General features: G+C 56.9%; 53 protein-coding genes and 4 pseudogenes (1 of these 57 cut by a window edge). 43 read left to right on the top strand and 14 right to left on the bottom strand.

Features of this window, described 5'->3' with window-relative positions; all coding sequences use genetic code 11:
• A protein-coding gene (locus ACFOFO_RS15300; RefSeq protein ID WP_390331927.1) for a LysR family transcriptional regulator crosses the window boundary here: on the bottom strand, positions 1-853 show its 5' portion. 41 nt of this gene lie to the left of the window's left edge; 853 of the gene's 894 nt are visible here — the first part of the coding sequence; the start codon lies at positions 851-853; the stop codon falls past the left edge of the window.
• A gap of 134 nt (positions 854-987) precedes the next feature.
• Here ACFOFO_RS15300 and gtdA point away from each other — a divergent pair, with 134 nt between their 5' ends.
• From gtdA to ACFOFO_RS15270, 6 genes and pseudogenes are all read left to right on the top strand, one after another.
• Positions 988-2,037 (top strand): gentisate 1,2-dioxygenase, encoded by a 1,050-nt coding sequence (gtdA, locus tag ACFOFO_RS15295; RefSeq protein ID WP_390324135.1) that lies wholly within the window; start codon positions 988-990, stop codon positions 2,035-2,037.
• A 52-nt stretch (positions 2,038-2,089) separates the two neighbouring features.
• Positions 2,090-2,800: a fumarylacetoacetate hydrolase family protein gene (locus ACFOFO_RS15290; protein WP_390331926.1), complete on the top strand. Its 711-nt coding sequence runs from the start codon at positions 2,090-2,092 to the stop codon at positions 2,798-2,800.
• 94 nt (positions 2,801-2,894) lie between these two features.
• Positions 2,895-4,244 (top strand): MFS transporter, encoded by a 1,350-nt coding sequence (locus tag ACFOFO_RS15285; protein ID WP_390331925.1) that lies wholly within the window; start codon positions 2,895-2,897, stop codon positions 4,242-4,244.
• A 9-nt stretch (positions 4,245-4,253) separates the two neighbouring features.
• Positions 4,254-4,898, top strand: a complete 645-nt coding sequence (gene maiA, locus ACFOFO_RS15280; RefSeq protein WP_390324141.1) for a maleylacetoacetate isomerase — start codon at positions 4,254-4,256, stop codon at positions 4,896-4,898.
• A gap of 49 nt (positions 4,899-4,947) precedes the next feature.
• Positions 4,948-6,150 (top strand): 3-hydroxybenzoate 6-monooxygenase, encoded by a 1,203-nt coding sequence (locus tag ACFOFO_RS15275; RefSeq protein WP_390324143.1) that lies wholly within the window; start codon positions 4,948-4,950, stop codon positions 6,148-6,150.
• A 148-nt stretch (positions 6,151-6,298) separates the two neighbouring features.
• Positions 6,299-6,418, top strand: a pseudogene (locus tag ACFOFO_RS15270) (IS5/IS1182 family transposase); the annotation flags it as partial.
• Between the two features lie 135 nt (positions 6,419-6,553).
• Here ACFOFO_RS15270 and ACFOFO_RS15265 read toward each other — a convergent pair.
• The 4 genes from ACFOFO_RS15265 to ACFOFO_RS15250 form a co-directional block, all read right to left on the bottom strand.
• On the bottom strand, positions 6,554-6,967 hold the full coding sequence (locus ACFOFO_RS15265) for a hypothetical protein (RefSeq protein WP_390324146.1): 414 nt from the start codon (positions 6,965-6,967) through the stop codon (positions 6,554-6,556).
• A 429-nt stretch (positions 6,968-7,396) separates the two neighbouring features.
• On the bottom strand, positions 7,397-7,627 hold the full coding sequence (locus ACFOFO_RS15260; RefSeq protein WP_390324149.1) for a hypothetical protein: 231 nt from the start codon (positions 7,625-7,627) through the stop codon (positions 7,397-7,399).
• 169 nt (positions 7,628-7,796) lie between these two features.
• On the bottom strand, positions 7,797-8,558 hold the full coding sequence (locus ACFOFO_RS15255; RefSeq protein ID WP_390324151.1) for a PP2C family protein-serine/threonine phosphatase: 762 nt from the start codon (positions 8,556-8,558) through the stop codon (positions 7,797-7,799).
• Between the two features lie 56 nt (positions 8,559-8,614).
• Positions 8,615-8,830 carry a hypothetical protein gene (locus ACFOFO_RS15250; RefSeq protein WP_390324154.1) on the bottom strand — a complete coding sequence of 72 codons (216 nt, stop codon included), beginning with the start codon at positions 8,828-8,830 and terminating at the stop codon, positions 8,615-8,617.
• A 386-nt stretch (positions 8,831-9,216) separates the two neighbouring features.
• On the opposite strand from ACFOFO_RS15250, the gene ACFOFO_RS15245 reads away from it, so the two are divergent.
• On the top strand, positions 9,217-11,244 hold the full coding sequence (locus ACFOFO_RS15245) for a serine/threonine-protein kinase (RefSeq protein WP_390324156.1): 2,028 nt from the start codon (positions 9,217-9,219) through the stop codon (positions 11,242-11,244).
• Between the two features lie 43 nt (positions 11,245-11,287).
• On the opposite strand, the gene ACFOFO_RS15240 is transcribed toward ACFOFO_RS15245, so the two are convergent.
• A complete protein-coding gene (locus ACFOFO_RS15240) occupies positions 11,288-11,935 on the bottom strand; it encodes a formylglycine-generating enzyme family protein (protein WP_390331957.1) in 648 nt (215 codons plus the stop codon).
• Between the two features lie 918 nt (positions 11,936-12,853).
• Here ACFOFO_RS15240 and ACFOFO_RS15235 point away from each other — a divergent pair.
• From ACFOFO_RS15235 to ACFOFO_RS15190, 10 genes are all read left to right on the top strand, one after another.
• Positions 12,854-13,279, top strand: a complete 426-nt coding sequence (locus ACFOFO_RS15235; protein ID WP_390324161.1) for a DUF4399 domain-containing protein — start codon at positions 12,854-12,856, stop codon at positions 13,277-13,279.
• Positions 13,280-13,351: 72 nt separating this feature from the next.
• On the top strand, positions 13,352-13,777 hold the full coding sequence (locus tag ACFOFO_RS15230; RefSeq protein ID WP_390328039.1) for a DUF4399 domain-containing protein: 426 nt from the start codon (positions 13,352-13,354) through the stop codon (positions 13,775-13,777).
• Between the two features lie 191 nt (positions 13,778-13,968).
• A complete protein-coding gene (locus ACFOFO_RS15225) occupies positions 13,969-15,906 on the top strand; it encodes an HD domain-containing phosphohydrolase (protein WP_390331923.1) in 1,938 nt (645 codons plus the stop codon).
• Positions 15,907-15,950: 44 nt separating this feature from the next.
• Positions 15,951-17,453: an efflux transporter outer membrane subunit gene (locus ACFOFO_RS15220; RefSeq protein ID WP_390324167.1), complete on the top strand. Its 1,503-nt coding sequence runs from the start codon at positions 15,951-15,953 to the stop codon at positions 17,451-17,453.
• Positions 17,450-19,954, top strand: a complete 2,505-nt coding sequence (locus tag ACFOFO_RS15215; RefSeq protein ID WP_390324170.1) for an FHA domain-containing protein — start codon at positions 17,450-17,452, stop codon at positions 19,952-19,954. The genes ACFOFO_RS15220 and ACFOFO_RS15215 overlap by 4 nt, the downstream gene beginning before the upstream one ends.
• A 15-nt stretch (positions 19,955-19,969) precedes the next feature.
• Positions 19,970-21,343 carry an HlyD family efflux transporter periplasmic adaptor subunit gene (locus ACFOFO_RS15210; protein ID WP_390331921.1) on the top strand — a complete coding sequence of 458 codons (1,374 nt, stop codon included), beginning with the start codon at positions 19,970-19,972 and terminating at the stop codon, positions 21,341-21,343.
• Positions 21,344-21,726: 383 nt separating this feature from the next.
• Entirely contained in the window at positions 21,727-22,479 is a 753-nt protein-coding gene (locus ACFOFO_RS15205) for a peptidylprolyl isomerase (protein WP_390331920.1), read from the top strand.
• A gap of 6 nt (positions 22,480-22,485) precedes the next feature.
• Positions 22,486-25,557 (top strand): peptidase domain-containing ABC transporter, encoded by a 3,072-nt coding sequence (locus ACFOFO_RS15200; protein ID WP_390331918.1) that lies wholly within the window; start codon positions 22,486-22,488, stop codon positions 25,555-25,557.
• Positions 25,558-25,584: 27 nt separating this feature from the next.
• Positions 25,585-26,886, top strand: coding sequence for a sigma-54 interaction domain-containing protein (locus ACFOFO_RS15195; RefSeq protein ID WP_390331916.1), 1,302 nt, complete (start codon positions 25,585-25,587; stop codon positions 26,884-26,886).
• A gap of 46 nt (positions 26,887-26,932) precedes the next feature.
• Positions 26,933-27,970: a patatin-like phospholipase family protein gene (locus tag ACFOFO_RS15190; RefSeq protein ID WP_390331914.1), complete on the top strand. Its 1,038-nt coding sequence runs from the start codon at positions 26,933-26,935 to the stop codon at positions 27,968-27,970.
• A gap of 48 nt (positions 27,971-28,018) precedes the next feature.
• Here the strand turns inward: ACFOFO_RS15190 and ACFOFO_RS15185 are convergent, their stop codons facing one another.
• Entirely contained in the window at positions 28,019-28,723 is a 705-nt protein-coding gene (locus tag ACFOFO_RS15185) for a 3',5'-cyclic-nucleotide phosphodiesterase (RefSeq protein ID WP_390331912.1), read from the bottom strand.
• Positions 28,724-29,520: 797 nt separating this feature from the next.
• Between ACFOFO_RS15185 and ACFOFO_RS15180 the strand changes: the two genes are divergently transcribed.
• The 8 genes and pseudogenes from ACFOFO_RS15180 to ACFOFO_RS15145 all read left to right on the top strand — a co-directional run.
• The gene (locus ACFOFO_RS15180; RefSeq protein ID WP_390324173.1) at positions 29,521-29,775 is read left to right on the top strand and encodes a hypothetical protein; all 255 of its coding nucleotides are present in this window, start codon (positions 29,521-29,523) and stop codon (positions 29,773-29,775) included.
• Positions 29,776-29,921: 146 nt separating this feature from the next.
• Entirely contained in the window at positions 29,922-30,176 is a 255-nt protein-coding gene (locus tag ACFOFO_RS15175; protein WP_390324175.1) for a hypothetical protein, read from the top strand.
• A gap of 145 nt (positions 30,177-30,321) precedes the next feature.
• Positions 30,322-30,576: a hypothetical protein gene (locus tag ACFOFO_RS15170; protein ID WP_390324177.1), complete on the top strand. Its 255-nt coding sequence runs from the start codon at positions 30,322-30,324 to the stop codon at positions 30,574-30,576.
• A 117-nt stretch (positions 30,577-30,693) separates the two neighbouring features.
• Positions 30,694-31,101, top strand: a complete 408-nt coding sequence (locus ACFOFO_RS15165) for a hypothetical protein (RefSeq protein ID WP_390331910.1) — start codon at positions 30,694-30,696, stop codon at positions 31,099-31,101.
• Positions 31,049-31,978 carry an adenylate/guanylate cyclase domain-containing protein gene (locus ACFOFO_RS15160; RefSeq protein WP_390331909.1) on the top strand — a complete coding sequence of 310 codons (930 nt, stop codon included), beginning with the start codon at positions 31,049-31,051 and terminating at the stop codon, positions 31,976-31,978. Before ACFOFO_RS15165 ends, ACFOFO_RS15160 begins: the two co-directional genes overlap by 53 nt.
• Before the next feature lie 1,067 nt (positions 31,979-33,045).
• Positions 33,046-33,300 (top strand): hypothetical protein, encoded by a 255-nt coding sequence (locus ACFOFO_RS15155; protein ID WP_390324183.1) that lies wholly within the window; start codon positions 33,046-33,048, stop codon positions 33,298-33,300.
• A gap of 101 nt (positions 33,301-33,401) precedes the next feature.
• Positions 33,402-33,683 carry a hypothetical protein gene (locus ACFOFO_RS15150; RefSeq protein ID WP_390324184.1) on the top strand — a complete coding sequence of 94 codons (282 nt, stop codon included), beginning with the start codon at positions 33,402-33,404 and terminating at the stop codon, positions 33,681-33,683.
• Between the two features lie 1,144 nt (positions 33,684-34,827).
• Positions 34,828-35,203: pseudogene (locus ACFOFO_RS15145) on the top strand (Tn3 family transposase); the annotation flags it as partial.
• Between the two features lie 20 nt (positions 35,204-35,223).
• On the opposite strand, the gene ACFOFO_RS15140 reads toward ACFOFO_RS15145, so the two are convergent.
• The 4 genes from ACFOFO_RS15140 to ACFOFO_RS15125 form a co-directional block, all read right to left on the bottom strand.
• Positions 35,224-35,550, bottom strand: a complete 327-nt coding sequence (locus ACFOFO_RS15140) for a hypothetical protein (RefSeq protein WP_390331908.1) — start codon at positions 35,548-35,550, stop codon at positions 35,224-35,226.
• A 150-nt stretch (positions 35,551-35,700) separates the two neighbouring features.
• A complete protein-coding gene (locus ACFOFO_RS15135; protein ID WP_390324190.1) occupies positions 35,701-35,877 on the bottom strand; it encodes a hypothetical protein in 177 nt (58 codons plus the stop codon).
• Positions 35,868-36,068 (bottom strand): YbdD/YjiX family protein, encoded by a 201-nt coding sequence (locus tag ACFOFO_RS15130; protein WP_390324191.1) that lies wholly within the window; start codon positions 36,066-36,068, stop codon positions 35,868-35,870. The genes ACFOFO_RS15135 and ACFOFO_RS15130 overlap by 10 nt, the downstream gene beginning before the upstream one ends.
• A gap of 11 nt (positions 36,069-36,079) precedes the next feature.
• Entirely contained in the window at positions 36,080-38,152 is a 2,073-nt protein-coding gene (locus ACFOFO_RS15125; RefSeq protein WP_390324194.1) for a carbon starvation CstA family protein, read from the bottom strand.
• 194 nt (positions 38,153-38,346) lie between these two features.
• Between ACFOFO_RS15125 and ACFOFO_RS15120 the strand changes: the two genes are divergently transcribed.
• Together ACFOFO_RS15120 and ACFOFO_RS15115 are read left to right on the top strand one after the other, a co-directional pair.
• Positions 38,347-39,702: a cache domain-containing protein gene (locus ACFOFO_RS15120; RefSeq protein ID WP_390324196.1), complete on the top strand. Its 1,356-nt coding sequence runs from the start codon at positions 38,347-38,349 to the stop codon at positions 39,700-39,702.
• 14 nt (positions 39,703-39,716) lie between these two features.
• Positions 39,717-40,340, top strand: a complete 624-nt coding sequence (locus ACFOFO_RS15115; RefSeq protein ID WP_390324198.1) for a response regulator — start codon at positions 39,717-39,719, stop codon at positions 40,338-40,340.
• 408 nt (positions 40,341-40,748) lie between these two features.
• On the opposite strand, the gene ACFOFO_RS15110 is transcribed toward ACFOFO_RS15115, so the two are convergent.
• Entirely contained in the window at positions 40,749-41,531 is a 783-nt protein-coding gene (locus ACFOFO_RS15110) for an IclR family transcriptional regulator domain-containing protein (protein WP_390331907.1), read from the bottom strand.
• Positions 41,532-41,663: 132 nt separating this feature from the next.
• Between ACFOFO_RS15110 and ACFOFO_RS15105 the strand changes: the two genes are divergently transcribed.
• The 16 genes and pseudogenes from ACFOFO_RS15105 (at position 41,664) to ACFOFO_RS15030 (ending at position 55,263) form a co-directional block, all read left to right on the top strand.
• Positions 41,664-42,548, top strand: a complete 885-nt coding sequence (locus tag ACFOFO_RS15105; protein WP_390324206.1) for a 4-hydroxyphenylpyruvate dioxygenase — start codon at positions 41,664-41,666, stop codon at positions 42,546-42,548.
• Complete coding sequence (locus ACFOFO_RS15100; protein WP_390324208.1) at positions 42,541-42,798, top strand: hypothetical protein; 258 nt, start codon at positions 42,541-42,543, stop codon at positions 42,796-42,798. The genes ACFOFO_RS15105 and ACFOFO_RS15100 overlap by 8 nt, the downstream gene beginning before the upstream one ends.
• Positions 42,795-43,681: pseudogene (locus ACFOFO_RS15095) on the top strand (sugar phosphate isomerase/epimerase family protein). The gene ACFOFO_RS15100 and the pseudogene ACFOFO_RS15095 overlap by 4 nt, the downstream one beginning before the upstream one ends.
• A 419-nt stretch (positions 43,682-44,100) precedes the next feature.
• On the top strand, positions 44,101-45,240 hold the full coding sequence (locus tag ACFOFO_RS15090; RefSeq protein WP_390324209.1) for a porin: 1,140 nt from the start codon (positions 44,101-44,103) through the stop codon (positions 45,238-45,240).
• Between the two features lie 67 nt (positions 45,241-45,307).
• Entirely contained in the window at positions 45,308-45,568 is a 261-nt protein-coding gene (locus ACFOFO_RS15085; protein ID WP_390331906.1) for a hypothetical protein, read from the top strand.
• Between the two features lie 17 nt (positions 45,569-45,585).
• Positions 45,586-46,665: an MFS transporter gene (locus ACFOFO_RS15080; protein ID WP_390324214.1), complete on the top strand. Its 1,080-nt coding sequence runs from the start codon at positions 45,586-45,588 to the stop codon at positions 46,663-46,665.
• 162 nt (positions 46,666-46,827) lie between these two features.
• Complete coding sequence (locus ACFOFO_RS15075) at positions 46,828-47,655, top strand: 3-oxoadipate:acetyl-CoA acetyltransferase (protein ID WP_390324216.1); 828 nt, start codon at positions 46,828-46,830, stop codon at positions 47,653-47,655.
• 152 nt (positions 47,656-47,807) lie between these two features.
• The gene (locus ACFOFO_RS15070) at positions 47,808-49,202 is read left to right on the top strand and encodes an MFS transporter (protein ID WP_390324218.1); all 1,395 of its coding nucleotides are present in this window, start codon (positions 47,808-47,810) and stop codon (positions 49,200-49,202) included.
• A gap of 23 nt (positions 49,203-49,225) precedes the next feature.
• Complete coding sequence (locus tag ACFOFO_RS15065) at positions 49,226-49,525, top strand: hypothetical protein (RefSeq protein WP_390331905.1); 300 nt, start codon at positions 49,226-49,228, stop codon at positions 49,523-49,525.
• Positions 49,526-49,683: 158 nt separating this feature from the next.
• Entirely contained in the window at positions 49,684-50,565 is an 882-nt protein-coding gene (locus ACFOFO_RS15060; RefSeq protein WP_390324221.1) for a shikimate dehydrogenase, read from the top strand.
• Between the two features lie 93 nt (positions 50,566-50,658).
• Entirely contained in the window at positions 50,659-51,105 is a 447-nt protein-coding gene (aroQ, locus tag ACFOFO_RS15055) for a type II 3-dehydroquinate dehydratase (protein ID WP_390324222.1), read from the top strand.
• Between the two features lie 221 nt (positions 51,106-51,326).
• Positions 51,327-51,635: a phosphate acyltransferase gene (locus tag ACFOFO_RS15050; protein ID WP_390331904.1), complete on the top strand. Its 309-nt coding sequence runs from the start codon at positions 51,327-51,329 to the stop codon at positions 51,633-51,635.
• Positions 51,580-51,750 (top strand): annotated as a pseudogene (locus ACFOFO_RS15045) (hypothetical protein); the annotation flags it as partial. The gene ACFOFO_RS15050 and the pseudogene ACFOFO_RS15045, both read left to right, overlap by 56 nt.
• A gap of 156 nt (positions 51,751-51,906) precedes the next feature.
• On the top strand, positions 51,907-53,085 hold the full coding sequence (locus ACFOFO_RS15040) for an acetyl-CoA C-acetyltransferase (RefSeq protein ID WP_390324225.1): 1,179 nt from the start codon (positions 51,907-51,909) through the stop codon (positions 53,083-53,085).
• Positions 53,086-53,364: 279 nt separating this feature from the next.
• Positions 53,365-53,931 (top strand): TIGR01841 family phasin, encoded by a 567-nt coding sequence (gene phaP, locus ACFOFO_RS15035; RefSeq protein WP_390328045.1) that lies wholly within the window; start codon positions 53,365-53,367, stop codon positions 53,929-53,931.
• 96 nt (positions 53,932-54,027) lie between these two features.
• Positions 54,028-55,263 (top strand): polyhydroxyalkanoate depolymerase, encoded by a 1,236-nt coding sequence (locus tag ACFOFO_RS15030; RefSeq protein WP_390324227.1) that lies wholly within the window; start codon positions 54,028-54,030, stop codon positions 55,261-55,263.
• A 96-nt stretch (positions 55,264-55,359) separates the two neighbouring features.
• On the opposite strand, the gene pcaF is transcribed toward ACFOFO_RS15030, so the two are convergent.
• Together pcaF and ACFOFO_RS15020 are read right to left on the bottom strand one after the other, a co-directional pair.
• Entirely contained in the window at positions 55,360-56,574 is a 1,215-nt protein-coding gene (pcaF, locus tag ACFOFO_RS15025) for a 3-oxoadipyl-CoA thiolase (protein WP_390324229.1), read from the bottom strand.
• A gap of 79 nt (positions 56,575-56,653) precedes the next feature.
• Positions 56,654-57,175, bottom strand: a 522-nt coding sequence (locus ACFOFO_RS15020) for a CoA-transferase (protein WP_390331903.1), incomplete at its 5' end; no start/stop codon positions are given.

Raw genomic sequence — 57,175 nt, 5'->3', positions numbered from 1 at the left:
GATTGGCCGGATCTGCATGGTAGCGTTCGTGCCAATGCTGCTTCACCGAAAAATTCGGCAGCGATACTGGTGGCGTCAACAGCTGCAGACTTTCCTTATCCCGCATGGCGAGCCCGAATTTTTCCGGCACTGTCGCAATAAAAGTTGTCTGGGCGACGATGCGCGCCACAGCGAGAAAACTCGGTAGCTGCAAAATGCTTTTACGTTTGATACCTTCCTGCGCGAGGATCTTGTCGACGATGAAATGGCCAGTGCCAGAAGTTTTTACGGCGAGGTGGCGCTCATTGATAAACGCTTCCCTGGTCAGGGCGGAATGGATGCGCGGGTGGTCTAGTGCAGCGAGGCAAACGAAGTTCTGGTCGAACAGTTTTTGCTGATAAAAACCGGCTTCCAGATGCGGCATGAAACCTACCGCAAGGTCGACTTCCCCATCCTCCAAATCGCGCGGCGTGTCCGGCGAGATTTTCGAGATGTCAAAACAAATCCCGGGCGCCTCAACGCTCAGATAGTTCAATAGCCTCGGCAGTAGCACGACTTCACTGATGTCGGTCATGCAGATCTTAAACTCGCGCGTTTCCTTCTTCGCGTCGAAGATGACGCGGTGCGACAGCGCATGTTCCAGCGCCGCGATCGTCGCCCGGACATCGAGAATGACGTCCTGTGCATGCGGTGTCGGTTCCATCCCTTTGGTGGTGCGGCTAAACAACCGGTCGCCAAAATGTTTTCTCAGCTTGCCCAGCGCAATACTGACCGTCGACTGCGGCATCCCCAGATTGTCGGCTGCCCGCGTTACATTGCGGGTTTTGTATATCTCATCAAATACATACAGCAGTTCAATGTCGAAGCGTGACATGGTTCCCTCCATTATTGCATTTTCATATGGAGGTTATTGTATTCCATCCATTTACTGGATACGGCGTCGCGCGCATCATCCTCTGCATCGGATTTGCCAAGGCATAAGCCGACCGGCGATAAACAGGAGATAACATGGAATCCAATACCATTAAAGAGCGCCAGCGCTTATACGGCGACCTTCGCAAGCTGGATCTGTCACCGCTGTGGGAGGTGCTGCACGCTCTGGTGCCGAAGCAGCCGGCCACACCCTGCGTTCCCGCGTTCTGGCGTTACGACGACATCCGTCCATTCCTGATGGAAGCGGGTAAGCTGATCACGGCGGAAGAAGCCGTTCGACGCGTGCTGGTGCTGGAAAATCCGGCCCTGGCCGGTCAATCGGCGATCACCCAATCCTTATACGCGGGCCTGCAATTGATCCTGCCAGGCGAGGTGGCGCCATCGCATCGGCACACCCAGTCCGCGCTGCGCTTTGTGCTTGAAGGGAAGGGCGCTTACACCACGGTCGATGGCGAACGCACCACCATGCATCCGGGTGATTTCATCATCACCCCTTCCGGCACTTGGCACGACCATGGCAACCAAGGCATTGATGGCGTCGCCGAGCCGGTGGTGTGGCTTGACGGGCTCGACATTCCGATGGTGCGCTTCTTCGACGCCGGATTCGCCGAGAACGACAGCAACGCTTCCCAGGTCGTCACGCGCGCCGAGGGCAGCAGCTATGCCCGCTTCGGCGCCAACATGGCGCCCGTGCGCCACTACAGCAAGGGGCTGACATCGCCCATCTTCAGTTATCCGTATAGCCGCACCCGCGAGGCCTTGCACACCTTGCAGCGCGACGCCCCAATCGATGCCTGGCATGGCATCAAACTGAAATACATCCATCCAGGCAGCGGCGGCTGGCCGATGCCGACCATTGCCACCTACATGCAACTGTTGCCGAAGGGTTTTTCGGGCAAGCCTCATCGCGGCACCGACGGCACCGTGTATTGCGTGATGGAAGGGCGGGGCAGCGTCCGCATCGGCGAACAGAGCTTTGCGTTCGGGCCGCGCGACCTGTTTGTCGTGCCTTCCTGGATGCCGGTCTCGTTTGCCGTGCCGGAGGACGCCGTGCTGTTCAGTTTTTCCGACCGCCCGGTGCACGACGCCCTAGGCATCTTGCGTGAAGAGTTTCTTGACGCTTAAATCGCGGCGCCAGTTTTCACCCCATAAATCGAACTCATACGGACTATCTATCATGACGCTCTCATTTGTTTTCCCGCCACCGGCTCCGGTCGGCTTGCCAGTGGCCGATTCGCAGGACCTGTTCCCGGTGCGCCGCGTGTATTGCGTCGGCCGCAATTATGCAGCGCACGCCCGCGAAATGGGCTTCGACCCTGAGCGTGAACCACCGTTCTTTTTTTGCAAGCCAAACGACGACGCTTCCATCATCCCGGTCGCCGCAGGCCAGATGACCGAGATTGCTTATCCGCCGCGTACGGAAAACTATCATTACGAGATTGAACTGGTGGTCGCGATCGGCAAGGGCGGCCACGACATCGCGGTCGAGCAGGCCGCCGAGCACATCTTCGGTTATGCCGTCGGCCTCGACATGACCCGCCGCGACCTGCAAATGCGTATGCGGGAACAAGGCCGCCCTTGGGAGATCGGCAAGGCGTTCGACTATTCGGCGCCGGTAGGCGTGATTCGCCGCGCCGCGCCAGGCGACGTGCTGAACAAGGGGGGCATTTCGCTCGACGTTGACGGCAGTGTGAAGCAGGCCAGCGATTTGACGCACCTAATCTGGTCGGTCAGCGAAACCATTGCCAACTTGTCGACCCTGTTCGAGTTGCAGCCAGGCGACCTGATCTTTACCGGCACGCCGGAAGGCGTGGGCGCCGTGACGCGCGGCCAGATCCTGGTGGGAAAAATCGATGGACTGAGCGACCTGTCCGTTCGCATCGTTTAAGACTGCAAAAGAGCCGCCGTTAAACGGCGGCTCCATTAAGTGACACAGATCACGTTGGCTTACATCTCATACATATAACTTTTAGGAGACCGGGATGACCAGTCCTGCCGCAGTAGATGTTCAGGAATTTATCAATTCCAACGCGTTCTCGACATTCCAGAGAAGCATATTGATCCTTTGCTTTCTGGTGGTCACCATCGACGGCTTCGACACGGCGTCGATCGGCTTTATTGCGCCGGCCATCAAGGCCGAGTGGCACCTGAGCGCCGCCTCGCTGGCGCCGTTGTTCGGTGCTGGACTGTTTGGATTGATGTCGGGTGCGCTCATCTTTGGTCCCCTCGCGGACCGCTTCGGCCGCAAACCGATCCTGATCTTTTCCGTGGCGTTCTTCGGTCTGGCCAGTTTTCTGTCCGTGTTTTCCACTGGCTTGCCGATGTTGCTGGTGCTGCGGTTCCTTACGGGGCTGGGCTTGGGCGGTGCCATGCCCAGCGCGGTGACGCTGACGTCGGAATATTGTCCTCAAGGGCGTCGTTCGAGTTTGGTTACGCTGATGTTTTGCGGCTTCACCGTCGGCTCCGCGCTGGGCGGGCTGGTTGCTGCGCAAATGCTGTCGTCCATCGGTTGGCGCGGCGTGCTGTGTCTGGGTGGCGTTCTGCCCTTGCTTCTGGTACCGCTGCTGGTTTTTAAATTGCCCGAGTCACTGCGCTTTCTGGTGGAAAAAGGCAAAAGCGGCGTGAAAGTGGCGCGCATCGTGCGGCATATTGCGCCGGCAGCCGCCAGCGTACCGGATTTGATGATCCACGATAAAAAAATCACCGGTTCGCCCGTCGCCTCCCTGTTCCGCCAGGGCATGCTGCAAGGCACCTTGCTGTTATGGACCACCTTCTTCATGAGTTTGCTGATCATCTATCTGATTTCGAGCTGGTTGCCTACCTTGCTCAGCAATAGCGGGATTTCGCTGTCGAAGGCGTCCTTCCTTGCGGCCATGTTTCAGGTTGGCGGTACTGCCGGCGCGATTTTGATAGGGCGATGGATGGATCGTTTTAATCCACACCTGGTGTTGGCCATCGCCTACCTGATCGCCGCCGGATTCATCGCCCTGATCGGCATTTCAGGCGGCGCATTGTGGCTGGTGGTAGTGGCCGTTTTCGGCGCCGGTTTTTGTGTCAGCGGTTCCCAAGTTGGGGCAAATGCACTGGCCGCCGCGTTTTATCCAACCGGCAATCGCACCACCGGTGTCAGCTGGGCTTCAGCCATCGGGCGCAGCGGGTCGATTGTCGGCTCGATGATCGGCGGCCTCTTGTTGTCGCTCCAGTTGGACAACCAATCGATCTTTTTGATTGCGGCCGCTCCGGCGCTGATTGGCTCCGTCGCCATTTTTATGATGGGTCGCCAGGGGTGCCGCCACGTCGTAACGCCGGCGCCTTTCGAACGCGCGGTTTAAGGAAAAACCATGAAACTCCACACATTTTTTCGCAGTTCCGCGTCGTACCGCGTACGCATCGCCTTGAACCTGAAGCAGTTGCCGTACGAGGCCGTCGCTGTTCACCTCAGCAAGAATGGCGGGGAGCAGCATAGCAGCGAATTTCAGGCGCTCAATCCGCAAGAGTTGCTGCCCGTCTTGCAGGACGAAGGAGAGGTATTGACCCAGTCGCTGGCGATCCTGGAATACCTGGAGGAGCGCTATCCCAACCCGGCACTGCTGCCGGACAGTACGGCAGGCCGGGCTCGGGTCAGGGCGTTGTCCCTGATGATCGCCTGTGAAATCCACCCGCTCAACAACCGCAGAGTGCTGCAATACCTGAGCGAGCAGTTGCATGTGGATGCCGAACAAAAGAACCGGTGGTATCGGCACTGGGTCGGACTTGGGTTGGCCGCGCTGGAAAAACGCCTGGCGCAAGACGCTTGCACCGGGCGCTTCTGCCATGGCGATACTCCCGGCATGGCCGATTGTTGCCTGGTGCCACAAATTTACAATGCGCAACGCTTCGAATGCGATCTTTCCGCATTCCCGACAGTAATGCGCATCTTCGACGAATGCATGGGTCTTGAGGCCTTTGCAGCAGCTGGCCCGGCCCGCCAGTTCGACGCAGCGTAAGCGCCATGGCTGGCGCCAATCGGTAAAATTTTTTTAGCAAGGAATGTATATGACTACCCAATCGAAAGAAAATCTGTCCGTCGTGATCGTGGGCGGCGGCATTGGCGGCATGGCAGCCGCGCTGGCGCTGGCCCGGTTGGGGATCCGCATCAAGGTACTGGAACAAAGCGACGTGATCGGAGAAATCGGGGCCGGCATCCAGCTGGCGCCGAATGCATTTGCCGCGCTCGACGCACTGGGCGTCGGAGAAACGGCCCGCAAGCGCGCCGTATTCACCGAAAAGCTAGTAATGATGGACGCGGTCGACGGCAGCGAAGTGGGCACCTTCCCGGTTGATGAGCGCTTCCGCGCGCGCTTTGGCAACCCGTATGCGGTGATTCATCGCGCGGATATCCACACCTCGATCCTCGAAGCCGTGCAGCAGTCGCCGTTGATTGAATTCTTTACATCCTCGCGCGTCCTCGACATAGTGCAGGACGGGAGCCAGGTCACGGTGACGGATAACCAGGGCCGCCAACATACCGCCGACGCGGTGATCGGTTGCGACGGCGTCAAATCAGTGGTGCGCGAGAAGCTCATCGGCGACCAGGCGCGTGTCTCCGGACATGTCGTCTATCGCGCGGTGGTGCCGCTGGCGGACATGCCGGAAGACTTGCGCATCAACGCTCCCGTGGTGTGGGCCGGGCCGAATTGCCACCTGGTGCATTACCCGATGCGGGGCGGTACGCAATACAACCTGGTCGTCACCTTCCACAGCCGGGACCAGGAAACCTGGGGCGTGCGTGACGGTAGCAAGGCCGAAGTGTTGTCCTACTTTACCGGCATCGGCGACCGTCCACGCCAGTTGCTGGAGGCGCCGACCTCGTGGAAGCGCTGGAGCACCGCCGACCGCGCCCCCATTGACTCATGGAGCCGCGGGCGAGTCACGCTGTTGGGCGACGCAGCTCACCCGATGTTGCAATACCTCGCTCAAGGCGCCTGCATGGCGATCGAGGATGCAGTCACGCTGGGCGAAGCGATCAAGCAATCCGGGTTCGATCTTGTTGCCGCATTCAAGTTGTACGAAGAAGTCCGTATTCCGCGCACCGCGCGGGTCGTCCTGTCGGCGCGCGAAATGGGCCGGATCTATCATGCGAAGGGTGTCGAACGGCTGGTGCGCAACTCATTGTGGAAGGGGCGCAGCGCGGACGGATTCTACGACGCCCTGACTTGGCTGTACGGCTGGAGAGCTGAGACCTGCCTGACGCAATAATGACTCGCGCAGCGGAATCATGTTGCGGGGATTGAATTGGTACGGTGACAGGATGCGAAGCATGATATCCGCCATCAGGTACAAGTGGGAGTGGCTCAACCCGAAGGTGTGGGTTCCTTTCAACCATCGCATCTGGCGGAAGGGGCTGGGATTCGCCAAGGTCCGCTATCGCGGCTTGACCAAGAATGCGACGCGCGCATCCACTGCGCGGGCCATGGCCAATATTTATTTGTCGCGCAGGCATTTGCTGGCACAGGGGCGCCCATAGTGCGCGAAGAGCGGGTCGAAAGACCCGGAAACCGCCCGAGAGGGTAAGTAAAAACTGGTTGAACGCCGCGATTTCGGAAATCAAGCCGCCAACTTTGCTTCTTGATTCAGAAATCGGTGGTTGTTCAGCGCAGCTTTAAATCTCGTTTGCTATGAAATCAGCTATTTCTGGGTACGTACGCATTTGTGACTCGTCACAGTTAAACGCATGTGAAAATGCGTAAAAATGCCGTTCGTTTAGCCAGTAGTATTCGTGGCCCCGTAGAGCTTCAACGAATTCCGCAGCATCTTCTATCGTGGCAAATGCCTTTGCGACGAACGTGTCGCTGTCTTTGAAAATGCCAGCTTCCATTGCAAGTGTGATGGAATCGAGTGCGTAGTTGACCTGGGTGCCCGAGCCTTCAAGCTCGTCGCTTATCTCAGCAAAACGGAGTGGCGTGTAAGCTTTTTTCACTTCGTCATATCCGCCAAACGGACGATATTTGTCATATTCAGCGTTGTTGAGGGTGATGGACGTACTTTTGACTGTATAGGGCTTGATTGGCGACATGACGGCTTCTTTCGTTCGAGCTGAATGAATGTAGATGTTACGTCTTTTTTGGTTTCATAAGCAGGCTGTGCTCTCTCTCCGAGAATCACAGCGATGCAATCCGGCATGTGAAAGCGCCGCACTGCAAAGGCAAGGTAAGTCTATCGGATGTGGCGGCTCGACAGCGGCAGCTCTCATCATTGTAAAGAAGCGGAAAAGCGAAAATAGCTGGGTGACTTTTGGGTGGGTCGTTAGTAATTGACTGTACATAACAGGACACAAATAGGTAGTAAGCGCACCAAAAATATCGTTAAAAATCAATCACTTAAATTCATGCATTTGGTTACGAACCAAGGGGTCGTGGGTTCGATTCCTGCCAGCCGCACCAGTATAATCAAGGGGTTACAAGTTTAGGCTTGTAGCCCCTTTCTGGTTTTTGGACTCCGTGCCTTAGATATGCCTTAAATCCAGCTCGACCGGCCGAGCGACTACTGTCCGATCGCTGATCGTTGCTGCTTCGCTGTGACGGTTCCCCTTTGCACCGAGGACGTTCGGCTGCACCATGCGGTAGTCCCAGACTACATTGGCCTCTGGCACCTTAGGCAAGTGTCGCACACGGGCAATGATGCGCTCGCCCAGATACGTCTGTCCGAGGCGGTCAATACTCTCATGTATCAGCAAGGCACTTCCGGCCCATCGCTCGATCATCGAAGCCTGAGGCGCCGCAATCCTGGACGGCAACAATGGCTGGCAGACTTGTCGCCATGCGAAATTCCCGAGTGGCGGTCTGAGAAAACCTCCCATGGTTCGTGTATGAAGGACGCTCTGCGCGGCAAGCTGCGTGAGGGGATTAAAGTGCAGGATTCAACACGGTCTTGTCGCTACCGTACAAGTCGTCGACCCGAACCACGACAGCCGAAATGTTGTCGTGTCCGCCTCTTTTGAGTGCCATGTCAATCAACGCATCCGACGCTTGCCGACAGCTGCCGGGTACGAGTGCACTGCGCATTTCCTGTTCGCTCACTTCATTGCTCAGTCCATCGCTGCACAGCAAGAACATATCGCCGTCGTTGACTTCCATCGTTTCGTTATCGAGATTCAGTGTGCCGGCGGCGCCGACCGCGCGCGTGATCATGTTGCGAGAGGGGAGATTGATGAGGTCTTCAGAGGTGAGATTACCCAAGGATCTTAGTTCTTCAACCCGGCTGTGATCGCGAGTGAGTTGCGTCAGGTTTCCATTTCTACAGAGATAAATTCGACTATCCCCGGCCCATAGGTATCCACAATAGCGTTCCCAGGCGAGCAGGACGACAACCGTGGTGCCGATGATCTGCACCTTGTGGATTGCCGCCTCCGCGCGAAGTTGACGATTCACAGTTTGCAACCTGTCCCGCGTATCGGCGACGAATTTCACAAGGCTATCGGGCTGCGGAACCTTGATCAAGGCCTCGACCACCATACGGCTCGCAACGTCACCAAATGCGTGTCCGCCCATACCGTCGGCAACCGCCCACAGTCCGCGCTCAGGTTGATCGAGGTAGGCATCCTCGTTTATCGCACGGACCAGACCCACATGCGAGAGCGAGGCCGACGTCCATTTAAATTGGGTCATGAAAAGCCTCGGGATCTGGACTGGCAAGCGGTCGGATCTTAGATGCCAGCTGATTTCTATTTGAGCGTGTTTCCTGCCGATTGCCCACTGGTATTCACCACCGGCTTGGAAGTGAAGCCGGTCGGATAGTTGACGATTCGGGCACTGCGAAATATCGTGCTTCCAATAAAGGGCTGGCGACCGCGAGTACGCGCGCCGCCCGTTATCGCAACCATTGCTTGGCGATCGAGGTCAACGCTTTCAGGCAGATCTTTAATGACGATGATGGTCATGGCTACTCCTCAAAATCTAATTAAAATGGCCTAATCCGAGTATCGGGCAAAGGTCGATGAATCCGTTTGCTTCAGCATCTCTAATATAAGCCATTTCAATGTTACCCGGCGCATGCTACATCGATTGCTATCAAAATCGCTGTGGCCAACCGCCAGAAGGCGCGCAAGGCGGAATTTTACAAATCAACAATAAATGCGCGCGTGAAGTTAGAATGATCTTATCCGGGTGTTTCAATTCAACTGACTGCTTGTTGCGTAGATCAACCAGACGAAGTGGGCGAACAGCAAGAGAGGGTGTAGCTCGCGCGCAGATGTCGCTGCGTGAACTTTGGCATTTGACTAAGAGGAGGACCAGACGATGACTCGGGAACTCAATGTAGACACGTATGGCTAATTTTGCTCAAGCGATTCGCGCCTTTCAAAGCAGTGCTCTGTCGCAAGATGATTTTTTTGCACAGGTTGACCGCGTATTGACGACGGAGCAATCCAGTTCCGCGCACCTGTTAGAGATTCTTGGCGAAGAACATACCAAGATTCCGCTGCCGCACGACGTGTATGCGGAGGTGCAACGACGGATCGAGCGTTTTTCGAAGTCGACCGAGAGCTTGAGCGCCGATGAAACCCATGTGCGGACCAAGCTCGACGATCGGGCGGCGCTGCCGTCCGCGACTGTGGCACCCAACCACCAATCTGTCGCAGCGCCGGACCGAATCAAGGGTGTCGGCGATACGCTGAATGGGCGGTTTGTACTTGAGGAATGCATCGGTTTCGGCGGTATGGGTACGGTATACAGAGCACTGGACCTGCGCAAGCTGGAGGCGTCCGACCGTAAGCCGTACATCGCGATCAAGGTCCTGAATGTCCCGTTTAGTAGTCATCCGAAGTCGCTGATCGCACTGCAACGCGAAGCGAGGAAGGCGCAGACGCTGGCGCATCCGAACATCGTGACCGTGTACGACTTCGATCGCGACGGATCAATGGTGTACCTGACCATGGAATATTTGTCGGGGAAACCATTGAGCCAAACGCTGCGGATGCCGGGCTTTACCGGAATGCCCTATGCTGAGGCGCTGCGCATCGTCAACGGTATGGGCAAGGCCTTGGCGTATGCGCACGATCGTGGGTTTGTCCACTGCGACTTCAAACCTGCCAACGTCATCGTGACGGATAAGGGTGAACTGAAAGTCATCGATTTTGGTATCGCGCGCGTCTTTCATAAACCGGAGGAGGACGTGGAGGCCACCGTGTTTGATGCAGGCAGTCTCGGCGGGCTGACACCGGCATATGCAAGTCCAGAGATGCTTGAGCACTGCGAACCGGATCCTCGCGATGACATCTATGCGCTGGCTTGCATCACGTATGAGCTGTTGACCGGACGCCATCCGTTCGATCGCTTGTCCGCCACACAGGCGCGCAGCGCGGGTATTCGACCGCAACGGCCAAAAAATATTGGCCACAGACAATGGCGCGCGTTGAAGGCCGCGCTATCATTTGATCGCGAAACGCGAACACCCACCGTGACACGTTTCCTGCAGGAAATGAGCGTGGAACGCCAGGCGGCGAGATACATTGCGCCGGTGACGTCGAGTTTGGTGCTGGGGCTGCTCGTTGCTGCCGCCCTCTACTACTATTGGGATGCCCGGACCGGTATCGGCCAGCGATCGGACCTCATACCACCACCGGCGCCGATAAAAAATGTTCCACAAGCCACGCCGCAAACGGCGCCGCCCGCAGTGCTGCTCTCCATCGCATCCATTAAACCGATTCTTGCGCGCGTCCCATGTTCGGCCCTGGCGCCTGCGGTGCATGATCATGCGCTGCGGGTACAAGGATATATTCCGAAGAGCTTTGGTATCGCACGTCTCAAGGACATGTTAGGCGCAGCCCCCGGCGTGCAAACCTTGAACCTTGATGTGCAGCAGGTGAGCGATTACGAATGCGATGTGATCAATACGTTTGCACCCTATTGGGCAATGAATCAGCAAGCAGGACGAGTCGCCTCGATTCATGTGAGAGGACCCAGTGCCGAACTGACGGAGGGCGACCCTTTAATCGTCGATATCACTACTCCTGGATACGACTCCTACGTCTATGTCGACTACTACGTCCTGGATGGTAATGTGGCCCATCTGGTACCAAATTTGCGAACCAGGGGCAATCAGGCACCACCCAACTATACGGCCACCGTCGGAAGCCTCGGTAACTGGGTAATTGCGAAGCCGTTCGGAACAGAACTGATTGTGCTCGTCACCACACCCGTAGCGCTGTTTGATGGTGTTGGCCCGGAGTACGAATCCAGATCGGACTACTTGCGGGCGATAGAAAAAAAGCTGGGGCCGCTGGCCACCAAATACGGGCGCGAACGAATCATGGTTGACTTCGTTCAAATTACGACCAAGACTCGTAATAAGTAGTGCAGGCTGGCACCGTTTGTTTCGCCTCACTGATCTCAAATAATTATTTGAGATCCCTTGCCACCCGAAAGCCATTCTGCGAGTGACGTACGCTGGCGTCATATTTGAATCGCGTTGAGGATGTCATGTAGCTTGCCCCCTCGCGCCATGATCCACCCCGTATCACGCGGACGCGACAATTTGGTTCATCCCAGGCGCGGCCGTCGGAAGGTGCACCCTTATAGGAATTGTGCCAGCAGTCGCTCACCCATTCCCAGACGCTTCCATTCATGTCGTACAGTCCGTATGGATTGGCGCCAAAGGACCCGACATTGGCTGGCCCATCCTGACGCCATGGCTGGCCGCAGTCCTTGCAGTTTGCATTACCAGTGCGCATTTGCTCGCCCCACCAATATCGCGTCGAAGTGCCTCCTCTCGCCGCGTACTCCCACTCGGCCTCGGTCGGCAATCGATAGGATTTGCCACTGACCTTGCTCAGCCAGTTCACATACTGTTGCGCGTTGTCCCAGCTGACATCGCGCGCAGGGCTACTTTTCGAGGAGGTATCGGTCGCAATGCGCGGGCAGGCGTCGGCATCTGCACAAGCATTCCACTGCTCAACGGTCACTTCATATTTTCCGATTGCAAAAGGCGCGCTGATCGATACGTGGTGTGCCGGTTTCTCCGATGGATCGTCCGAATTGCTTCCCATTATGAATGATGCTCGGCCGGGCAATTTGATCAGCACCGGGCAGGTAGGACAATCCTTGAGCTCACTGACGGCGGCAGCCACGGTCGGCGATTTTTCCGGTGACGGCGGAGTGGCCGGTGCTGGAGGAGCCTGTTCCGGCGACGCTTTGGTGGCCGATGCTGGACGGGCGCGCTCCGGTGGCGCTTTCGTGGCTGAACGAGCCCGTTCCGGTGGCACTTTAGGGGGAGGCGCCGGAGAAACACGTTCCGGTGCTGCCTCGACCTTGGGTGCAGCTGCGCGCAGTCGTTCAATGCGAGCCCGCGCCAAGGCCGCAAAACGGCCTTTCGGGTACGCTTGCAGATACGCCTCGTAATCGCTGGCGTGGGTACTATCCTTGATCGATTCCCAGAAGGTAAGTTCGTACTGCTCGGCACTGTCTTTCGGAAGAACTCCCGCTAGCAGAAGCGCAGGGGAACGGCGATCCGAGTCAACTGGAGCCAGCGATGCCTTGTCGGCATTGTCCGCAGCGAGAATGACGTGCGCTATCGGCCCGTCAACTTCATGCACTGTGATAGCGGCCTTCGTCCGCGTCCAGGAAATAACCCCGAATACGCAAACAATCAACATGCAAACATTCAATGGTTTTCGCCACACAGTCAGGCCTTCGACTTATAGATTCGCATTCCGTCTGCGCAAAGAGACGTTTGGCCCGAAACGCACGGGTTTCGTTTAATTTATCTTTGAACTCTTGCGCATCATTCTGTTTATATCAAAATATGAACGAATTTTTCTGATAAATTTTGATTACGCTGAAACGATGCGAAGCACAAGGCGTTGATCAATAGCAACAGCCGATCGTTCTCTCACTGCTACGATTGCGTAGCCGTTCAAGCTTGCGTGCAGGTTCGAGGCAAACAATTTTCCGGGAGGATGCATAGCATGCGAAGAGCAATCATTTGCGCCGCTGTGGCTATCGCGGTTCTGGCGCACACACCCGCGTTCGCCGCTCGGACGTCGTCGCCGGAGAATGCGGAAGCTTATATAATTTGGCCTGCTGATGGTACGGTTATTCATGGTGGCAAGTTTTGGGTGCGTATGGGTCTGCGCAATATGGGCGTATGTCCGAAAGGCGTCAACATGCCCAATGTGGGCCACCATCACCTATTGATCGATACGGATCTGCCACCATGGGGCGAACAGATTCCATCCGACAGGAATCATTTCCATTTTGGTGCAGGCGAGACCGAGGCTCGCATTGAGCTTCCGCCAGGAAAGCACACCTTGCAGCTGCTGTTGGGAGACCATGATCACATACCCCACGATCCCCCTGTGAATTCAAAAAAGATCTCGATAATCGTGCGATGAAGAATGGGGTCGCTTGCCTGGACCGCAATCTTGTTTGGCTTTCAAATTCAGGAAAAGCAGGGAGCACCATCCATGTACAAAATACTTGTTGCCGCTGCAGTCGCGGTCTTCTTTTTGTTCGATGTTGCAGGCGCCGCCAGCCCGCCGGCTCCCGCGAATGCCTTCGTCTATATCGGCTGGCCGACAGACGGTCAAGTCGTTTCGGCGGGGAAGCCGTTTCGCGTGTGGTTTGGGTTGCGCAATATGGGCGTCGCGCCAAAAGATGTGAAGTTCCCGAACACAGGCCATCACCATCTGCTGATCGATACGGACTTGCCGCCATTGGACCAGGAGATCCCGTCGGATAGGAATCACCTGCATTTCGGCGCGGGTGAAACGGAGACCATGTTGGAACTGGCTCCGGGAAAACATACCTTGCAACTGCTGATGGGCGACGATAAACACATTCCCCACAATCCCCCGGTCTATTCGAAAAAGCTCACGATAACCGTCAAATAAGGATTCGCATGCACTGGATACGCATCAACCTTACATGCAATTCAGAAGGATCTCGCTCCGTCGGAACTGGCGTTTTTGGCCGATGTTAAATTACACATTCACGCAAAACGGAAAACGGCGAGTTCTGCGTTAGTTGAAAATAGGTATGGCTTGGCATTCCACATCCGGCATTCAGGGCGAAAGACGGTGAGATGGCAAACACAGCAACTTTCTCCGAGTCATTGGGGGCCGTGACGGCATACCTCGAAGTGACCGGAGCCGGTACGATTAAGGCGACCGTGTTCCCGCTCCATGACGAGGTTGTCATAGGGCGAGACCCACAAGACTCGCTGGCGTTGGACAGGTTTCTCTGTATTCCCGAGCACACCGTGAGTCGACGGCACGCGCGCATCCGACGCCGCGGCGACACTTATTTCGTGGAAGATCTTCACTCATTCAATGGAACCTTCATCCTGGGCAACAGACTCACACCCGGCGCATGGCGCCCACTGCGGGATGGCGACGAGCTTAGTGTGTCCTCTGTTCAGATCGTGTTCCACTCATTGCTTGTGCCGGCTCGCGAGAGCATGCCCATCATTATTACCCAAGCAATCGATGCGACCGAGTTTGCGAAAACCTTGAAATCCACCCCTGACGCGGATCAAAGCGATATGCAGCGGACGGTTCGGAAACTCCACGCCATGGCGCAAGTCGGTATTGCTCTTGGTGCGGTGACTGATCGCGCCACCATGATCGAGAAGATCATGAACTTTATCTTCGAACTGTTTCCTCTTGCCGAGCGCGCCTTCATTCTCTTGAACAAAATTGAGGGAGAACCACCGGTGCCCGTTGCCGCGCGTCGGCGCGACGGTACGATCGAGGATCCGGAACAGGTCAGAATGTCGCGCACGATCATTAGCGAGGTATTCAACAAAAAACAGTCAATTCTTTCGGTCGACACCTTGTCGGATCGCCATTTCGGCTCCCAGCAATCCATCGTCTCCCAAGCCATTCGAAGTGTGATGTGCGTCCCGCTACTGTTGGAGGGTGAGTGTTTGGGTTTGATTCAGGTGGACACGTCTTCGGACCCCCACGCGTTCAAGGAACAGGACCTTGAAATGCTCACGGGCGTCTGTGCGGAGACCGCGGTTGCGCTCAAAAACTTTCAGCTCTATTCTGATATCGAGCGTCTACTCGATGGATTCGTTCGTGCTTCGGTCCAGGCAATCGAGGAGCGCGATCCGGTTACCGCAGGTCATTCGTTCCGCGTTGCGGGCTACGCGGAGTACCTGGCAAAGGCGGTGGATCAGGACGCCAGCCCCGATCTGCGACACATTGTGTTTACGAAACAGCAGTTGCGCGAAATACGCTATGCCGCGCTGCTGCACGATTTCGGAAAAGTCGGCGTCAGGGAACACGTCCTGCGCAAAGAGAAAAAGCTCCACCATTCCGACATGTGTCTGCTGGAGCAGCGGTTCAAGTACGCACGGGCTTGCCTGGAACGGCAAGCGTATCGACATTTGGCGGAACGGCACACACAGTGCGGGTTGAGCATGGCGGCGTTTCGGGAAGAAAAAAGGAAGATCGATGAGAATCTGGGCGGAGAATTCGAGCGCCTGGATGAATTTCTCAGAACCATTCGACGCGCGAACGAGCCTGCAATTTCACATACCGAGGCCCTGCCTGAACTCAGAGATGTCCTCGACTATACGTATCACGAATCGGACGGCCCCGCGGCACGGTTGCTGGACGAACATGAATTCTCGGCTTTGAGCGTTTCTGTCGGTTGCCTGACCGAGGAAGAGCGTCGACAGGTTCAGTCACACGTGGCCGATTCCTATTCCTTTCTGATTTTGATTCCCTGGACGCGGGACTTGGCCGGTATTCCCGCTATTGCCCACGGCCATCACGAGAAACTCGATGGATCGGGTTATCCGATGGGATTGCGCGGCGCCCAGATTAATATTCAAACCCGGATTCTAACCATTTGTGACATCTACGATGCGCTCACCGCTGCAGATCGCCCGTACAAGAGAGCGATGCCTGTAGAACAGGCACTTGACCTGATGACTGCGGAATGCCGGGCTGGGCGGCTCGATTCCAGATTGTTCAACGTGTTTGTCGAATCCAAGGTCTGGGCGATGGCATGAGAGGGTGCCGGATCAACTTACTGCATCAATTGCTGGCGACATAAATGCATAAAACTTATTTTTGGGCGGTTCCAAATCGGAGCATGCCACGTGATCTACTTGAGCTTCGTCGGGTTCGTCGCGATTCTCGCTGTCGGCGTTCGCATTCGCTTGTGAGGCATTTTCTTGTTGCCGGTTTTTGCGCAGGTGTTTTATGCGCTTGCGCCGACGTCAATATCCCGGAATATCGCCGTCCCGACAGTCCCGCCAAATCCTCGTGGTCCCGGCCGCCAGAGACCTCGGTCTCGGCATCCGACACGATCACCCCGGATTGGTGGAAAGAATTCCAGAACCCGTATTTGGATACACTCATCAACAAGGCGATCACTGGTAACTTCGACCTAAAGATTCTTGCTGCACGGATCCAGGTTGCCAGCGCACAAATTGGTGAGGCGCGCGCGGGGGCACTGCCGACCCTGGATGCAGGCGCTGGCGCAAGCTTTGAAAAAAGCACCGGTCAGAAGTTCTCAAAACAATTCAATTTGGGTACCCAGGTCAATTGGGACATTGACATTTGGGGCAAAGTTGAAAAAGGCGTTCAGGCACAGACGGCCGAGTACCGCGCCTCAGAGGCAGACTGGCGCGCGGGATATCTGACGCTTGTTTCGGATGTGTCGACGACTTATTTTCAGATTCTTCAGTTTCAGGAACAAATTGATCAGCAACAACAAACCCTGGACAAGAACAAGCAAATATTGGCCATCTATGAGGCCATGGTCCAGAATGGATTGCTGCCCAACACGCGGGTGCTGCAACAACGCGCTGAAATTCATCGACTGACGAACGACCTGCTGGAACTCCATCGATTGCGCGACTTGGCGGACAACGCGCTGGCCACGTTGACCGGCGAATCGGCAGGGACGTTTAAAGTCCCGGCTGCCCACTTGCAGCAAACTGTCCAGCTTCCGACGGTACCCGCCGGTCTGCCATCCCAACTGCTCAAACGCAGACCCGATGTGGTTGCGGCAGAGTATCGGGTCCTGGAGGCATACGAACTAGTAGGACAGGCAAAGCTTGCACAATTGCCCTCGATCAGTTTGACCGGACGGGGCGGGTCTTCCAGTTTTGCCCTCCTCGATTTGCTGAAATCCTTCACATTCGGATTTCTGCCCAGCATCAACTTTCCTATCCTGGATCCGAGCGTCAAGGCTCGCGTAAAGACGAGCGAGGCGCAAACCCAGGTCGCCGAGCAGCAGTATCGACGGACTGTCATTGGCGCTTTTGAAGAAGTGGAGAACGCCCTCGTGAATCTGGATGCCCATAAAAAGCAGAAGATCGAATTGCAGCAGCAAGTCGATCATTTGAAAGTGATTGCCGTTCAGATCGAAGCGCAGCTCAAGGAAGGCGTTGTGTCTCAACTGGAGGTGTTTGAGAATCAGCGCACTCTATTGGCGGCGCAACTTGCATTGTTGGCGAATCACCAGCAGATCCTGTCGGACACGGTCACGCTCTATAAGACGCTGGGCGGAGGCTGGCCGATCGTTGAGGTCAGGAACGCCAGCCAATGAATGGTCAGTCGAAGCATGCTCCTGAAGAAGCACCGATCGCTCATGCCAATCAGCACGCGACAGCAGAGCAGAAGTTCAATACCGTGCTGAAGCCCCTATCCCATCCGGAATTGGGTGATATCCGCATTGATGAGGATTTGTTTGCCATCGGGCGGACCGAAGCGCCGTTCATGTCTTACGCGCCCGAAATAGTTGCCGACTTATCGCGCCGGCACGCAAGAATCTTTTCCGAGTACGGCTCCGTCTATATCGCCGACCTGGACAGCAAGAATGGGACGACCGTGAACGGCGTCAACGTTCGGCAGAAAATCATCCAGTTGCAGCAAGGCGACGAGATCTGCTTCGGACGGGCGCTGTCGTACCAAGTACATCTGAGCGCGTGCGTGCAGACGCCGGGACGCGCCGTGAAACTCGTCAGCCTGACGCTGAGTCCGGAGCGTGGCGAGCTGGGGCTTCAGCCGATTTGCGTGACGCAGTTCCCGTTCTTGATCAGCAAAGCGGACGAGACCTTTTCGCGTTACAAGGACGCGCACCCGCACCAGGTGAACTATATCTCGCGGCGCCATGCCCATATTTTCCTGAAAAGCGGGGTACCTTTCGTCGAGGACCTGGGAAGCACCAACGGCACTTTCGTCGCCGGCAAACGTCTGGACGAGCACGCCGTTGCTTTGACGGACGGAGACTCAATCGCATTCGGTGGGCATTATTTTGTATATAACGTGAGTCTGCAAAAGGAAGAGTCCGAAGTCGATCCGACAGTGACGAAGTTTAGCCCGGCCGCTGCGGAACATACCGGCGATGTGGATAAAACCACGTTTGTGGGAGCCGCAGGCTCGTTCCTTGACATATTCTGTGTCGAGCACGCGCAGCAACAGGACGATGAAGTCAACAACGAGGCGTTGCAACAGGCCGACGATGCCAGGAAAGAAACTGACCAACCCCAGGTGCGAGGAAAATTCGTAATCTTCATCTCAGAACTGACCGAGGCCTTGGCGGGAAGCAACCGCAAGGGCATCCGCCACGCGTTCTGGTGGGGTACCGCGCTGGCAGCGGTGCTTGGAATTGTTGGGTTACTGCTGTATCACAGCGGAGGGTCCGAACGGGAGTTGAAGAACCTGATGGCAAGCGGCGACTATGGTCGGGCGACGACGGCCGCTAACCAGTACCTGGAGCGCGATCCGGACAATGCCGAAGTCAAGGCGCTGAGTACCGAAGCGCTACTCAAAGCGAACGTACCGCAGTGGTTGACCATGTTGAAAGCCCGCGAGTTCGATCGCGCGAGCGCCGCCCTCACCAACATGAAAAAACTCAGCACGCATAATGCGGACGTACAGGCTTTGGTGAGTGAGCTCGAATGGATCGGTAATCTTGAGAGATTCGTGATGGGTCAGGGCGGGGTGGATGCGCCGATTCGAATCTACGCCGATGAGCAAAAGATCAAGGCACTTGTCCAGCGATGGAATGAAGACCCGATGGGACACCAACGGGCGCTCGCCAGAATCTTATCCTATGTCCCGGAATTCAAGGATCCGTACGCCGACGCGCTCAGCCATCTGCGTAAGCTCCAGAGCGATGATTCGGTGTATCTGGCTGCGATCGAGCGCTTGAAGACGGCCATCAGCACCGAGTTGAACGGGGATCACCCTGAAGCGCTGGGGGCGGTCCTGAACGAGTATGCGGAGAAATATCCCCGGATCGGCGGTTTGGAAAACCTGCGCCAGGACTTGCGTCAGTACGTCGAAATCAACAACAGCCTGCGCGCCGGAGAATTGGGCTCACTCATCGTTCTTCTGGCAAATGCCCGGTTCTCAAGCCCGCCGTTTCAGGCCAGGTTTCGGGCGCTGGCATCGAGTAGCCGGCTTCCTCCTGCGGAGGCCGTCGGGCAGTATCAAGCCGTATCGAAGGCCTGGCGGGCCGGGGACACCAAGCAGGCCTTCGCCGGATTGCAAAAGATGGCCGCGGGTCCTTGGGCGGAGGTGGCTTCACGACAGCTGGCGCACAAGACAGCGATTGTCGAACAGTTCTCGGCGCTACAAAAGGCGCGCGGCGCCCAGGGGTACGATGAGCGCCTTCTATCGTTTTACGGATCGCTCGATCCAGACGAAGACGTCTATTTCATCCGGGCTGCCGAGGCCGATATCGGGCTTTATAAGGACAAGGCACTCAAGCGGGCACAGGACCTGTTGAGCCGAGCCCAGGCGCTGTGGCAACAATATAGCGAGCACGGTGCAATTGCAGGGGCGCAGCGGCTCGAGGACCAGATATCCCCCCAATTTCGAGCACAAGCCCGGTTGCTTTCCGAGGCGCACGCAAACGTGCAACAAGGCATGCGGATCTACACACAACTGAAAGCGGACTATCCCGCAGAATGGCGCAAGCTTCAGGATGAGATCAATGCAGAAGCAGAACAGCAGCGCAGGTCCTTGCTGGAATTAAGCACGGTTTTGGAGCCCGGGCTGTTGAAGGCAAAGCTGGCGTTGCTCAGCAGCCAGCCAAAATAAATATTGGAAAATAGAATGAGCAACGACAATCGCCCGAGATCGTTAACTGAGGCACTCGAGGATCACAGCGCCGAAGGCATCGCGATATTGACCGCGGAACCCTGGCGTTTTACCCAGGCCACTGTCATCGCAATGGTCGCGTTGCTGCTGTCCGCTTTGGTCTGGTCGTTTTTTGGGCGCGCTGATGTGATCGTGACGGCGCAGGGTACGCTCTTGCCCGAGTCGGAAGTGCGGCGTTTTTATGCGCCCGTTGACGGCGAATTGGCAAATCTTTACATAGCGGAAGGTCAGCCGGTATCGAAGGGGGACGTGCTGGCCAGGCTTAACGCCAGGGGCGCGATTGAGGCAGCGACCAATGCGCTCGACGCGCAGTTGAAGCTCGAAAATGCCGAGCGGGAATGGCGGGAATTCCCGGAAAAAAAAGCGCTGATTGAGCGCAAGGCAACGACGTTGAAACAGGCGATGGAACTGGAGGAGCATCAGCACCAGAAGCGCGTCGCGGAAGGAACCTCCAAGCTGGGGGAAGGGCAGAGAGCGCAACTACAGGAAGCGCGTACCAATCTTGACGACGCGCAGCGGGCCCGCGCCGCTGCCAAGGAAGAGGCGGACAAATACGCGCGGCTATTTGCACTGCCCGGCGGTGGCGGGGTATCGCAGCTTCAGGTTGAAGGCAAAAAGAATGCCCTCCTGGCGGCCGAAAACGCCATTCGCGTGGCGCAATCAAGACTCGGCGAACTGAGCGCTCGGCAAAGCCTGGAGTCGGGACAGGCCAAGGCGCAACTGGAGACGAGCGGCCAGGAACTCGCCAAACTGCGTCTGCAGTACGAAGCAGCGACGAGGGAGGCCGCCAATGCAGAAGACAAGCTGCGGCTGCAGGTACAGACAGCGCGTCTGGTTTCCGACGCTGCAGCCAGAATCCGGTTTGAAAACATCGACAAGGACAACTTTTTGCTCATCGTCGCGCCGGTAGACGGCGTCATCACGGACGTCACTGCCACGCAACTGGGAGACAAAATTCAGGCCAATACGCCGCTCGGTGGGATTGCGCCGAAAAACGCGCGCCCTATTCTTAAGACCGAGATTGCCGAATATGATCGGGCCTTCTTGCGGGAGGGCCTTCCGGTCAAGCTGAAATTCAATGCGTTTCCCTATCAACGGTATGGCCTAATCAGCGGCACGCTGGAATATATTTCACCGGCTACCAAACCAGCGCCGCAAACTAAACAACCGGTGTACGAGGGGCGCGTGGCGCTTGAGCGGGACCATTACCTGGTCGCAGATAAAAAGTATCCCTTGCGATATGGGATGACGGCAACCGTAGAGATTGTTGTCCGCGAGCGGCGCCTGATCGATCTCGCCCTGGACCCGTTCCGGCAGATTGGAGGTTGACATGCTCCCCTTTCCTGATGCTATGCCGTGAAAACACATACCACTCAGGGCAATCGGTTTCCTTTAAATTCCGCGCAAGCTTAAAAAATTTCTTTAACTGAACGTCATTACGGCCTGGCGGCGTTGCTGCACGGATAAGAACATGGCGGATTGATGCAAATGTTCAACTTTTGTTTTTTTTGCCATCTTGGGCCGCGCGAGCAAGCTATAGATGTCCTGACGGACATGAATTTGGAGCCGACTTGTTTGATTGCAAGGTGCGTCCATTGCAAACGGGTGCACCGTATCCTAGACTCAAAAACAGGGGGCAGCGTTCCCTGATGGGAGACAACCATGCCAGGCAAGGCGAGCCGTTCGTGTCCCAATCTCAAGGAGCAAATGAGATGACTGCGATTGTGCGTATCGATGATGAAGTCATTGGCATGGAGGACTTCGTCAGAACGTTAAAGTTCACGGGACAGTTCGAGAGCCTCATCGAGCAACTCGTAAGAGACAAACTCACGGTCCGCGCGGCGAAGAAACAAGGTATCCCTGTGTCTCCGGAAGAGATACAGGAGCGGGCTGATCAACTTCGCAGGGTCCAGGGCTTGCATAGAGCGACCGACATGAACCGCTACCTCGACACGCTTGGGGTCAGCTTGGACGAATTTGAGTCCTTCATCACTGATAATCTGTATCAAGAGAAGATGATGGAACAGGTCTGCAGCGACAAGGCGGTGGAAGATTACTTCAAATTGAATTCTCCCAAGTTCGATAGTGTCGAGGTGAGCCATATTGTTCTTGATACGGAAGGCAAGGCGAAAGAGGTGATCTCTTACCTCAGGGATGAACCGGACAGCTTTGCGGAAATGGCACGTGAGCATTCGACCGCCGATACGCGAGAGCGGGGAGGCGTCATCGGCAAGGTTCTGCGTGGCTCTCTCAAGACCGATGTCGAAGCTAAGGTATTTAACGCGGCGGTTGGGGACTTGCTCGGGCCATTTTCCTCATCCGACCGTTCTGTTTACGAAATCTTTACGGTAAGCGCAAAACATCCCGCCACGCTGGACGAGGACGCCACGGTTGAGGTGCGGCGCCTGCTGCGCGAGCAATGGCTTTTGGCGAGGGCACAGGAACACATCATCGAGACGCGTTAGATGCCTATGGACGCGTCATCAGAACTGCAATCCCTCGCAGATTTTCTATCGTCTGTGGAGATATTGTCCCCATTCACGCGCGATGAGCTCGAGCGACTGGCTGAGCACACGGAGTCCCGGTTTTTTTCGTTCGGTGAAACCGTGTGTAATGCCGGTGAACCCGCCGACGGCTTGTCTGTGATCAAGTCCGGGTCCGTTCGCATCTTTACGGAAGAGCAGGGCAAAGAAATCAGCATGGGTGTGCGCAAGGTGCGCGAGGTATTTGCCGAGATCGCCATGTTGCGCGAGCATCGGCACGAATCCTCGGTACGCGCCTCAGCGAAGACTGAACTGTTGTTCATACCGCGCACTATCACCGAGCCGATCCTCTCTCGCAACCTTGCAGCACAAGAGTTCGTTGCCAGTTACGTGGCGATCAATTCGGCGGGGGGATTTGTTACCCGTCTATTTGATCTGCACGGCAAGCTAAGCAAGAGTGAGCTTGAGGACGCGGTTCGAAGCGTCGGCGTGAAACGTGTCAGTGCCGGCAAGGAGATTCTGAAACAGGATTCCAAAGACGACCGCAGACTATATGTGGTACGCCAAGGCGAGATCCGCATCGTGCGCCACGATGAAGGGACAGAGTATCCGTTAGCAACGCTGGGGCAGGGTGAAATTTTCGGTGAAAAAGCCTGCGTGATGCGCCAGGAGCAGCTGGCATCGGCGATTGCGAGCACGGATACCAGGCTGCTGGTCATTCCTGAGAAGACCGTTCATTTCATTCTGGAGCGCAACCCGAAGTTGCGCGAAGTATTGGAAGAGCGCATTCGGTTTTCTGAAAGGGAATTGCAGCGCCAAAAGAAGTTGGCGGAAAGACGCAAGCGACCGGTCACGCTCGATCTGCGCTCCAAACCCGAATTCGGCGAGAAGGTCATCAGGCGCTTTGCGCTGGTCGAGCAAGCGGAAGAGATGGACTGCGGTGCCGCCTGTCTGGCAATGCTGTGCCGGCACTATGGCATCCCGATGACGCTGGGCAAGCTGCGGGAATTGGCCAACGTCACGACGGAGGGCGCCACGCTCGATAGTCTGGCACGCGCAGGCGAATCGCTCGGCTTCACCACGCGTGGAATCAAGTGCACTTTTGAGTCGCTGAAGGGCTTCGAGCTGCCCTTTATTGTGCACTGGGAAGGTTACCATTACGTCGTCGTGTACGGCATCTCGAAACGCTGGGTGTGGGTAGCGGATCCGGCGGTCGGTTTCAAAAAAATGAGCGTCGAAGAATTTGAGCGTGGCTGGAGCGGCACCTGCCTGCTCTTCACGTCCAGTCAGGGCATGGTGCAGGCGGCAGTCGCGCGCTCGCCGTGGATCCGATTCGTGGGTTATCTGGAACCCTATAAAAAAATCCTCTTGCACCTGTTCCTGGCGACCTTCGTGATCCAGATGCTAGGGATCGTTCCACCGCTGATTATTCAAAACATCCTGGATGGGGTCATCGTCCATCAAAACATCAGCCTGCTGCACTTGCTCATCATCGGCCTGGTCATTTCCAATCTGTTTAGCCAGATCATGTCGACGATCCGGGCCTACCTGGCGAACTTCATGGTTCGCAACATGGACTTCGCGATGATGTCGCAATTTTTCAGGCATACGCTGTCGCTGCCGTACTCTTTCTTTGCCAAACGTAAGACGGGGGACATCTTTGCGCGCTTCCAGGAAAATCAGACGATACGCGCCTTTCTGACGGAATCCACCGTTACGACGGTGCTCAATTTGTTGATGGTGTTCATCTACTTCTCGGTCATGTTTTTTTATAACGTGAAGATGACGCTGCTACTGATCGCGTTCGTCATCCCCATCATGCTCCTGACCGTGCTGGTCACCCCGAAAATAAAACATTATGCACGCGAAGTTTTTACTACGTCGACTGACGCCAAGGCATTCCTGATGGAAACGCTCGGGGGCGTAGAGACCGTCAAGGGCATGGGGATCGAACGCCCGGTTCGTTTGAAATGGGAAAAGAAATACGCCAAGGCGCTCGAAGTCCAGTATCGGGCGCAGGCATTCCATATTGTGGTCGGACTCGCCAGTCAGCTGCTCAACGCAGCGACCACGATTACCCTCCTTTGGGTGGGCGCGAATCTGGTGCTGACGCGCGAACTGAGCATCGGCCAATTGATCGCATTCAATGCCTTGACGGGCAGTGTGCTGACACCATTGATGGGATTGGTAGGGCTGTGGAACCTCTTGGCCGACGCGGGCGTGGCGATGGAACGCCTCGGTGACGTACTCGACATCGAGCCGGAACAAAAGCCGGAGGACTTGCCGTCGCGGGTGATGCTGCCTGATCTGCAGGGGGCGATCAGTCTGGAAGGCATCTATTTTCGCTACGGCGGCGACGAAACGCCCTATGTTCTTGAAAATATCAGCTTCGACATTAGGCCGGGGGAGTTGGTCGCCATCGTGGGGCGCAGCGGCTCGGGAAAAACGACATTGGCCAAGCTGCTGGTCGGCTTCTATCCACCGACGGAAGGCAAATTGCTCGTCGATGGCTATGACCTGAGTGTCATCGACAAGGGATATTACCGAGCGCAGATCGGTTATGTCATGCAAAGCAATCTGCTTTTCTCCGGGACCATCGCGGAGAACATCGCCAGTGGCGATGACGGTTCGGATCGTCGGCGCATTGAAGACGTAGCGAAGATGGCAGACGCGCATGCATTCATCAGCAAAATGCCGCTGGGTTACGACCAGGTGGTGGGTGAGCGCGGCATCGGCTTGTCCGGCGGCCAGATTCAGCGGCTCTGCATCGCCCGAGCGCTATACCACGACCCGCGCCTGCTGGTCTTCGATGAGGCGACTTCGGCATTGGATACCCAGTCCGAGAGCAACATTCTCGGCAACATGCATGACATTCTCAAGGGGCGTACCGCCGTGATCATCGCCCACAGGCTCAGCACGATCATGCGTGCGGACAAAATCCTCGTGCTGTACGAGGGGGCGATCGTGGAACAGGGGCGGCACGAGGAGCTGGTGGAACGGCAGGGCATGTATTACCAACTGGTCCAGAAGCAACTTAGTGCGTCAACCACCCCGCCATGAACGACGGAGTATCTCAGAGAAAATCAGATGAAAATACTCGACCAAAGCGGACCCGGACGATCCACGATCTCATATGCGGGCCTGCTCGAAAAAATCGAAATTCTGCGCTCGACGCTGCGCTGGTCTTCACGCTTGGAGCGGCCGGACATCGATAAGCTGCTGAGGCAAGCCGGATCCCTGCGTGACGAGGTGATGCAGTTGTCGCACAAAGAGCGATTCGTGCAGGCAGCAGTCGCAGAGCCTGCCGAGCTCGATCAATTGCCGCGCCAACGGCGTCAGGCGCTGATCGATCGCAGCTTCGTTTTTGAAGGGACTTTTGGGGATAACCCGACGCTGCTTGAGGCCCTGGAGATTGCGGAGAAGGCGGCCCCCACCGATCTGCCGGTACTCATAGACGGCGAAAGCGGGACCGGCAAAGAACTGATGGCGAAGGTCATCCATGCCAATGGGACGCGCGCCGATAAACCGTACATCTCCGTCAATTGCGGGGCGATCCCGGACAATTTGCTGGAATCCGAGCTGTTCGGTCACAGGAAAGGCGCCTTCACAGGCGCGTCCAGCGATCGCAAAGGAAAGTTCGAAAGTGCGCACAAGGGCACCATATTTCTCGATGAAATTGGCGAATTGCCGCTGCACGGGCAAGTGAAGTTGCTTCGCGTGCTGGAGTCGCATGAGATTCAACGAGTGGGATCGGATGAAACCATTGCAGTGGACGCCCGTATCGTGGCCGCGACCAACAAAAATCTGCGTCGATTAAGTGAACAGGGCACATTCCGGGAGGACCTGTTTTACCGGCTCAGCGTCATCCATGTGACATTGCCGCCGCTGCGTGAGCGCAAGGACGAGATTCCTTTGCTGTTTGCATTCTTTGGAGACGAGGCTGCGGAAGCCCTGAAAAGGCGTCCGATAAAGATGACGCCGCGCCTGCGCGATTTTCTATTGAATTATTCTTATCCGGGCAATATACGGGAGCTGCGCAATATGATCTACCGCCTCTCCTGCCTGGCCGGGGATACGGCGGATATGGAGCACCTTCCCGAGGATATACGGCCCAGGTCGCCCGCCATGACGGCTGACAGCGCTGCAGGAAACGGCGCTGTCAGCGTGTTGAGCCTTACCGCGCTGGGTGACGCCAAACGCGCCGCCAGCGATGCGGCAGAAAGGGGGTTTCTGGAGCGGGGCCTGCAGGAAGTTGGCGGCACCGTGGCGGAGCTGGCAAGGCGCTGCAACATGAACCGTTCCCATCTGCAAATATTACTGAAGAAGCACGGCATCCATTCGAAAGACTTTCGACACCATGGTGTATCGCAAAACGAGAAAAAGACCTGACATTTTTTAACAAAACCTGCTGGGCCGAATACTGAGGAGGTTTGCGATGGCTACCAAGAACAGGCCGGGCGCACCGAAGCCGATCGCGCTCGCGCTGCAGGGCGGCGGCATGCACGGCGCGTTCGCTTGGGGCGTGCTTGACCGATTGCTGGAGGACGGCCGGCTTGAAATTGAAGGCGTCAGCGCGACCAGCGCAGGTGCAATGAACGCCGCAGTGCTGGCCTACGGGCTGCTAAAGGGAGATGCCGAAAACGCGCGCCAGGCGCTGCACGAGTTCTGGCGCGCTATTGCCCAATCAGCAGAGAGGTACAGCCCCTCCCGCTACATACCATGGATGAGAGGAACCCACACCTTCGGGTTGGACCACTCACCCTTGTACCTGATGGCGGATATCATGCTGCGCATCCTGTCACCGTACCAATTCAATCCCCGCAACATGAATCCGCTGCGCGAGATACTGGAGCAACATGTCGATTTCGCCGAATTGCGCAAACATTGCCCAATCCATCTGTTTCTCTGTGCAACCAATGTCGAGACCAGCAAGATACGCATCTTTTCCGGCCAGGACATGTGTATCGAGGCGGTGCTTGCTTCGGCCTGCCTGCCGACCCTGTTCCAGGCGGTAGAGATCAACGGCGAACATTACTGGGACGGCGGCTATGTCGGCAACCCGGCCATTTTTCCGCTGATCTACAACTGCCGCACACACGATGTGGTGATCGTGCACATCAACCCGATCGTGCGCCCCGGCGTACCGACCACTGCGGCCGAGATCCTCAACCGCATCAATGAAGTGAGCTTCAATTCGTCACTCATGCGTGAGATGCGCGCGATCGCCTTCGTCACCACGCTGATCCAGCAAGGCAAGATCGATCGCAGCGAGATGAAGGAGATGTTGATCCACTCGATTCGGTCCGATCAGATCATGGCCGCGCTCGGTGTGTCGAGCAAGTACAACGGTGACTGGGATTTCCTCTGCTTTCTGCGTGACCAGGGACGGGCCGAGGCCGAGGCGTGGATCGAGGAAAACTACCAGCACATCGGCCAGCGCTCGAGCATCGACATCGATAAGGAATTTCTTTAAGCACGGTGATTGGATGGGGCCGAATGTGCAGTCGGATCAGGCATTTTTTTAAAATTCAAATACCTGGCCATGTTCAAGCATTCTTGGCTGACAGGCATCGACGGCATTGGCGACTTCCGACATGGTGAGCTCCATATCGCCTGGCTTCAAATGGGTGATGAAAATTTCTGCGGGAAGGCGCAGCTTCCTGATCTCCTCGGCAAACAAGCTTGGACACAGGTGCCTGGAGGCCATCGCGATCGCGTAGTCGTGGTTGCTGAATGCAGTCTCGATGATCAGATAACGCAGATTGACGATGCCGTTGACGAATTCCCACAGGGCATCGTTGGGGCCGGTATCGCCCGTGAACACCAGGCTCGCGGCACCACTGTCCAGGCAATAGCCGACGGCCGGTACCAGGTGATTGGCGGCGAGGGCGGTAATTTTTCGTCCTGCCAGCGACACGGTCTCGCCCCGGGTTATCTCGCGATACTGCAGATAGGGCGCCTCAGGTTGCGGCAGTATTGTGAAATCAGGCCAGATGCAGTCGTTGAACAGGTGGGTGCGCAGGGCATCGAGCGTCTCTCCGATAGCGTAAACCATCAATGGTGTGTTACGCCTATGGCCGACCGTATCGACCAGAAAAGGAATGCTGCAAATATGGTCCAGGTGCGAGTGGGTGACGAAGACATGGTCGATCCGTACCATTTCGTCGAGAGTAAGATCACCGACGCCAGTGCCGGCATCGATGAGCACGTCGTCGTCGAGCAGCATGGCGGTTGTGCGCAGGTTCGCGCCGATGCCGCCACTACACCCCAGAATTTTCAGCTTCATATAAAAAATAGTATATAAAAATGCTGTCAAAAAATATGGCTATACGTCGGAGCTTGAGGTTAAAGATGGTCCGCCCCAAGTCTAACAAATCACTTCCTGCTTCCAGTGTATGCGTAATAAAAATCCGCCGTTATAGTTGCGGTGGCTGGAGGCAAGCGTTTGATGCCAAGACTTTCCATGGTGCGCTCAAAATGGCTGTCGCATTCACTAAAAAACTCAATAATTGACTGCGTCCGGTTGTTGACGCCTGGAAGGGGCCAAGACGGCGTTGGTGCACGGATATCTGAGGCATAACGCCTTTTGCCGCTATGTTACTTTTCGCTCACTGCGGACGAATTGGCTGTCCGGCCGCCAACATGCGATTGAGAATGGCCACCCCAATGGCCGCTTCGGTGGTTGATGACGCAGGCGCAGGCGAGGGCCAATGATCATCTTGTGGCACCCCCATCGCAGGGTGACCAGTGCTCTACGGTCAATTTTCTACAATAGCGACTAATGTGTTGGGTTCTATCTGACAGCTGCCATGAAATGTGTTTGGCAGCTTCAAACACTTGACCTGCGGCACATCTCAAAAAGCCTCGAGAATGTTCGGCTTAAATCTAAATATTCTTATGTTTTTCAAGTACTTACGTATATTCGCGCGGTGCATGGCTTGGGCTGGCACGCCCTATGCTCTATGTCTATCGAGCGCAACGAAATGCTCATCCAACCGGAACCAAACCTTTAGGAGAACTACCATGAAATCGACTCTGATGATCAAAGACCTGTCCCTCGACAAAGAACTCGACGGCCGTGAAATGTCTGCCGTACGCGGCGGTTTTAACGCCACCAGTATCGGCAGCTTCAACCAGGCTGCTATTCAAGGTGGCGGGTTTGCCAGCCCGAACACGCAAGTCGGCGTGTTTACCCCGGTCGTGACCAATACCGACGTCAATGTGGCCAGCCTCACCAATGTTCTCGGCAATATGAATGCACGGCTGGCCCAGATTTAATGGGCCATGAGAGCCGCACTTACAGGGAATCGTCCAATCCTCTGCTGTGCGGCTCTCCACTTTACCGTTCTTGGCAATTATTGAAATACAACCTGGGTGCAATTGCAACGACATGCGCACCTAACCAAACTTTTAGGAGAACTACCATGAAATCGACTCTGATGATCAAAGACCTGTCCCTCGACAAAGAACTCGACGGCCGTGAAATGTCTGCCGTACGCGGCGGTTATAACGTCACCAGTATTGGCAGCTTCAACCAGGCCGCTATTCAAGGCGGCGGGTTTGCCAGCCCGAACACGCAAGTCGGCGTGTTTGCGCCGGTCGTGACCAATACCGACGTCAATGTGGCCAGCCTCACCAATGTTCTTGGCAATATGCATGCAGGGGTGGCCCAGATTTAAAGGGCCACGAGAGCCGCCCTTACAGGGGATATTCCAATCCTCTGCCGTGCGGCTCTCTGCTTTGCCATTCTTGGCAATTTTTGAAATACAACTGGGTGCAATTGCAACGACATGCGCACCCAACCAAACCTTTAGGAGAATTGAAATGAAATCGACTCTGATGATCAAAGACCTGTCCCTCGACAAGGAACTCGACGGCCGTGAAATGTCTGCCGTACGCGGCGGTTTTAACGCCACTAATATCGGCAGCTTCAACCAGGCCGCTATTCAAGGCGGCGGGTTTGCCAGCCCGAACACGCAAGTCGGCGTGTTTGCGCCGGTCGTGACCAATACCGACGTCAATTTGACCAGCCTCACCAATGTTCTTGGCAATATGAATGCAAGGGTGGCCCAGATTTAAAGGGCCGTGAGAGCCGCCCTTGCAGGGGATATAGTCCAATCCTCTGCCGTGCGGCTCTCCTTCTAAGTTCCCTCAGCACGGCATAATCGAAGTCCACCAGATATGGAACGCATTGGTATGGCCGATGCGCTACTCGATTCGGAGGCGCTCACCTTTATCGCCGATGGTCTGAAAGGCGCCAACGATATGGTGTGTGCCCGGCAGCTCTACGACGCAGCCAGCCGGGTTGAGCGCGCCTCCCACCTCAAGCGCGCATCGGCGCTGGCCCGGGAATTGGAAATCTCGATCGAGGAATTCTCGCGGCTCTCGCGCAGATGGTCGCCTGATTCTGAAAAGTCCCACACGGGGTCCCGCAAAAACGACAAGGACCTGGATTTCAGGTCCTATGCCAATGAAGTATGGCGCGCCCGGTGGGATTCGAACACCACGGCCTTCGAAATCCCGGCTGTCAAACGCGGTTATAATCCTCTGCATGTCCGATTCGATCGCGCAGACTCAGCCACTCAGGCACGCTACCGCAGCTGAGGTTGCGGTCCTGTTCGCCGACATCGCCGGCAGCACCAGGCTGTATCAGACGCTTGGAGATGCGCAGGCCAAGGCGATGATCGACGAGTGCCTCCGCACCATGCGCACAGTAATCGCACGCCACGGTGGACGTGTCATCAAGACCATCGGCGACGAGATCATGTGCGTCTTTCCCGACGCCGATCGCGGTCATCTGGCAGCTACCCACATGCAATTGAAGGTCGCCGCTCTGCCCATCGTGTCTGGCGTCAAGCGCGCGATCCGGATCGGATTTCACGCCGGCGCCGTGATTGAGGTGCGCGGCGACGTGTTTGGCGACACGGTCAATACCGCCGCGCGCATGTCGGACCTGGCAAAAGGTAATCAGATTATCACTACGCTATCCACCGTGGAGCGCCTGTCGCCGATGCTGCGCGAATCGACCCGGCGCATCGCCGCGCTCGCGATCAAAGGCAAGGTCGACGACATCGACGTTTGTGAAGTCATCTGGCAGGGCGGGGATGACCTGACGATGGTGACGTTGTCGAGTGACGAGGGCGAGTCCGCGGCGCAGATCGAGCTGCATCTCACTCATGGAGCGCAGAACCTGGTGCTCGACCATGCTGGCGCCAGCATCGTACTCGGGCGCGACGCGAGTTGCCAGATCGTAATCGCCGACCGCAAGGCGTCGCGCCTTCACGCGCGCATCGAGCGCCGCCGCGACAAGTTCTTTCTGGTCGATCAGAGCACCAACGGGACTTTTATCAGCTTCGCCGGCGAAGCTGAAATCGGCCTGCGGCGAGAGGAGGTCATGCTGCGCGGCCAGGGGCGCATTGTGTTCGGTCACAGCCTCGGCGAATCCGGCGACGAAACCGTAGAGTTTACCGTGCGCGGATGATGCAATGGCGCGCATCGCGCCTGTCCCCCGGGCCGCTGTTGCTCGACTCTGTTTCACGACACTGTCTAGACCCCCAGGTGCACACATTTGCGGTGGCGGTCATGATAGCAAACAGATCGGCTACGTCAGGGTATCGAGTAGGGATCAGAACACGGAGCGCTAGCTCGACTGCATCACGGTCGCGCGCATCGGCATGGGGCACGGCAAGGCGCTGATCGCCCGCGGCATGGGCATCCGCCGCAAGACGCGATACAACTACCTGGACCGACTGCCATAACACAAATGCTGGCCCGACATACCAGTCACGCCACAACCAATGCTGCCTATTTTGGCTATTTTTCTCAACCATTCGGAAAGGTAAAAATGGCCAAATTGCAACTCATTTACCTATGACGGGACAGCGCCAGCAGCATAGCTTTAGCACGAGGTTTTCCGCGAGAGACAGGGATCAGGGATTTTGACGGATTGCGTGCATATTTGCCGATTGAGATCAGTTCGATTTAAAAATTAAGCGTGCTGTTCGGCGGTATGACGCCAGCGGCATCGCGTTCGCCGTAGGCGGTTTTCGGGGCGGACAAACCGGTTTGCCCTTTCCATCGACCTTCAGCTTTTGAACGCCTTCAGGGTTGACGCCAATGCGAGATTGACCCAGAGGCTGCACTGCCCCATCTCCAATCTCCGTATTTCCGCACGTGCCAATGGCTTGCAAAACCTGTGGTTGGGTCCACGAAATCCCGGCAGGTGGATCAATATCCGCCCGGCGTCAACACCACTCGGGGTCAAAAGGGCCTGTTGAGCTGCGAACCGGCGCAAACAAACCAATACTAATGTGTTGGGTTCTATCTGGTAGTTGCCTTGAAATGTGTTTGGCAACTCCAGACACTTGACCTGCAGCACCTCAAAAAGCATCGAGAAACGTTCGGTCGAAATCTAAATATTCTTATATTTTTCAAGTACTTACGTTTATTCTCGCAGTGCATGGCTTGGGCTGGCACGCCCTATGCTCTATGTCTATCGAGCGCAACGAAATGCTCATCCAGCCCAACCAAACCTTTAGGAGAACTACCATGAAATCGACTCTGATGATCAAAGACCTGTCCCTCGACAAGGAACTCGACGGCCGTGAAATGTCTGCCGTACGCGGTGGCTATAACGCCACTAATATCGGCAGCTTCAACCAGGCTGCAATTCAAAGGGGTGGGTTTGCCAGCCCGAACACGCAAGTTGGCGTGTTTACGCCGGTCGTGACCAATACCGACGTCAATTTGACCAGCCTCACCAATGTTCTTGGCAATATGCATGCAGGGGTGGCCCAGATTTAAAGGGCTACGAGAGCCGCCCTTACAGGGGATATTCCAATCCTCTGCCGTGCGGCTCTCCGCTTTGCTGTTCTTGGCAATTTTGGCAATTTTGGAGATACAACATGAGTGCAATTACGATCAATGACCTCCCCACAAACCGCGCGTTGGACCGCAAAGCGATGTCGTCCATCAGAGGCGCCGACGGTGCCCCGTGGGTCTATGGATGGATCAGCCCTTTCTCTCCTGCAACCACTAGCCTCGTTCCGGTCGTCAACTTCTACCAGGTCAACAACAGCTTCAATATCGAAAAGATGATTAATCAGTCCCAGACAGTCAACATCAACAATTCGGGGGCCAATTCGAATATTAACGCGGTCCTTCTAAGTTCCCTCAGCTCGTCATAATCGAAGTCCGCCAGATGGAACGCATTGGTATGGCCGATGCGCTACTTGGGGCCGGTATTCAGCCGGCGGAATACGGGTGCGTCGCGCGCATGGGGGCTTGGTTTAGCCGGTTCAATCATGAGCGGGCTGATTTTGGGGCTTCATGCCCTGCTTTGGGTAAAAATGGCCGTTCGGTGCGAACCAGTTCATTGATCCACTTGCATAACCGTGCGGTGCTGCCGGCGTGACCGTCGCCCGGTATCGTCACCTTGGCCGTGGTCGATGGCGTGGCTGTGGCCTTGTGTTGACCTTACCCGCGCCGATATTGGCGTAGGGTCTGTCTTCCCGGACAGCATTCGTCCGATGGGCCAAGCCGCTGGCCGATCTGATCGGTAAGGACAGCTGAAATAACTCCGCCAGTAGTGCGTGATTTTAGCGTACCAAGAAAGGTAACGCCGACTCCATCGCGGATACAACCATGCCCCCCATCAGCAGCGCTGATGCGCACCGTGTCATCAGCTGGGTTCAGGCCGCGTTCCTGGCCAGACTCAAGGGGGCTGCCGATCTGGGAACGTAAAGTCATATTCCGGGGGAATCATACTCGTCGACTTGCTGCTTTCGCTGCTGGCGTCCGCCCAACATTTGACGCCTAGTATGTTCAGTTCTGGCAGGTTTGCATGCGAGTTAAGGGCAAATTTCTACGACAGCGGCTAATGTGTTGCGTTCTATCTGACAGTTGCCATGAAATGTGTTTGGCAACTCCAGACACTTGATCTACTGCACCTCAAAAAGCCTCGAAAATCGTTCGACTGCAATCTAAATATTCTTATATTTTTCAAGCACTTACGTTAATTTTCTGAGTGTATGACTTGGGTTGGCACGCGCGATCCGGCGACCAGCAACGTCAGCTATGATTCCCCCTTCACTCCCATCCCCCACTAACAGTGAGTGAGTTCGGGAGGTATCTAGGTGGTGTGAGAAAGGCTGAAGCGATCGAATGTCGCTTCAGCCTTTCTTAGCAAGAGCAGTAACGCGTTACCCGGAAATTCTGCCGCCTCTACCGGCGTAGGGGCGGCGGCGAAACCGTAAGATCTCCGGCAGAATTGCGGAGCGATGTTGTTGCTTTACGTCAAACACCGGTGTTTCGAATATGGAGGTCGACGCGGCATCCCGCGCCCTCCGGAGCCTTAGCCGGGCATATCCGCGCCAGAACGGCCTAGCCATCGCCCTGCAAGAACTGGGGCGCGTCGAGCGGACGTTGTTCATCCTGGATTGGTTGCAAAGCGTCGAGCCACGTTCACGCCGGGTTGAACAAGGGTGAGGAGCGCAACGCGCTGGCTAGGGCGGTGTTCTTTTACCGGCTGGGCGAAATTCGGGATCGCAGCTTTGAGCAACAGCGCTATCGGGCCAGCGGTCTCAATCTGGTCACGACGGCCATCGTTCTCGGGAACACAGTGTACCTGGAGCGTGCCACGAATGCCCTGCGCGGTCATGGCCGCCCGGTGGACGACGCCCTGTTGCGATACCTATCGCCGTTGGGCTGAAGCCGACGATCGCTCGGTCACGCTGTATCAACACTTCCCAGTCGTTTCGCAAACGCGGCACGAAGCGCGGCGAAGCAATCGCTTATATCAACCGTCAGTGACGCTTCTTGCGGTGCTTGCTCGGCGTCCAAGGTTAAATAATGCACGCATGTCATGCATGCTGACGCCGCAACGGTCAGATAAAGGCAGCACTTTTTTAAAATGCGCCAAGCACCTGCTGCCAAAACTGACGAAACCGTCGTTTCGGCATTTCCGGCAGCACTTGTCCGGGGCATTGGTGAAAATTCACTCAATGGTTTCGGCAGAATGCACGCATCGTCGCTCATCCGATTTGCCAGCATCATATGCGGCCATGCTGACCCCCGGACTGACTCTGCGTTTCGAGCCAAAGCTGAATATCGCTGTCGATTGCCATAGTGCGCCACCTCCGGTGAACCGTATAACCGGCATACCCTAACAAAGCACCGTCACGGCATGCCAGCGTTGCGCTCTGGTTAGTGCTGATAGACGCCCGAATGTTTGTCGCTGCCGCTCTGGTTCACGTTGGCGATAAAGCCATGGCCGCCCTGCGTGACAAATGAGGTGTTGTGCAGCACGTAACTGGTGCCGATTCCAGACTGGGAGTGAGCTATCAGCTCACTCCAGATCGGGTGTGTTATCTTTAACAGCAACGGCCGACCTTACCATTAGCGCCGTAGCGCGCCTCTTGCCTCTCGCGGAAAAACTCCTCATACGACATCATCGGCTCGTCAGGATGTGTCTCTTCCATATGCGTGACGTAGGTGCTGTACTCGGGCATGCCGACCATTAGTCGCATGGATTGCCCAAGATAGCGCCCCGCCTTGGCAATTTCATCCAGCATGAGCGAGCGCATCAGGCTTGGGGCACTACGCGGGCCGGCAATGCCTCGAATAGCGTCTCTTTGGCGCTGGACTTGTGTGCGGCACGTGCTACGAGTACCGTTCTGATGCCGAACACAAGCATGCTGAGCAACACCAGAATGAAGAAGCCGGCCAACGCTGCATCCAGATAATCGTTGAAAATTACTTGCTGCATTTGCTCGATCGATTTGGCCGGTGCCAGCAGTTTGCCCTCGGCGAGTGCCGTCTTGAACTTGCTGGCGTGCGCCAGGAAGCCGACGCGTGGATTGGCATCAAACATCTTTTGCCAGCCGGCGGTTAGCGTACAGATCAAGATCCATATGGTTGGCAGGATGGTGACCCAGGCGAAACGGTCGCGCTTCATCTTGAACAATACGCAGGTACCGAGAATCAATGCGATACCGGCCAGCATCTGGTTGGAAATGCCGAACAGCGGCCACAAGGTATTGATCCCGCCCAGTGGATCGACCACGCCCTGGTACAGGAAATAGCCCCAGGCGGCAACGCATAGTGCGGTCGCAGTCAGGCTCGCCACCATCGAATCGGTACGCTTCATCGATGGCGCGAAGGTGCCGAGCAAATCCTGCAACATGAAGCGCCCGGCCCGGGTGCCCGCATCAACCGCTGTCAGAATGAAAAGCGCCTCGAACAGAATCGCGAAGTGGTACCAGAACGCCATCATCATTTTGCCGCCGGTGAAGCCGGACAGGATATGCGCCATCCCTACTGCTAAGGTCGGTGCGCCACCGGCGCGGGAGATGATCGAATTCTCGCCCACATCCAGCGCGGTCTGCGTCAACATGTCAGGCGTGACATAAAAACCCCAGTGCGAAATCGCCTGCGCAGCCGATTCTGCCGTGCTGCCGATCAATGCGGCCGGACTGTTCATCGCGAAATACACTCCAGGCTCGATGGTGGAAGCGGCAACTAGGGCCATCATCGCAACAAACGATTCCATCAACATCGCGCCGTAACCGATGAAGCGCGCATGGCTTTCGTTTTCCAGCATCTTGGGCGTGGTGCCGGATGCAATTAGAGCATGGAAACCGGACACTGCGCCGCACGCGATTGTGATAAAGAGGAACGGGAACAGGTTACCGGACCAAACCGGACCGGAGCCATCCACAAACTGCGTGAATGCCGGCATCTTCAGGTGTGGCGAAACGAATATGATGCCGATCGCGAGACCGACAATAGTGCCGATTTTCAGAAAAGTGGACAGATAATCGCGCGGTGCCAGCAGCAGCCAGACCGGCAACACGGAAGCGACGAAGCCATAACCGATGAGCATCCATGTCAATTCTTTGCCGCTAAAGGTGAACATGGCGGCCAGCACGGGAATTTCCTGCACGTATTGCCCGCCAAAAATCGCCAGCATCAGCAACACAAAGCCAATCAGCGACACTTCACCAATACGGCCTACACGGATATAACGGGTGTACACGCCCATGAACAGCGCGATCGGGATCGTGGCAATCACGGTAAAACTTCCCCACGGCGAGTTGGTCAATGCTTTGACCACGATCAGCGCCAGCACCGCCAAAATGATAACCATGATCATGAAGGTGCCGACTAAGGCGATCACGCCCGGAACTTGTCCCAATTCGGATTTAATCAGGTCGCCCAGCGAGCGGCCGTCGCGCCGCATGGAAATAAATAGCACGATGAAATCCTGCACCGCGCCGGCAAACACGACCCCGGCCAAAATCCACAGCATGCCAGGCATATAACCCATCTGGGCCGCCAGTACCGGGCCGACCAAGGGGCCGGCCCCGGCTATCGCGGCAAAATGATGGCCGAACAACACGTATTTATTGGTCGGCACAAAATCCAGGCCGTCGTTGAACTTGCGCGCAGGCGTCATGCGCTTGGCATCCAGCCCCAAAACGCGGTCAGCGATAAACAGGCTGTAAAAGCGGTACGCGATCATGTAAACGCAGACGGATGCGATGACGATCCAGATGGCGCTGATGGACTCGCCGTGATGCAATGCGATCAGGCCAAATGCGAATGCGCCGACGATGGCGAGCGCGCACCAGCCAAGTTTACTAACAAGATGATTCATTGTCTTCCTCCAAAGGGGGTGAAATTATTGTTTTGCCGAAACAGAATCGCACTTCAAAAGGAGTTTTTTTGTGCGCTCTGCGGCTTGTTGCGTAGTATTTGGCATAAGGTTTTCGCTCGCAAGCGCGAAACTACGTAAAAAGCATGCGTAGTACTACGCATAAATCCGGATCGAATTAGCGGTACAGTAGCGCCATGAAATTACGACAAAAAATCATATTGCTTGCCATTACACCGCTTATTCTGGCTCTGTGCGCGATCGCACTTGCAGTGCGTCATCAGGCAACATCATTGGGACAGCAGCAGCGCGCCTCGATCCAGACAGCGTATCTGGCGAGCAAAAAAGCTGAACTGACGCACTATGTCACCCTGGCGACACGTTCAATTGCGCAGCTGTACGAGTCAGGCCGGACCGATGCCGCTACGCTGGACCAGGCCAAAGCCATTCTGGCAAAGCTCGATTACGGCGATGACGGCTATTTCTTCGTCTACGATCAGCAAGGCAAAAACATCATGCATCCCCGCCAGCCAGAGTTGGTCGGCCAGAACTTATGGAATATGAAAGATGCCGATGGCAGCCTGACGATCCAGAATCTGATCAGCCGAGCCAATGAAGGCGGTGGTTTCGTCCGCTATCAGTGGGTAAAACCGTCCAGCCACAATACGGCTCCCAAACTCGGATATGTGGTTGCTCTACCGAATTGGGGCTGGGTACTGGGCACCGGCATTTATCTGGACGATGTGAATGACGCGCTGGCTAAAATCGATGCGCAAATCTCGGGCAATATCGAAAGCACGATGCTCTGGATTGCCGCGATTGCAATCTTGAGCGCAGTCGCGGTGGCGCTGTCAGGCTTGGTGTTGAATATCAGCGAGCATCGCGTGACCGATGCCAAGCTCAAGGTACTGGCGCAACGCGTCGTGCTTTCGCAAGAGGAAGAGCGCGCCAGATTGTCGCGTGATTTGCATGACGGCATCAGCCAATGGCTGGTTTCGATCAAATTACAAATCGAAGCCGGCATCATCAAGCTGGCGGGAACGCCCGAACAGTCCGCTTCGGCGCGGTCCACGTTCGAGCGCACGGCAGCACAACTGAATGACGTCTTGGGTGAAGTCCGCCGGATTTCGCATGACCTGCGCCCCGCGATCCTGGACGACCTCGGTTTGGCGGCAGCGCTGGAGCATCTGGCGCATGAATTCATGGCGCATACCGCTACGCCGACCGACTTCAATGCGGTCGGCACGGCGGATGGCTTGCCCGATGTCGTCAATACGGTGCTGTTTCGGGTCGCCCAGGAAGCGCTGACCAATATCGAGCGCCACGCTGGCGCCCGCCAGATATCGATGCGGCTGGAAGGCAATTCGCGCTGCGTCACGCTCACCGTCTGCGACGACGGCGTCGGTTTCGACGTTGATCATATTGATGGACACCCGAAACGCGGCATCGGTTTGCGCAACATGACAGAGCGACTGGAAGCTGTCGACGGAAAATTGAGTCTCACCTCGTCGTCCAACGGCACCACGGTGCTCGCCGCCGTGCTGCGACACTGACCTTCTACCATCCCATGCTCATCAAACCATTGATCAAAATCCTGCTTGTCGACGACCACCCCCTGGTGCGCGATGGTTTGCGCGCCCGGCTGGAGGCGGTTCCTGCTGTCCAGGTGGTCGCCGAGGCTGGCGGTGCAGAAGACGCGCTGCGTCACGCGCAAAACATGGAAATTGATCTGGTGCTGATGGATATCAATATGCGCGGCACCAACGGCATCGAGTTGACCGCGCAGTTTCATGCGATGTTCCCGGAGATAGTCGTGCTGATATTAAGCATGCACGACAAGGCAGAATACGTGATGCAAGCAATGCAAGCCGGTGCGCGCGGCTATGTATTGAAAGACGCGCCTGGACAGGATATCGTGTTCGCGATCGAAACCGTCATTTCAGGTGGCATCTATTACAGCGCAGCCCTGGCCAAGCAGCTGTCGCGACCGATGATGCCGGGGCTGTTATTGACCGCGCGCGAACGACAAATACTGCAGCAAATTGCCGAGGGAAAATCGAACAAGCAAATCGCCCGCGCGCTGGAACTGAGTGTGCGAACGGTTGAAACCCACCGCTTGAACATCAAGCGCAAGCTCAACATCGATGGCCAGGCCGAACTGATCAAATTTGCCGTGCAGCAAATTTATTAGTGCCTCCACGGCGACATCAGGCTAGCGCGTCTGGCATGTGGCGGGCTGAATAGTTGAATTTACACCGCACCATGCGGTTCTGATAATCATATAGCCGACCTCCTATACGTCAAGTCGGTGCAACCTTGACTCCTACACTGGCCGCTTTTGCGCGGCCGGGAGGGAGGCCGGCTGTATGATTATCAGAACTCTTTTCTCGAGCTAGTCATACAATGGCGTGCCCCTCATCGCCAACGCCATCAAGCGTTCTATTAGCACCAAGCCGGACGCGATCCGAAATGCCATCCTCAACGTAAAGGGCTATAAAGGCGTCGGGTCCATACATGCACCAAAAGTACGATAACCGATCTCAGCCGGGGCGATTCGGTGACGAGCATTTCACCGGCGTTCAACGACGTCCGGCTCCCATCACACCCATAACATCAGCGTATTAGCGGTAGCCTGTAGCGCGGGGACGCAGCGCGCTGTCGCTTCGGCTTTTGAGCAGGTCGATATCATCATTGACACGCTTAGAGCGCCGACCAGCGCGCCGCGCCGGCTCTTGATCGGGACGGAAATGCCGCGCAGACCTATTTCATACTGGTTTTCGGTCACGCCGAATCCAGCTTCCCGGATCTCGACCAACTCGCGGAACAATTGCTCCTTGTCCACCACTGTCAAGTGGGTGTAGGCGATCAGGTCGATCCGCTCCAGATAGGCTCTTAACTCGTTATCCGGCAGGGCCGACAGCAGCACCCGGCCGGCGGTCGAGGTATAGGCCGGCAAGCGCGTGCCAGGCTCGAAGCCGGTAGTCAGCAGGCGTGGCGCATTGACGCGGCTGACATACACCACCTCGTCGCCGTCCAGCACGGAATAGTTGGTCGATTCCTGCAACTGCAGGGTCAGGCGCTGCAGGAAGGGCACGATCGCGCGTGGCAGACGCGCCGAATCCAGATACGAACGCCCCAGATTGAGTACTTTGGGCGTCAGCCAGAAGCTGCGGCCGTCGGTTGCCGCCAGGCCGATATGCACCAGTGTCAGCAAATAACGGCGCGCCGCGCTGCGGCTAAGGTCCACTTTTTCGGCCAGCTCGCTCGCGGTCAGGCGCGCGGTGTCGTCGTTGAAGGCCGTGATCACGTCGATGCCCTTGATCAAGCCGTCGATCAGATCGCGTTTGGCGACTTCCACTTCCAGCAATTCCGGTTTTTTCATTTGCAGATAATCCCGATTTTGTGCGCTAATCGCGCCGAATGAGCGATTGTCGCAGTATTCCCGGTTTTCGGCACTATTTTTCCCCGCGCGCCATTCCTATACTTGGGCTCATCACTTCAGCCAAGGATCACCATGACTGCGCAAGAACACAATCCTGAACCGAATAATCCGCTCGGCATCGATGGCATTGAATTTGTTGAATATGCGACCGCCCAGCCTTTGGCGCTCGGGGCGCTGCTCGAGCAGATGGGGTTTGTGCCGAGCGCCCGTCACCGCTCGCGCGAAGTCACGTTGTACCGTCAGGGCTCGATGAATGTGATCGTCAACGCCGATCCGCGAGCCTTGCCACAGTCCGATAATGAGCCGCAATCGACCGTGATCAGCGCCATCGCGCTGCGCGTGCGCGACGCCGATGCCGCCTACCGTCATGCGATCGAGATGGGCGCCTGGGCCATCCAGACCCGCGCCGGCGTGATGGAGCTAAATATCCCGGGCGTGCACGGGGCCGGCGATTCGATACTGTATTTCGTAGACCGTTTCCGCGATTTTTCCATCTATGACGTCGACTTCAAGCCGATACCGAACGCGCCGGCCAATCCGCCCGCGCTGGCCGGGTTGCATTTCTTTGGCGTGGTGCAGGCCATTGGCAGCGACCGCTCGCCCGAATGGATCGATTTTTATCAGCAACTGATGGATTTCCGACCGCTTCCGGAAGGTCACTATTTCGGCGTGCTGCCCAAGGGGACCTTGCTGGAAAGCCCGTGCCACAGCTTCTACCTGCAACTGGTGGAACCGCCCGACGGCGCTGCCGGCCTGCAGTGGGACGAGCAATTGATCCGCGTCGGCCTAGGCACGCCGGATGTGCTGGCGGCGGTGCGGGAATTGAAACAACGAGGCATCGTTTTCATCGACCGCGAGCCTGCGCAATCGAGTGAAAAGGGGGCATTGACACAGCTTTACAAGGGGGGCGTCAGCTTCGAACTGGTGGTCAGCCATTTGGACAGCAAGCATGATTGATATTTCCGGCACCACGCGCATTTTTCCAGTGATCGGCTGGCCGGTCGAGCAAGTCAAGGCGCCGGCGCTGTTTAACGCCTATTTCACGCGGCACAACATCGATGCGCGCGTCATTCCGCTGAAAATCGCACCGGACGCATACATTGCCGCCGTGTGCATGTTGATGTCGGTGGAGACTCCCTTGAACCTTGAACTATTCGGCTGGCCCGGCGTTTCCTCGGAAGCATTCCGCGAGTTGGAGTTCTTATGAACCTGAGTAATTTCGGCATGGACAGCATCACGCTGGCTGGCCCCCTTGAATCGAAGCTGAGCGCATCGAAGGCGGCCGGATTCTCGCAGATCATGTTGTGGGCCAAGCACCTGGCCGGCCATCCCGGTGGCTTGGAAGAGGCCGTACGTCTGGTCCGCGCGAGCGGTATCCGCGTCACCGGCATCCAGGTCATGCGCGACTTTGAAGGGCTGTCCGGCGCGCTGCACGAATACAAACTCGACATCGCCAAGCACATGCTGCAAGTTTGCAGGGCAGTCGGTGCGCCGTTGCTGATGGTGTGCTCCAGCACGTCCAGCCACGCCAGCGGCGAGCTGCCCTCGATTGCGCGCCACCTGGCCAAACTGGCGACGCTGGCGGTGCCGCTGGGCGTGCGCATCGGTTACGAAGCACTGTCCTGGGGGCGCCACGTGAATCAATACACGCAGTCGTGGGAAGCGGTCGAGCTGGCGGACCATGCCAATCTGGGTGTGGTGATCGACTCGTTTCACATGCTGGCCAATCAGGCCGACTTCGATGGCCTTGACGACATCCCCAGCGACAAGATCGCGATGGTGCAACTATCCGATTTTATGTGGCGCGACATACGCAGCGACGAAGAGCGGCTGGAAACGGCACTCCACCTGCGCGTGTTTCCAGGCGAAGGCGCGCATTCGAAAGAGCTGTCCGACCTGCTGCGCCGGCTGGACCGCGGCGGTTACCGCGGCGACTACAGCTCGAAGTGTTCAACGACGATTACCTGCAACTGTCGCCGGAGATCGTGGCCCGCCGTGCCCATAGTGCCGCCAAGTGGGTGACCGATCAAGTGCTGCGACGCAGCTTGCAAGTGCGCCAGCCCACGCCAGGGCACCCCACGATGGCATGAAGCACCCTCGGAAATGCTCGGTCACGGTTTCCACCAGCCGTGCGAGCGGGGCGGTGCCGTGGCGCCGTTCCGGAGCATGCCGGTCGCGCTGCTGCGGTGTCCGGTTTGGTGATCACGAGTGCGGCGTTCATTGGCGGTCAGCTCATTTCGTACAGCGTCAGACCAGCCTCGGAAACGTTGGTAATGCCCATGTCCCTCGTTTCGGTGTTGCTTGGTTTGATCGCTTGGGTCGCCATGCCGCGCGCTTACCGGCGCAGCGATTCGGGCCAGCTGGCGGTGCGCGGACGCTGATGGTCTTGAGACAGTTTTGAGTGAAGGAGTCCCCTCACTCCGGCATTAGTTTGAGGGGAAACAACGGCGCGCCAGCTGCGGCGCGCCGCCAAGAGCAGGAATAAAAATCAATCCATATGGAGATGTTCATGAAGAAGAAATTTGCCGTGGTCTGCAGCCTGGCCGCCTGTTCGGCTGCCGCACAGGCCCAGTCCAATGTCACGCTGTACGGCGATCTGGACGAATACCTGGGGTACATCCACAGCAGCAGCGGGGCGCATATCACAGGCCTGAACGATGGCACCAGCTTGCGCAGCCGCCTCGGCTTTCGCGGTGTGGAAGACTTGGGCGCTGGCTACCAAGCCAAATTCCAGCTTGAATCTGGCTTTAATGCCGATTCCGGCACACAGGCTGACAGCGCCCGCTTTTTCGACCGCCAGTCGTGGGTCGGCATCAACACCCCAGTCGGCGAATTCCGCTTGGGCCGTCAAAACACCGAAATTCAACAGATCGGCGGTGCCATCGATTACACCGAGCGCACCACCTTCGGCTCGATCGTGAATACGTTCGGCGTGCCGTCGCGCTACGACAATGATATTTCGTACAAGTCGCCACGCATTGCCGGTTTCCAGGGCACAGTTCACTATGCGTTGGCTGAACAGCCGGGTGGCGGCCATGCTCAGAGCGCCATCTATCAACTCGCCGTCGACTATACCAACGGCCCATACCGCGCGGGCTACGCCGGCATCGCTGCCAAGCCGGCACCGGCCACGGCCGCCAACCTGGCCACGCATCTCGACAACAAGGTGCAATACCATAACCTGTACGCCGACTATGACTACGGCCAGGGCAAGGTATATCTCGCCTATGTACGCAGCAATAACATCACGGCCAATGCCAGTGGATTGACCGCAGGGACCATCCTCAGCAACGTCGCCAGCCCCAATAACCTGTTCCCGGGCACGGATGCGAACGCTCGCCGCTACTTCAACGTCTACCAAGTGTCGGCTGACTATCGTGTCGCTCCGCAACTGCGCGTCGGTGCGCTGTACGGCGTGATCAAGGATAAATCCGGCGGCGACGCGGGTGCGAAGGGCGGCAACGTCGGCGCCTATTACGACATGTCCAAGCGCACCACGCTGTACGGTTTCGCCAACTACATGAAAAACGATGCCAATGCCGGTTTCCGTTTCAGCGGTTCGGCGGGGCCGTCGGCCAACTTGGCGGGGGCCGATATCAACGGCAAAGGTCTGACCGGGTTGCAAGCGGGCATTATTCACCGTTTCTAAGCGCGTCGTTTCACCTCATCCATTAAAAGAATCCGTTCTTTTAATGGTGCAAATACACTGATAGTTCATGGAGGACATTGTGTCTACATCTGCAATTAATCAACAAGGCCAGGTTCAAACCAATGCTGGCACCGGGGCCGATACGATCACCCGCTCGCCGCGCAAGGCGGCACTAGCCAGCTGGATTGGCAGTGCGGTCGAATATTATGATTTTTTTATTTACGGCACTGCGGCAGCGCTGGTGTTCGGCAAGATTTTCTTCCCCTCGTTCGACCCGGCGGCGGCCACCGTTGCGGCCTTTGCCACCTTCGGGGGGTCGGTTATGTAACGCGGCCGATCGGTGCCGTGCTGCTGGGTCATGTCGGCGACAAATATGGCCGCAAGAAAGTACTTACATTCACCTTGCTGTTAATGGGCATCTCGACTTTCCTGGTTGGTTTGTTGCCGACCTATGGCCAGATCGGCATCGCCGCCCCCATCATGCTGGTAGTGCTGCGCATGTTGCAGGGGCTGTCGGCGGCGGGCGAGCAGGCGGGCGCCAATTCGATGACGCTCGAGCATGCGCCGGCGCACCGCCGCGCCTTTTTTACCAGCTTCACCTTGAGCGGAACCCAGGCCGGCCTGATCCTTGCGACCCTGGTCTACCTGCCGATCTCGGCGCTGCCGGAGGATCAGCTGTTGTCCTGGGGTTGGCGCATTCCGTTTTTCCTGAGTGCGGTGGTGGTCGCGGTTGGTATCTGGGTGCGCCGGACCTTGCCCGAGACGCCGGTCTTCAACGAGGAGGAAAAGTCGCATAAGCAGGCCAAGCTGCCGGTCGCGGTGCTGTTGCGCGATCATAAGGCGAATCTTGGGCGGGTGATCTTTGCAGCCCTGGTGTCGGTGGTCAGTACCATCTTCAGTGTGTTCACGCTCTCGTACGCCGTCAATACGGTGCACATTCCGCGCGCGACCATGCTCACCGTGCTGATCCTGGCTAATGTGGTGGCGCTGGGTGCGATTCCGGCCTTCGCTGCGTTGTCGGACCGCATCGGCCGCAAACCCGTGTTTATCTTTGGCGCGATCGGCTCGGCCTGCCTGATCTGGCCTTACATGTCGGCCATCAGCCACGCCAATATTCCACTCATTTTTGTGTTCGGCCTGCTCTTGTCCGGAGTTGTCTACAGCGCGGCGAACGGGATCTGGCCGTCCTTGTATGGCGAAATGTTCGACACCCGCGTACGCCTGTCGGGTATGGCCATCGGTACCCAGATCGGCTTCGCACTGGGCGGCTTCGCACCTACCATCAGCGCGGCGATCCTGAAGCCGGGTGCAGATGGCTGGATGCCGGTTGCGGTATTCGTCACTGTGACTGCGGTAGTTGCCGCCATCTCGGTGGCGACGGCGCGCGAGACTTATCGTACGCCAATGCACGAGCTGGGCAAGTAATAAATAGGCTCGGCGCCGGTGGTGCCGAGCCAGAAAACCGAGCATGAACGCGATTGCCGCATTAGCAAATGCGACCGGTTGTGCAATGCCGCATCAAATGCGATGCCTGCTGCCAGCAGCATAGAGATTGCGCTCAACATTGTTTTCAATTGAAAGGGATTTATGAGGCCAGTAGTCATTGCCGTGGCGATCACCGGGTCGGTGCCACGTAAAAAAGATAATCCGGCAATTCCCGTGACCGTTTCTGAACAGATCGAATCGACGCATGAAGCGTTTGAGGTGGGAGCATCGCTGGTCCATCTTCATGTTCGCAACCCTGATGAAAGCTCGTCTTCGGAACCGGTCCTGTTTGCTCAGGTTCTGGAGGGTGTGCGCAAGCATTGCCCGGGGATGATCGTGCAGTTTTCGACCGGCGGTCGGGGCCGTGATCAAAGCGCGCGTGGTGATCCGCTCTCACTCAAGCCAGACATGGCGTCATTAGCCACAGGATCGGTCAATTTTCCAACCATGGTGTACGAAAATGCCCCTGCACTGATGGTGGAATTAGCGACGCGCATGCAGGAGAGCGCGGTCGTCCCCGAGATTGAAATTTTCGACCTGTCGCATATTTATGGAACCCGACGCCTGGTCGACAGCGGCTTGCTCAGCGAGCATCCGCACGTGCAGTTCGTGATGGGGATAAAAAATGCATTGCCGGTAGAAGAACATTTGCTCGATATTCTGCTCGGTGAACTCAAGCGCGTCTTGCCTAAGGCGACCTGGACGGCCGCCGGCATTGGCCGGCACCAGACAGACGTGATCGACTGGGTGTTGAAACGGAATGGCGACGCGGTGCGAACAGGGCTTGAAGACAATATTCGAATTAGCCATGATCGGCTTGCCAACAGCAACGCAGAACTTGTACGGATAGCTGTTGAACGGTGTGCGAACTATGACACACGGGCAGCGACGCCTGCCGAGGCTCGGTCAATACTGGGATTGCCGGCATGACACGGCGCACAGTCAACGCGTGAGGCGAACGGACCAGGTGTTAGCGCATCCTTGCGTCCCAGTTTGCACCACTGGAATGGCAGATCAAAGTGGTGTCATCAGCGGAAATCGGGTGGCGCCTTAATGCTGGAAATTGACATTGGAGCCAATTCATGCATCAGAATCAAAACCTGCATGTCCAGGGCGCCAATGTGCAGAGCGTCAATATCCAGGACTTCCTCAACCAGCATCCATTTTCGGGGTTTCAGTGGGTGATCTTCGCGTTGTGTTTCGTCATCGTCTTGTTGGACGGCTTTGACACCGCCGCCATCGGTTTCATTGCCCCGTCGCTTATCAAGGAATGGGGCATGACAAGACCGGCACTGGCACCGGTATTGAGCGCGGCGCTGTTTGGCCTGGCGGCCGGTGCTCTTGCTGCCGGGCCGATAGCGGACCGGATGGGCCGCAAACTGGTGCTCGGCGTGTCTGTACTGTTGTTCGGCGTGGCGTGCACATGGTCATCGTTTTCCGCGGACCTTGGGCAGCTCACCGTTCTGCGCTTCGTGACTGGACTGGGACTGGGCGCCGCCATGCCCAACGCGGTCACGCTGATGAGCGAATACTGTCCTGATTACCGACGGTCGACGCTCACCAACGCCATGTTTTGCGGCTTTCCCCTGGGAGCGGCATTCGGCGGTTCCCTGGCCGCGTGGATGATTCCCCAGTGGGGCTGGCGCAGCGTGCTGCTGCTGGGCGGAATTGCGCCACTGGTGCTGGCCGTCCTGATACTCCTGTTGCTGCCGGAGTCGGTGCGCTACATGGTCGCCAAGGGGCAGCCGGCGGAGCGTATCCGCGCCGCTCTCAGCCGCATTTCCGCGACAGTGGCTGACGCGCGATCATTTGTCATGACCGAAAAGGCTGCGACCACCGATGCCAAGAGCGGCATGGGCGTGGTGCTTTCCCGCTCCCACGTGCTTGGCTCGGTCATGCTGTGGCTGGCCTACTTCATGGGCTTGGTGATCTTCTACGCGCTCATCAACTGGATGCCGCTCTTGCTCAAGGACGCGGGACTGGCGCCGCGGACCGCCACGCTCATTGCGGCCTTATTTCCCCTCGGCGGCGTGGGCGCGGTTCTCTTTGGCTGGCTGATGGACCGCTTCAATGCCAACCGGGTTATTGCCGTCGGCTATGCGTTGACCGCTGTCAGCATCTATGCGATTGGGCACGCCGCCGGCAATGTCGGTGTGCTGATGCTGGTCGTGTTCGTGGGAGGCACCCTCATGAACACTGCGCAATCGTCCATGCCCGCACTTGCCGCCGCGTTCTATCCGACCCAGGGCCGCGCCACCGGCGTCGCCTGGATGCTGGGCATCGGTCGCTTTGGGGGGATTGCCGGCTCGTTCCTTATCGCCGAACTCACGCGCCGCCAGTTCGGCTTCAGCGGGATCTTCACGATCGTGGCCGTTGCCGGACTGGTCGCTACGGCCGCCCTATTGGTCAAGCAGTTCACGCATCCCGAGGACAAGTCTGCGGCGTCCGCAATCAAGGGAGAGGTTGTCGGTCACTGACGCAGGAGCACCGCTAATCCCGCGTGCGTCTCTCGGGTATGGCCGTCGGCACCCGGATCGGCTTCGCGCCCACCATTAGCGCGGCGATTCTGAAGCAGGGAGCGCACGGCTGGCTGCCGGTTACGGTATTCGTTAGTGTCATTGCGGTCGCTGCCGCCATCTCGGTGGACACGGCGCGCGAGAGTTACCGCACGCCGATGCACGAGCGGGGCAAGCACGGAGACTGTCAGTGGGCGGATGGCAACCCCAAGGTGAACCAGGGACTGGTCGGCTCGGTCTTGGATGGCCAGATGAACGCCGAGATCGCCAAGGCGCGCAAGTAAGACCTTCGCAATTAACAGTCCCTGGCTCTTGTGCATGGCGCAGAGCCAGGACATTTTTTCAGTTTGAACCGGAGTGTTTGAAAAATCATCTGACGATTTTTCAAACCTTATCGGCGCAAGATTTAATCCCGTTCTGAATACACTGCAGGAGCTTCTTAATGACTAACACGACCGCACCCCGCAAGATCCTTATCGGCCTGATCGGCAAGAGCATCCAGCAATCGCTGACGCCGTCGATGCAGGAAGAAGAAGCACGCCAGCAAGGCCTGCACTTGCATTACCAACTGATCGACCTGGACAGTACCGGTGCCGGCGTCGAGGACCTGCCGGCGCTGCTCAAGGCGATCCGGGCCATCGGCTTCACCGGTTTCAACGTGACCTTTCCGTGCAAGCAGGCCATTATCCCGCTACTGGACGACCTATCGGAAGAAGCGCGCGCGATGGGCGCGGTCAACACCGTGGTCAACCAGAACGGTAAGCTGATCGGCCACAATACCGACGGCTCCGGCTGGTCCTGGGGCTTCCAGCGCGCGCTGCCGCATGCGGACCTGTCGAAGGTCGTGCTGCTGGGCGGCGGCGGCGCCGGTTCGGCGATTGCGGATGCGGCTTTGCGCATCGGCGTCAAGCATCTGACCGTGGTTGACTTGGATACCGCCCGTACCCAGGCGCTGGCCGACAGGCTCAATTCCCAGCATGGCGTAGGCCGGGTCACAGCGAGCACCGATATCGCTGCCGCGCTGCGGGGCGCCAGCGGTCTGATTCATGCGACCCCGACCGGCATGGACAAGCTGCCCGGCCTGCCGCTGCCGGCCGAGCTGCTGCGGGCCGACCTGTGGGTGTCTGAGGTTGTTTACTTCCCGCTTGAAACCGCGCTGCTGAAGACTGCGCGCGCGCTCGGCTGCCCGACTTCGGATGGCGGTGGCATGGCGGTCGGCCAAGCGGTCGGTGCGTTCGAACTGTTCACGGGCATACATCCCGACGTGGCGCGCATCGATGCGCATTTCCGCAGCATGGTCGCGGCCCGCACTGCCAAGGCCTGACTTTTTGGAAGGAGCACCGCATGCGTAAATCGTCCGGCAAGGCGGTAAATCTTTCCCCAATTTGACCATTTAAACACCCAGAAAGGTAAATCCATGAAGATCCTCATGCTCCACGGTATCAACCACAACATGTTCGGTAAGCGCGACCCGGCCCAATACGGGACGATTACGCTGGCCGAAATCGACGACAAGCTACAGGCCCTCGGCCACGAACTCGGCGTGGAGGTGGTGAGCTTCCAGACCAACAATGAAGGCGCGATGTGCGAACGGATTCACGAGGGTTTCACCGAAGGCATGGATGCGGTGCTGATCAACGCCGGCGCGTGGACGCACTATAGCTACGGCATCCGCGACGCACTGGCGATCCTGACCGTGCCGGTGGTCGAGCTGCACATGTCCAATATCCACGCGCGCGAGCCGTTCCGCCACCATTCGGTGTTTGCCGAGATTGTGAATGGCCAGATCTGCGGCTTCGGCGTCGACAGCTACCTGCTCGCATTGCGCGCGGCTGTGTCGGCGGCGCGGGCTGGCAAAACCTGAGCTCGACTTGATCCATTTTTGAATAGAAGGAACGAAAGCCCGAAAGGTTTGCCATCGATGAACCACTCAGGCACGAGAGCTTCATCATGGCAACTTTACCTCCGGGCTTACAACATGAATTGTCGGATTTGCACCGCCGTTTTCCAAGCGTGTTTGGCGATTGATCCCAAGGGAGAGAGAGGTCGCTCAGCTACGCGGCTTGAATCGACAAAACCGCGCTAATGCAATGCCCATGCGGACGCCTCCGGACGTTTGAATTGATTGGGTTATTGACGACCACCATCAATGAGGCGATGAAACTGGCCACTGTGAAAGCCATTGTGGTGTGCGGTGTGGTCGGCCGTTATCACTCCCATCTTGAGCAGGTGCAAAACATCATCGGCAAGCAACAGGGCGTCAATCTGCTGACCGCGATGAATCTGTTGATGTTGCCAGGCAGGAACCTGTTTGTGTCCGATGCCTACGTCAACGACAGTGGGACCCATACTGCTAGGCACTGCCAAACCGGTCCATATCCTCACATCCGATAGCACGGCACGTCGCCTCCTCAACATGACTGCGCTGGCGGTAGTAGATGCCCAGCGTAAACACCAAGGTCGCGGCAAAACCATAATGCAATACGGCGCGCTTGACTACGCGTCATAATGAATGGCGGGCTCGGTGGGACCCGAGGCTTGGTTGTCGACTGCCCAGCATGTGCCTGGAAGTTGGTTGGAGCAGTTGGTTAACGCCACAAGCGGGCCCCAGTATTTGATATGATTTTTGGGTTGTGTTTTTTGTGGTTTTTAAAGGAGAGTCAAAATGGATGATGTCGTAATCGTTGCCGCAGGCCGCACCGCTGTGGGTAAATTTGGTGGGTCGTTGGCGAAAACTTCAGCAGTCGACTTGGGGGCGCATGTAATTAAAGGATTGCTCGCCCAAACCGGGATCAAGCCGGAGCAGATCAGTGAAGTCATACTCGGGCAAGTGCTCACCGCCGGTTGCGGCCAGAATCCGGCACGGCAAGCGTCGATCCGCGCCGGATTGCCCGACATGGTGCCAGCGCTGACTATCGGCAAAGTGTGTGGCAGCGGCTTGAAGGCGGTCCACCTGGCAGCGCAAGCGATCAAATGTGGCGATGCGCAAATCATCATCGCCGGCGGCCAGGAAAACATGAGTGCATCACCGCATGTGCTGAACAACTCACGTGACGGCTTCCGCATGGGCGATGCCAAGCTGGTCGATACCATGATCGTCGATGGCTTGTGGGACGTCTACAACCAGTATCACATGGGTGTTACCGCTGAAAATGTCGCCAAGAAGTACAGCATCTCGCGTCAGGAGCAGGACCAGTTCGCTGTGGCTTCGCAAAATAAAGCCGAAGCCGCGCAGAAGGCGGGCAAGTTCAAGGATGAAATCCTGCCCTTCGAGATCCAGCAAAAAAAGGGCGCGATCGTCTTTGACGCGGACGAGTTCATCAAGCAAGGCACCACGCTGGAATCTCTGTCCGGTTTGCGTGCGGCCTTTGCCAAGGACGGCACGGTCACCGCCGGTAATGCGTCCGGCATCAATGATGGGGCCGCAGCGGTGGTGATGATGTCGGCCACCCTGGCGAAGGAACTGGGCTTGACGCCGCTGGCTCGCATCAAGGCCTATTCCTCGGCAGGCATCGATCCCAGCATCATGGGCATGGGGCCTGTTCCCGCCTCCCAGTTGTGTCTGACAAAAGCGGGTTGGACCCATCAGGATCTCGATTTGATGGAAATAAACGAAGCCTTCGCGGCGCAGGCCATCGCAGTCAATAAAGAGATGGGCTGGGATACCAGCAAAATCAACGTCAACGGGGGCGCCATCGCCCTCGGTCATCCGATCGGCGCCTCGGGCTGCCGCATCCTGGTGACCTTGCTGCATGAGATGGTCAGACGCGATGCCAAGCACGGCTTGGCAAGTCTTTGCATTGGCGGCGGCATGGGCGTGGCGCTGGCAGTAGAACGCGCTTAGTCAAGCAATGTCATTTTCAACCGCATCACAATCTACAACCTGAGGAGACAACAACACGGCAAGAATTGGCGGATGAGGCAGCGTTTGTGATCAGGGCGAACATCGCGATCCATGGCGGGCAACACATGCCCTTGGATCCGCCTTGGTCATCGTCATTTATGCTGCAGCGCACAAATATGTCTTGACAGGGGCAACGCATCGGTTAAGATGTATTTGTTGCAGCGCACCATATTTATGGTTGCTCGTATAAAGTAGTTATTGAACCCCAAGGAAAAATCCATGTTTTCGATCCCAGACCAATTTTCAACTGCTACCAAAGCCCACTTCGAAACCCAACTCGCCATGTTCAATGCGCTGACTAGCAAAGCGTTGGAAGCTGTTGAAAAAGTGATCCAATTGAACGTCAGCGCCGCCAAAGCATCGGTCGAGGAATCCAAAGTTGCAGTCAGGCAATTGCTCTCCGCCAAAGACCCGCAGGAATTTTTCACACTGACCGCAGCACAAGCGAAGCCGAATGCTGAAAAGGCGCTGTCCTATGGCCGTCATTTGGCTGCTATCGGGTCCAGCGCCCAAGCTGAATTCACCAAAGCTGCTGAAGTGCAAATTGCTGACGCCCGCAGCAAGGTAACAGCGTTGGTTGATAACGTCGCCAAGAGCGCACCGGCCGGTTCCGAAAGCGCGGTCGCGATGCTGAAATCTGCCCTCGGCAACGCTAATGCCGGCTACGAGCAGTTGAGCAAGACCACTAAACAAGCGGTGGAAACGCTGGAAGCCAATCTGACCAATGTCACGAGCCAGGTTTCACAAGCTGTAGAAAAAACTGTCAGTCAGACCGCCAAGAAGTAAAGCGTTTGCATGATGGGGCTTTGACGGGTCGCGTTGCGGCCCGTTTTCTTTTCCGCAAGCCATACCCCCACTCAGAACAACTTGATCGGAGCCACCATGCTTTATCAATTGCATGAACAGAACCGCTCGTTCCTGGCGCCCTTGATGCAATGGGCAGAAGCTTTAGCCAAACTGTTGACCAATTCGGTCTCACCGCTGGCACACACACCGTATTCGCAACATATTGCGGCCCATTACGAGTTAATGTATCGGCTCGGCAAGGATTATGAAAAGCCACAATTTGAGATTCAAACGACGCTCATCGATGGCCAGACCGTAGCAATTTCCGAAGAGGTCGCACTCAACAAGCCTTTTTGCACCTTGGTGCATTTCAAAAAAGATTTGAGCGACAAAGAATTGTCCAAACCGCAACAACCTAAAGTGCTCCTGGTGGCGCCTTTATCCGGCCATCATTCGACGCTGTTGCGCGACACCGTGCGTGGCTTGCTGCCGAACCACGATGTCTACATCACCGACTGGATTGACGCGCGGATGGTGCCCTTGTCCGACGGCGCGTTCCATTTGCACGACTATATTTATTATGTGCAAGATTTTATTCGCTTGCTCGGCCCGGATTTGCATGTAATTTCGGTCTGCCAGCCGACGGTGCCGGTGCTGGCGGCGATTGCGTTGATGGCCAGCGCCAACGATACGAAACTACCCAAAACGATGACCATGATGGGCGGCCCCATCGATCCGCGCAAATCGCCGACGCAGGTGAACGACCTGGCGACAGAAAAAGCCTATTCATGGTTTGAAAATACCGTGATTTTCAGCGTCCCGCCCAACTATCCCGGATCTGGGCGTAAGGTCTATCCGGGCTTTCTGCAGCATGCCGGTTTCATTGCGATGAATCCCGGGCGCCATGCGCAAAGCCACCGGGAATTTCACAAGCATCTGATCAACGGTGAGGATGAATTGGCCGATGCACACCGCAAGTTCTACAACGAATACAACGCGGTGCTCGATATGCCGGCCGAGTACTACCTCGAAACGATCCAGACCGTGTTCCAGGAATTCAGCCTGCCGAAGGGGACGTGGGAAGTGGAAGGCAAGCTAGTACGGCCGCAAGACATCAAGGCGGTTGCCCTATTCACTATTGAAGGTGAGCAGGACGATATTTCCGGTTCCGGTCAGACACAGGCCGCGCACGATCTGTGCACCGCGATCCCAGCAGCGAAGCGGCAGCATTTTACCGCGCCGCAATGCGGACATTTTGGGATTTTTTCAGGTCGCCGCTGGCGCGAGGAGATTTGTCCTAAGATCGGCGAATTTATCCGGGCGCATTCCTGATTCTGACCACAGTCCGCTGAAGAGTCGCTGCGGGGCTCCTTACAGCAGAGGATTCGCGCTTATACCCTTCAGAGCCCGGGTCCGTACCACCTCTAGTTAAACCCGTTCAAGCACCAGCGCAATTCCTTGCCCAACTCCGATGCACATCGTGCATAACGCATAGCGTCCTTTGGTCCGTTGCAATTGATTGACCGCGGTAGTAGCTAAGCGTGCGCCGGATGCGCCCAATGGATGGCCGAGTGCGATGGCGCCACCGTGCGGGTTGACGCGCGGGTCATCGTCCTGCAAGCCCAGTTGCCGTAAAACGGCGAGGCCTTGCGCGGCGAAGGCTTCATTGAGTTCGATGACATCGAACTGGTCTAGCCTTAGGCCGGTCAGTTCCAGTACTTTTAATACCGCCGGAAATGGTCCGATGCCCATCACACGCGGTGCAACACCGGCAGTCGCCATGCCGACGATACGTGCCTTCGGCACCAGGCTGTATTTTGCCGCGGACGCTTCGTCCGCCAATAGCAATGCGCAGGCGCCGTCATTGACGCCGGAGGCATTGCCGGCGGTGACTGTGCCGTCGGCTTTGACGACGGGTTTGAGTTTTGCCAAGGCTTCCAGCGACGTGGCGCGCGGGTGCTCGTCTTTGCTGACGACGATTGGATCACCCTTTGGATCGCCTTTTTTCGGCGTAATCGTCACCGGGGTGATTTCACTATCGAAGTACCCGGCTTTTTGCGCAGCAATGGTTTTCATTTGGCTGGCCAGCGCCATCTTGTCCTGGTCAGCGCGACTGATGCCATAATCGGCGGCAACATTTTCGGCCGTTTCGGGCATGGAATCGACACCGTATTGCGCTTTCATCAAGGCATTGACGAAGCGCCAGCCGATGGTGGTGTCTTCGATCTTGGCAGCGCGTGAAAATGCGCTTTCCGCTTTGCCCATGACGAATGGCGCACGGCTCATGCTTTCAACGCCGCCGGCGATCATCAGTCCGGCCTCGCCGCTCTTGATGGCGCGGGCTGCGGTACCGATCGCATCCAGCCCTGATCCACAAAGGCGGTTGACGGTGCCGCCCGGGACACTTACCGGCAAGCCGGCCAAGAGTGCCGACATGCGCGCGACATTGCGATTGTCTTCGCCGGCCTGGTTGGCGCAACCATAGATCACATCGACCACGGCTTGCCAGTCAACTTGCGGATTGCGCGCCATGAGTGCACGAATAGGAATCGCCCCCAGGTCATCGGCACGTATGCTGGACAAGGCACCGCCGTAGCGGCCGAATGGCGTGCGCTGGGCGTCGCAAATGAAAGCGTGGGACATTGAAATCTCCTGAACCTAAATAAGGGGTTATGGTTGAGCGGCTGTCTATTGCCTGCTGCCTGCTGCGGAAAGGAACTGATCAGCAAGCGTTGATCAGCGCTACCGCTGTCAATTTTTGCAATTCATTAAAAGTCAGCCCTTCAACGATTTCTATCACCTTGGCGCCTGCGGGATCCAGGTCAATCACCGCCAGATCGGTATAAATCCGGCTGACGCAGCCGATGCCGGTCAGCGGATAAGTGCATGCCTTCACCAGTTTGCTTTCACCCGATTTGGTCAGGTGTTCCATCATCACGTAGGTTTTCTTGGCGCCGATGGCGAGATCCATCGCGCCGCCGACGGCCGGGATCGCATCCGGCGCGCCGGTGTGCCAGTTGGCTAGATCACCGTCGGCAGACACCTGAAACGCACCGAGTACGCACACATCCAGATGGCCGCCGCGCATCATCGCAAAACTGTCGGCGTGATGGAAGTAACAGCCGCCCGGCAATAGCGTGACGGGCTGTTTTCCTGCATTGATCAGATCGTAGTCTTCTTCGCCTTTGGCCGGTGCTGGTCCCATGCCGATCACGCCATTTTCGCTATGCAAAATCACTTCGCG

Origin of the sequence: Pseudundibacterium arcticum (assembly GCF_042646465.1) — a bacterium.
In the GTDB taxonomy this organism is placed as follows: domain Bacteria; phylum Pseudomonadota; class Gammaproteobacteria; order Burkholderiales; family Burkholderiaceae_D; genus Undibacterium_A; species Undibacterium_A arcticum.
This window is presented reverse-complemented; position numbering and strand designations above follow the sequence as displayed.

Excerpts from the sequence above, each read along its gene's own strand:
- ACFOFO_RS15210 (WP_390331921.1), top strand. The coding sequence starts at position 19,970 with ATGAGCAACGACAATCGCCCGAGATCGTTAACTGAGGCACTCGAGGAT.
- ACFOFO_RS15115 (WP_390324198.1), top strand. The coding sequence starts at position 39,717 with ATGCTCATCAAACCATTGATCAAAATCCTGCTTGTCGACGACCACCCC.
- ACFOFO_RS15220 (WP_390324167.1), top strand. The coding sequence starts at position 15,951 with ATGCATAAAACTTATTTTTGGGCGGTTCCAAATCGGAGCATGCCACGT.
- ACFOFO_RS15110 (WP_390331907.1), bottom strand. The coding sequence starts at position 41,531 with ATGAAAAAACCGGAATTGCTGGAAGTGGAAGTCGCCAAACGCGATCTG.
- ACFOFO_RS15050 (WP_390331904.1), top strand. The coding sequence starts at position 51,327 with ATGCAATGCCCATGCGGACGCCTCCGGACGTTTGAATTGATTGGGTTA.
- ACFOFO_RS15230 (WP_390328039.1), top strand. The coding sequence starts at position 13,352 with ATGTACAAAATACTTGTTGCCGCTGCAGTCGCGGTCTTCTTTTTGTTC.
- pcaF (WP_390324229.1), bottom strand. The coding sequence starts at position 56,574 with ATGTCCCACGCTTTCATTTGCGACGCCCAGCGCACGCCATTCGGCCGC.
- ACFOFO_RS15265 (WP_390324146.1), bottom strand. The coding sequence starts at position 6,967 with ATGTCGCCAATCAAGCCCTATACAGTCAAAAGTACGTCCATCACCCTC.
- ACFOFO_RS15165 (WP_390331910.1), top strand. The coding sequence starts at position 30,694 with ATGGCCGATGCGCTACTCGATTCGGAGGCGCTCACCTTTATCGCCGAT.
- ACFOFO_RS15105 (WP_390324206.1), top strand. The coding sequence starts at position 41,664 with ATGACTGCGCAAGAACACAATCCTGAACCGAATAATCCGCTCGGCATC.
- ACFOFO_RS15090 (WP_390324209.1), top strand. The coding sequence starts at position 44,101 with ATGAAGAAGAAATTTGCCGTGGTCTGCAGCCTGGCCGCCTGTTCGGCT.
- ACFOFO_RS15175 (WP_390324175.1), top strand. The coding sequence starts at position 29,922 with ATGAAATCGACTCTGATGATCAAAGACCTGTCCCTCGACAAAGAACTC.
- ACFOFO_RS15030 (WP_390324227.1), top strand. The coding sequence starts at position 54,028 with ATGCTTTATCAATTGCATGAACAGAACCGCTCGTTCCTGGCGCCCTTG.
- gtdA (WP_390324135.1), top strand. The coding sequence starts at position 988 with ATGGAATCCAATACCATTAAAGAGCGCCAGCGCTTATACGGCGACCTT.
- ACFOFO_RS15215 (WP_390324170.1), top strand. The coding sequence starts at position 17,450 with ATGAATGGTCAGTCGAAGCATGCTCCTGAAGAAGCACCGATCGCTCAT.
- ACFOFO_RS15180 (WP_390324173.1), top strand. The coding sequence starts at position 29,521 with ATGAAATCGACTCTGATGATCAAAGACCTGTCCCTCGACAAAGAACTC.
- maiA (WP_390324141.1), top strand. The coding sequence starts at position 4,254 with ATGAAACTCCACACATTTTTTCGCAGTTCCGCGTCGTACCGCGTACGC.
- ACFOFO_RS15125 (WP_390324194.1), bottom strand. The coding sequence starts at position 38,152 with ATGAATCATCTTGTTAGTAAACTTGGCTGGTGCGCGCTCGCCATCGTC.
- ACFOFO_RS15040 (WP_390324225.1), top strand. The coding sequence starts at position 51,907 with ATGGATGATGTCGTAATCGTTGCCGCAGGCCGCACCGCTGTGGGTAAA.
- ACFOFO_RS15160 (WP_390331909.1), top strand. The coding sequence starts at position 31,049 with ATGTCCGATTCGATCGCGCAGACTCAGCCACTCAGGCACGCTACCGCA.
- ACFOFO_RS15195 (WP_390331916.1), top strand. The coding sequence starts at position 25,585 with ATGAAAATACTCGACCAAAGCGGACCCGGACGATCCACGATCTCATAT.
- ACFOFO_RS15240 (WP_390331957.1), bottom strand. The coding sequence starts at position 11,935 with ATGGGAAGCAATTCGGACGATCCATCGGAGAAACCGGCACACCACGTA.
- ACFOFO_RS15075 (WP_390324216.1), top strand. The coding sequence starts at position 46,828 with ATGAGGCCAGTAGTCATTGCCGTGGCGATCACCGGGTCGGTGCCACGT.
- ACFOFO_RS15225 (WP_390331923.1), top strand. The coding sequence starts at position 13,969 with ATGGCAAACACAGCAACTTTCTCCGAGTCATTGGGGGCCGTGACGGCA.
- ACFOFO_RS15190 (WP_390331914.1), top strand. The coding sequence starts at position 26,933 with ATGGCTACCAAGAACAGGCCGGGCGCACCGAAGCCGATCGCGCTCGCG.
- ACFOFO_RS15070 (WP_390324218.1), top strand. The coding sequence starts at position 47,808 with ATGCATCAGAATCAAAACCTGCATGTCCAGGGCGCCAATGTGCAGAGC.
- ACFOFO_RS15140 (WP_390331908.1), bottom strand. The coding sequence starts at position 35,550 with ATGATGCTGGCAAATCGGATGAGCGACGATGCGTGCATTCTGCCGAAA.
- ACFOFO_RS15290 (WP_390331926.1), top strand. The coding sequence starts at position 2,090 with ATGACGCTCTCATTTGTTTTCCCGCCACCGGCTCCGGTCGGCTTGCCA.
- ACFOFO_RS15120 (WP_390324196.1), top strand. The coding sequence starts at position 38,347 with ATGAAATTACGACAAAAAATCATATTGCTTGCCATTACACCGCTTATT.
- ACFOFO_RS15185 (WP_390331912.1), bottom strand. The coding sequence starts at position 28,723 with ATGCTGCTCGACGACGACGTGCTCATCGATGCCGGCACTGGCGTCGGT.
- ACFOFO_RS15155 (WP_390324183.1), top strand. The coding sequence starts at position 33,046 with ATGAAATCGACTCTGATGATCAAAGACCTGTCCCTCGACAAGGAACTC.
- ACFOFO_RS15170 (WP_390324177.1), top strand. The coding sequence starts at position 30,322 with ATGAAATCGACTCTGATGATCAAAGACCTGTCCCTCGACAAGGAACTC.
- ACFOFO_RS15200 (WP_390331918.1), top strand. The coding sequence starts at position 22,486 with ATGGACGCGTCATCAGAACTGCAATCCCTCGCAGATTTTCTATCGTCT.
- ACFOFO_RS15250 (WP_390324154.1), bottom strand. The coding sequence starts at position 8,830 with ATGACCATCATCGTCATTAAAGATCTGCCTGAAAGCGTTGACCTCGAT.
- phaP (WP_390328045.1), top strand. The coding sequence starts at position 53,365 with ATGTTTTCGATCCCAGACCAATTTTCAACTGCTACCAAAGCCCACTTC.
- ACFOFO_RS15285 (WP_390331925.1), top strand. The coding sequence starts at position 2,895 with ATGACCAGTCCTGCCGCAGTAGATGTTCAGGAATTTATCAATTCCAAC.
- ACFOFO_RS15150 (WP_390324184.1), top strand. The coding sequence starts at position 33,402 with ATGAGTGCAATTACGATCAATGACCTCCCCACAAACCGCGCGTTGGAC.
- ACFOFO_RS15130 (WP_390324191.1), bottom strand. The coding sequence starts at position 36,068 with ATGCTGGATGAAATTGCCAAGGCGGGGCGCTATCTTGGGCAATCCATG.
- ACFOFO_RS15245 (WP_390324156.1), top strand. The coding sequence starts at position 9,217 with ATGGCTAATTTTGCTCAAGCGATTCGCGCCTTTCAAAGCAGTGCTCTG.
- aroQ (WP_390324222.1), top strand. The coding sequence starts at position 50,659 with ATGAAGATCCTCATGCTCCACGGTATCAACCACAACATGTTCGGTAAG.
- ACFOFO_RS15235 (WP_390324161.1), top strand. The coding sequence starts at position 12,854 with ATGCGAAGAGCAATCATTTGCGCCGCTGTGGCTATCGCGGTTCTGGCG.
- ACFOFO_RS15085 (WP_390331906.1), top strand. The coding sequence starts at position 45,308 with ATGGAGGACATTGTGTCTACATCTGCAATTAATCAACAAGGCCAGGTT.
- ACFOFO_RS15100 (WP_390324208.1), top strand. The coding sequence starts at position 42,541 with ATGATTGATATTTCCGGCACCACGCGCATTTTTCCAGTGATCGGCTGG.
- ACFOFO_RS15255 (WP_390324151.1), bottom strand. The coding sequence starts at position 8,558 with ATGACCCAATTTAAATGGACGTCGGCCTCGCTCTCGCATGTGGGTCTG.
- ACFOFO_RS15205 (WP_390331920.1), top strand. The coding sequence starts at position 21,727 with ATGACTGCGATTGTGCGTATCGATGATGAAGTCATTGGCATGGAGGAC.
- ACFOFO_RS15060 (WP_390324221.1), top strand. The coding sequence starts at position 49,684 with ATGACTAACACGACCGCACCCCGCAAGATCCTTATCGGCCTGATCGGC.
- ACFOFO_RS15275 (WP_390324143.1), top strand. The coding sequence starts at position 4,948 with ATGACTACCCAATCGAAAGAAAATCTGTCCGTCGTGATCGTGGGCGGC.